The organism is Pseudoxanthomonas helianthi (genome assembly GCF_017939625.1).
GTDB lineage: Bacteria > Pseudomonadota > Gammaproteobacteria > Xanthomonadales > Xanthomonadaceae > Pseudoxanthomonas_A > Pseudoxanthomonas_A helianthi.
The window spans coordinates 448,404-504,279 of sequence record NZ_JAGKTC010000001.1 but is presented as its reverse complement, the minus strand read 5'-3'; the positions used below and the strand labels follow the sequence as shown (position 1 = coordinate 504,279).

Here is a 55,876-nt window from a genome sequence, read left to right as displayed (position 1 = left end):
CCGCCAGCACTTCGAACGCGTTGCGATCGAAGCGCGCGTGCGCGCTGCTGCCGCCCAGCAGCACGGCGGTGCGCGGCTGCGGGAATGCAGCGAAGGCGGCGAAGCGTTCGCGTGCCTGCGCCAGCCACGCATCGTCGACCGGATTGAGGCTGCCAAGCAGGGTAACCACGTTGGGGCCGCGCAGGTCGTCGTGTTCCGGCACGACGACGAAATCCCAATGGGCCGGGTCGAGGCGCGGGTCGAGGATCTGGATCGTATTGGCCCCGCGTGCGCGCAGCAGCCGCGTCGCCAGCGCCGCCTGGCGGCCGCAACCGATCGCCAGTGCCGGCGCGCGCGCGTCGGCGAAGGCGTTGCCGAACGCGTGGGCGGCGCCGGGGAACAGCCGCGGCGCCAGCCAGCGCCATGGCGCGCGAGGTGCGAGTTCGCAATCGAACGTCGATTCGCCCAGCGCATCCGCGAGGGCGGTGGCCTGGCGGCGGTTGCCGGCGTGGCCGTCGCTGACCGCCCAGGTTTGCATGGAATCGGTGGCGGTAGCGTTTATTCGTTCCACTACTGGAAACAATCCGTTCTGGCAGGGCTGGATGGTGCGAAAGTCGGGACACTCTACACTGCGGCCCGTATTCGAAGTCGGGCGAACCCGATCGCCCTTCCCCCGCCTCTCAAGGATTGCCATGACCGACGCCCTCAACCCCGCCGCGCTCGACCAATTGTTCCGCAATGCGCGGACCTACAACGCCTTCAGCGGCGAGATCGGCGACGAGACCCTGCGCCAGCTGTACGACTTGATGAAGCTGGGCCCGACCGAGGCCAACAGCACGCCGGCGCGCCTGGTGTTCGTGAAGTCGGCGGAAGCCAAGGCCAAGCTGGGCCCGGCCCTGTCCGAGGGCAATTACGCCAAGACCATGGCCGCCCCGGTCACCGTGATCGTCGGCTACGACATGCGCTTCCACGACAAGCTGCCGTACCTGTTCCCCCATGTCGATGCCAAGTCGTGGTTCGAAGGCTCGCCGGAGGAGCGCATGTACCGGGTCGCGCTGCGCAGCTCCAGCCTGCAGGGCGCCTACCTGATCATGGCCGCGCGCGCGCTGGGCCTGGACACCGGCCCGATGTCCGGTTTCGACAACGCCAAGGTCGACGAGGCCTTCTTCGCCGGCACCACGGTCAAGTCGAACTTCCTGATCAACCTGGGCCATGGCGACCCCGCCAGCGTCTATCCGCGTTCCCCGCGCCTGCCGTTCGACGAAGCGGCGCGGATCGAGTGAATCACGCCCCCGTAACGCCGTTCCGATTCAATAACCCCGCACTCCCACAAGGACACGCCACCATGCGCAAGACCCTGCTCGTTGCCGCACTGCTCGCCTTCGCCGGTTCCGCCTTCGCCGCCCCGGTGAGCTACAAGCTCGACCCCAACCACACCAACGTGCTGGCCAGCTGGAGCCACTTCGGCTTCTCCAACCCCAGCGTCGGCTTCAGCCAGGTCGAAGGCACGCTGGTCTACGACGCCGACAAGGTTTCCGCCTCCAGCGTCGAAGTGAGCCTGCCGATCAACGGTCTGTGGGCCTTCAGCGCGCTGTTCAACGAACACCTCAACAGCGCCGACTGGTTCGATTCGGCCCAGTTCCCCACGGCGACCTTCAAGAGCACCAAGGTCGAGGCCGCGGGCAAGGGCAAGCTGAAGGTCACCGGCGACCTGACCATCCGCGGCATCACCAAGCCGGTGGTGCTGGACGCGACCCTGAACAAGGCCGCCGAGCATCCGCTGGGCAAGCGCGCCGCGATCGGCTTCAACGCCACCACGACGGTGAAGCGCAGCGACTTCGGCCTGGCCAAGTACGTGCCCAACGTCAGCGACGAAGTGCAGATCCGCATCACCACCGAAGCGATGGTGCCGAAGCCGGCGCAGTAAGCCGATCGCCCCACATTCCCTCCCCCGGGACGCCGGCCGCGCCTGTTGCGGCCGGCGTTTTTCTTTTTGGGGCGCCTTGGGCTGGTAAACTGCGCGCCTCTTCTTCGCACCGAACGCCGCCATGAGCCAGACCGCCGCCGCGCCCGCCAACGCCGAGAAGCGCTACACCGTGCACCGCGCCGACCTGCCGCTCAGCTGCCCGCTGCCGTCGATGGCGCTGTGGAACTCGCATCCGCGCGTGTACCTGCCCATCGAGAAGGAGCCCGGCGGCGAAACCAGTTGCCCGTACTGCGGCTCGCACTTCGTGCTGGTGGACTGAGCCGCGCCGCGTCGCTTCGATGCGTCGCCTGACCGTGGTGCAACTGCTGCCGGCGCTGGAGTCCGGCGGCGTCGAGCGCTCCACCCTGGAAATCGCCGCCGCGCTGGTCGAGGCCGGCCATCGCGCGGTCGTCGTGTCGGCAGGCGGACGGCTGGTGCCGGCGTTGCGCGATGCTGGCGCCGAACATGTGCAGCTCGACATCGGCCGCAAGTCGCTGGCGACGCTGCGCCACGTGGGCGCGTTGCGCCGGCTGTTCGCCGAAACCGGTGCCGACATCGTCCACGCGCGTTCGCGCCTGCCGGCATGGCTGGCATGGCGCGCGCTGCAGGGCATGCCGCCAGGCGAGCGGCCCCGTTTCGTCACCACCGTGCATGGCCTGAATTCGCCCGGCTGGTACAGCGGCATCATGACCCGCGGTGAGAAGGTGATCTGCGTGTCGGACACGGTCCGCGACTATGTGCTCGCGCATTACCCGCAGACCGATCCCGCGAAACTGGCGGTGATCCCGCGCGGCATCGATCCCGCGCAGTTCCCGCGCGCGGCATCGCCCGACCCGCAGGCGCGCGCCCGTGTCGTCGCCGAACATCCGCGACTCGGCGGCGACGGTCCATTGCTGTTGCTGCCCGGCCGCGGCACGCGGCTGAAAGGCCATGCCGACGCGCTGCGCCTGCTGGCCGCACTGCGCGACGAAGGTTTCGACGCCCGGTTGTGGTTGCCCGGTGCGCGCGAGGCGGGGCGAGCGGATTACATCGCCGAACTGGAAACCGAAGCCGCGCGGCTCGGCGTCGCCGAGGCCGTCGCCTTCACCGCACCGACTTCGCGCATCGCCGAAGCCTATGCCGCCAGCGATCTGGTATTGCAGTTGTCGCGCAAGCCCGAGGCGTTCGGCCGCACCGTCGTCGAGGCGTTGGCGGTGGGCCGGCCCGTGCTGGGCTGGGCGCACGGTGGCGTCGGCGAATTGCTGGCGCAGTTGCAGCCGCAAGGCGCGGTCGCTCCGTTCGACGAAGGCGCCCTGTTCAGCACCGCCCGGGCCTTGCTCGCGCATCCGCCGCCGTCATTGGCTACGATGCCTTACACCTTGCGTGCGATGCAGGACGCCACGCTGGACCTCTATCGCACGATCGCCGCCACGCGCTGACCGATGACCGCCCAAGCCACGACCGCCGAATCCACCAACACCACGCCCCATGGTTGGCGTTGGGCGCCCGCCTGGGTGCTGGCCTTCGTCGCGCTCTGGCCGGCGCCCGGCGTCGCCGAAGGAGTGATGGTGCTGGGCGCGTTGCTGGCCATCATCCGGCTGCTGCTGTCGCGCTTCCGCGACGGCGCCTCGTTGCTCAGCGGGCCGGCCTGGGCGCTGACCACGGTGCTGTTCGCCGCGTACTGGCTGCCGCAACTGTTTTCCACCCCCGATGCGCTGCAACCGGCGCACGCGTTGCGCAAAAGCCTCGAAGGCCTGCGCTACCTGCCGTTCCTGTGGCTGGTGGCGATGGCGGTCGCCGATACGCGCGGGCGCCGCATCACCTTCGGCGGGCTGTCGATCATCGTCGCGCTATGGACGCTGGACGCGCTGGCGCAGGCGGCGTTCGGCACCAGTCCGCTGTTCTGGGGCCTGGACCAGTTGAAATGGGCGATCAGCGGCCACGGCCTGTGCCCGGCCGACAACCTGCTCGCGGCCGATCGCGTCAACGGCGTGTTCGGCGCCTGCAACCCGAAACTCGGCCAGATCGTCGCCAGCCTGTCGCCGTTCGCGCTGTACGCGGCCGGACGCCGGTTCGGCGTGACCGGCTGGATCGTCGCGGCGGCGGCGGTCGGACTGGTGGTGCTGCTGTCCGGCGCGCGCGCGGCGTGGATCACCTATGCGCTGGTGCTGCTGCTGTCCGGGTGGGGCCTGCTGGGCTGGAAGAAAATGCTGGCGGTATTCGTCTTCGGCGCGATCGCCCTGGGCGCGCTCACGATCGCGCTGCCGCAGATGCGCGAACGCATCGAACGCACCACGATGGCCCTGACCGCCGACGAGCAGGGCGTCGACGCGGCCCTGTCCGGGCGCGCGCGGATCTGGGGCGCGGCCGCGTGCATGGTGCGCCAGCATCCGGTCAATGGCGTCGGCATCCGCGATTTCCGCGACGCGTTCCCGGCCTGCGATCCGCAGCCCGGCGCCAAGGCCGCGTGGGGCGAAGGGCCGGCCTTTCATGCGCACCAGATCGTGCTGGAAATCCTCAGCGAAACCGGCGCCATCGGTCTGTTGCTGTGGCTGGCCGGCGCGGCGCTGGCATGGCGCGCGTGGCGCTACGCGCCGGCTGCGGCCCGCGAACGCGCGCGTCCGGCGATGCTGGCGCTGGCGGTGACCGTGTTCCCGCTCAACACCCACCTCGCGTTCTATTCCACTTTCTGGGGCGGCGTGGCCCTGCTGCTGGCGGCGCTGTATTCGGGCAGCCTGCTGGCGCGCGACGATGGCTGAAGCGCGAACGCGTTGCTGGCTGATCGCGCCTGCGAACTTCGTGTTGGCCTTGGTCGCGCGTCTTCCCCAGGCCTTGCTGCTTGCGCTCGGCGCGGCGCTGGCGTGGTCGTTCAAGCCATTGCTCCGCAAGCGGCGTCGCATCGCGCAAATCAACGTCGATCTGTGTTTTCCGGAATTGGACGCGGACGCACGCCGCCGGCTGGTGGATGCCAACCTCCGCGCCACCGTCACCGGAGCGCTGGAGCTGGTCCGTGGCTGGTACGCGCCGTCGTCGGCGCTGCGCGGCATCGCCGACATCGAAGGCCTGCAGCATGTGCGCGACGCGCTGGCATCGGGTCGTGGCGTGATGCTGTTCGGCGGGCATTTCCCGCACTCGGAACTGTGCGCACGCCTGTTGGGCGAAGCGCTGGGCCAGCGCGTCAGCATCGTCGCCCGGCGCAACAACGATGCCTGCATCGAGGCGTTGCTGGACGGAGCGCGGCGGCGCGTATTCGCCGAGGTCGTCGGCAAGAAGGACGTGCGCGGCCTGCTGCGCGTGCTGTCGCGCGGCGGCATCCTCGCGTATTCGGCCGACCAGAACTTCACCTACCAGAACGCCTTCGTGCCGTTCTTCGGCGTACCGGCGGCGACCCTGACCGCAACGCCCGACCTGGCCAGACGCGCGAATGCGGTGGTGCTGCCGTTCTGGTTCCATCGCACGCCCGCCGGCCGCTACAAGTTGCGCGTGGAGCCGACGTGGAGCGGCTGGCCGTCGGGCGATCCGGTCGCCGACGCGGCGCGCTACATGGCCGAACTGGAAAAGGTCGTGCGCGAGCACCCCGAGCAATACCTGTGGGTGCATCGCCGCTTCAAGACAAGGCCGCCGGGCGAGGCGGATGTTTACCGGAGGGCGTAGGGCGGGTCATGACCCGCCCTACCGATAAAGATCGCCCCTGCCGCCATCCGGCTGCCGCTTGAAGCGCCGGTGGATCCACAGATACTGCGAAGGCGCGTCGCGGACCATCGCCTCGATCGCCGCCATTACCCGCGCGGTGTCGGCGGTCGCGTCGCTGGTCGGGAAGTCGGTGAACGCAGGCGAGAGTTTCAACGTGTAGCCGCCGTCGTCGCGGCGCACGTGCGAGAACGCGATCACCGCCGCACCCGATAGCCGCGCCAACTGGTGCGTCGAAGTCAGGCTGTACGCCGGACGATTGAAGAACGGCACGAACACGCTGTCGCCGCGGCGCGTGTCCTGGTCGGGCGCGAACCACAGCAGGCCGCCCTGCTTCAGGTGCTTCAGCGCCGGGCGCAGTTCCTCGCGGGTGAACATCGCGCTGGCGTAGCGCAGGCGGCCGCGCTTCACCGCCCACTCCATCGCGCCCTGGTCGTGCGGCCGGTACATGCCGGCCAGCGGTGCGTAGTCGCACATCAGTCGCGCGGCCATTTCCAGCGTGGTGAAGTGGCCGGAAACCACGATGACTCCGCGGCCGCCGGCACGCGCGGCTTCCAGGTGTTCCAGGCCTTCGACCTGCAGGCCCTCGCGCATCGGCGCCACGCCGCCCCACCAGGCACGGGCGAACTCGAACAGGCCGATGCCCAGGGCGACGAAGCTTTGCCGCAACAACGCGGCTCGCTGCTTCTCGTCCAGCTCGGGGAAGCACAGCGCGAGGTTGCGCGCGGCAATGCGGCGACGCTCCGGCACCAGCACCGGCAACACCCGACCCAGCGCGCTGCCCAAGGCGCGCTGCAACGGCCACGGCAGGCGCGCCAGCGCGGCCGCCAGGCCGATGCCGAGCCACGCCGGCCATTGGCGCGGGCCGAGCGGGGCGGGGTCGTGGTCGGGCGTGTTCGCTGCCATGTCCGCATTGTAGCGGTCGGGGCGAGTATCCTTTCCGCGATGCGGACGGACCTGACCGAGAAATTGCTGCGAGGCCTGTACTCGGCCGTGCTTTACCTGCTGACTCCGGTCACCGTCTACCACCTGATCTGGCGCGGCTTCCGTTTCAGCGAGTACTTCCAGCGCTGGAACGAACGCTACGCCTCGTACCCGCAGCCGGCGCGACCGGTCGACGTGTGGTTGCATGCGGTGTCGGTGGGCGAGGTCAACGCCGCGATTCCCGTGGTCGAGGCGTTGCGCCAGCGGCATCCGCAGCTGCGCTGGCTCATCACCACCATCACTCCGACCGGCTCGGCGCGCGCACGCGCGCTGTGGGGCGACGACGTGCAGCATGTCTACGTTCCCTACGACCTGCCTGGTGCGGTGGGGAGGTTCCTCAAGCACTTCCGCCCCAGGCTGGCGCTGGTGATGGAAACCGAGCTGTGGCCGAACCTTCTCTTCGGTTGCCGCGATGCCGGCGTGCCGGCGTACATCCTCAACGCGCGCCTGTCGGCGCGTTCGTTGCGCGGCTACGGCGTGCTGGGTCCGTTGATCTCGCGCGTGGTGCGCAGTCTGCGCCGGATCGGCGCGCAGTCGGCCGGCGACGGTGAACGCTTCGTCGCGCTGGGCGCGCGACAGGACCAGGTGGTCGATACCGGCAACCTGAAATTCGACATCGCCGTACCGGCCGGACTGGATGCGTTCGTGGCCGAATTCCGGCGCCATCCCGGCGCGCGTCCGGCGTGGATCGCCGCGAGCACGCACGAGGACGAGGAAGCCGCGGTGATCGCCGCGCATCGCCGCCTGCGCACGCGCTGGCCCGACCTGTTGCTGCTGTGGGCGCCGCGCCATCCCGAGCGCTTCCCGCGCGTGGTCGAGCAGGCGCGTGCGGCCGGCTGGAAAACCGCCACGCGTCGTCACGATGCATGGCCAGGCGCGGATGTCGATGTATTCGTCGTCGACACGCTGGGCGAACTGATGGCGTTCTACGCCTGCGCAGACGTGGCTTTCGTCGGCGGCAGCCTGCAGGCGATCGGCGGCCACAACCTGCTGGAACCGGCGGCGGTCGGCACGGCGATGGTTACCGGTCCGCACTTGCACAACTTCAGCGAGATCTCCAAGCGGCTGAAGGAAGCCGATGCCTTGCGCATCGGCGCCGATGCCGATGCGGTAGCGGCGGAACTCGAAGCGTTGCTCGGCGATCCGGTACGGCGCGAGGCGATGGCTGCCGCTGGCCGCGCGCTGGTCGAAGCCGGACGTGGTGCGCTGGAGAAGACGCTGGCGATGATCGCGCCGGACCTGCCTTTGTAGAGCCGAGCTTGCTCGGCTGCTTTTTGCTTCATTGGCATTGGATGAAGGGCAGCCGAGCAAGCTCGGCTCTACAAAGCAGGCTTCGCGGCCATAGCCGCTCCCACATCGGCGCCAACAAAAAACCCGCGGGGAACGCGGGTTTTTCGTGACACGGAACGCGGTATCGATTACTGCGATTTCACTGCCGGCGCGTCGACGGTCAGCATGCGGTTGACCTCCTGCACGTCGTCGATGTCCAGCGTGCCGGCGGCCTGCTCCAGGCCGAGGCGGCTGCGCAGGAAGTTGTACTTCGCGGTGGCGTAGTCGAGCTGCGCGGCGAACAGCGTGCGCTGGTTGTTCAGCACGTCCAGCACGGTGCGGGTGCCGACTTCCAGGCCGACCTGCGAGGCGTCGTAGGCGCTCTTCGCCGAGACCAGCGCCAAGCGGCGCGCTTCGACTTCGCTGACGCCGGCGACCAGCGCCTGGTAGGCGTTGCTGGTGCTGCGCACCAACGCGCGCTTGGTCTGCTCGTAGCCGTCTTGCGCGGAATCGCGCCGAGCAATGGCCTCACGCACGCGCGACTGGGTGATGCCGCCGGAGAAGATCGGCACGGTCAGGGTCAGGCCGATGGTGCGGCCTTCGGTATCGACGGAGGTACCGGGCGTGCCGGGGCCATGCACCGAATCCCAGCCGGTCGAATTGTTGTAGCGACCGGACAGATCCAGCGACGGGTAATGCCCGGCGCGCGCGGTGGACACGCCGGCTTCGGCCGACTGCACCTGGTACTGCAGCGATTTCAGCGTGGGGTTCTTGTCCAGGGCGGTGTTGACCCACTGCTCGGAGCTGGCTTCGGCCGGCAACTGCGGGCGGAAATCGTCCGGCAGCGCCTTCAGTTCGGTGATCGGCTGGCCGGTGATCTCGGCCAGCGCGCGGTAGGCATCGTCCTGCGCGTTGCGGGCGAGGATGGTGCTGGCGCGAGCCGAGTCGTAGCCGGCGCGCGCTTCGTGCAGGTCGGTGATCGGGGCGAGGCCGGCATCGAGGCGGGCCTGGGCGAAATCGAACTGCTTCTTCAGCGCGGTTTCGTTGGCTTCGGCGGCGGCGAGGTTCTCCCGCGCGACCAGCACGTCGAAATACGCGTTGGAGGTGCGCACGATCAAATCATCGTTGGCGGCTTCCAGGTCGTAGTCGGCGGCGTGGCTCAGCGCTTTCTGTCCACGTAGGCTGGTGTAGTTGGCCCAGTCGAACACGCTCTGGCTCAGCGTGACGCCGTAGCTGCGACCGCGATCATCGCCAGTGAGGCTGCCGGGGCGGCTGCTGTGGTCGCGGTTGAGGCTGGCGCTGCCGTTGAGTTGCGGCAGCAGCGCACCTCGCGCCTGCACCGCACCTTCCTTCTGGGCGAGGCGGTCGGATTCGGCAGCGGCCAGCTGCGGGTCGCCGGCGCGGGCCATTTCATAGGTCTGCAGCAGGTCGGTGGCTTGCGCGGCGGTGGGCAGGGCCAGGGCCAACGCGACGACGAGGGGGAGACGACTCATGCGGATTCCTTCGGTCTTTGGTCGTTTTCAGAACACGAACTGCGGCGCCGGGGCGGCACCGGTCAGGTAGGGGAGATCGGTTTCGAACAACGAATCGATGCGCGCAGCGTTGACATCGTTGCGCACCAGCACGGCTTCCATCACCGGCGAGCGGCCACGGACCACGAACAGGCGGCCGCCGGGACGCAGCCATTGCAGGAACTGCGCCGGCACTTCGGCCACCGCGCCGGTCACGCAGACGGCGTCGAAGCGGCGCTCGGTCGCGTAGTGCAGGGCGTCGGCGGTTTCGATGCGGACGTTGGTGCCCAGCCCGGTCGCGTCGAGGCGCGACCGCGCGGCGGCGGCCAGGTCGGGAACGATTTCCAGACTGACCACGTCGCGGGCCAGCGCGCCGAGGCAGGCGCTGAGGTAGCCGCTGCCGGTGCCGATTTCCAGCACTTCCTCGTCCGGCTGGATGGCCAGCGCCTGCAGGGTGCGGCCTTCGACCACCGGCTTCATCATCTTCTGGCCATGGCCCAGCGGCAGTTCGATGTCGGCATAGGCGAGGGCGCGGTGCACTTCGGGCACGAAGGCTTCGCGCGGCAGCCGCGACAGCGTTTCCAGCACGCGTACGTCGAGCACGTCCCAGGGACGGACCTGCTGTTCGACCATCGCTTCGCGGGCCTGGGCGTAGTTGATTGTCATGGCGTGGGGAATCCGGCGGGGTGGGCCGAACATTCTAGCGGCCCGCGGGTCGTGGGAACGGCCACAGGATGGCCGTGGTAGCACACCGATACGCAGTGCCGGAAGTAATCGGGACTCTCGTCACCGGGACTTCCGGCACCGTCGCGGCCGGCTTCAGCGCGGCGCATAGGCGCGCAGGAAGAAATCGACCGTGGCCTGCAGGTGGGCATCCACCTCGGCCGGCAGGGGGGGCTCGGCCAGCAGGCCGCACAGCATGCTGTTGTGCAGGTGGCCCTTGGCCAGCACGAAGAACTGGTGCGCGGCGCGGTCGGCGTCGTCGATGACCAGCTCGCCGCTGGCGATACGCGCGCGCAGGAAGTCGGCGAAGGCGTCGTGCACCGCTTGCGGGCCGGACTGCCAGAACAGCTGGCGCAGCGGCTCGTCGGTCTGGGTCAGCATCACCCGGTGCAGGGCCAGCGCCTCGTCGCTGCCGACCAGGGCGAAGAACGCGCGGGCGATGGCCAGCAACTGCTCGCGCAGGCTGCCTTCCAGCGGCATCTCGAACAGGTCCGCCGGCAGCATTTCCGAACACTTGGAACGGATCGCCTCGGAGAACAGCGTCTCCTTGTCACCGAAATGGCTGTATACGGTCAGCTTGGACACGCCGGCTTCGGCGGCGATCTGGTCCATGCTGACGTTGAGGTAGCCGTGGCTGACGAACAGGCGCTTGGCCGCGTCGAGGATCGCCGCGCGCTTGCCCAGATCCTTGGGCCGACCCGGGCCCGGCACGGGCTTGTCGGTGGCTTTCTGGGGCGTCGACGGCGAGCTGGCGGAGGCGGGCTGGCGAGTCATGCTGCAATACTAGACTAATCGGTACGATATTTATACTATACCGATAAGTCCATTTATTGGCGATCACGGAGAAGGTCGATGCGCGCTTTGCGTCTGGGACTCACGGGCATGGTGGTTGCGCTGCTGGCGGCATGCGGCGGCCATGGCGAGCCGGCGGAGGCGCCACGGCCGGCGTTGGTCGTGCATCCGGGCGGCGGTGCGCAGGCGGCCCTGTCCGCCTATGCCGGCGAAATCCGCGCGCGGCAGGAAAGCCCGCTGTCGTTCCGCATCGGCGGCAACCTGGTGCGGCGCGAAGTCAGCGCGGGTGACACGGTCCGCCAGGGCCAGTTGCTGGCCGTGCTCGATCCCGGCGACCAGGCCCTGCAGGCGCAGGCCGCGCAGGCCCAGTTGGCCGCCGCCGAAGCCGACCTGACCCGCGCGCGCGGCGACCTGGCGCGCTATTCGAAGCTGGTCGACCAGCAACTGATCAGCCGTTCCGCCTACGACGCGCAACTGGCTGCGTTCAAGGCCGCCGAGGGGCAGGCGCAAGCCGCGCGCGCCCAGGCCAATGTCGCCCGCAACCAGGCCGCCTACACCCAGCTGCGCGCGCCGCGCGATGGCGTCATCGCCAGCCGCCAGGCCGAAGCCGGCCAGGTCGTCGGCGCCGGGCAAACCATCTATACGCTGGCCGCCGACAGTGGCCGCGACGTGGTCATCGCCCTGCCGGAAAACCGCATCCGCGAGTTCCGCCTCGGCCGGCCGGTGCTGGTCGAACTGTGGAATGCGCCCGGCGAACGCCTGCCCGGCACCATCCGCGAAATCTCCGCCGCCGCCGACCCGCAGACCCGCACCTTCGCCGCCAAGGTCAACCTGCCCGGAGATGCCGCGAAGGCGGTGGAACTGGGGCAGAGCGCGCGCGTCTACGTCGCCGATACGGGACCGCAAGCCGAATTGCGCGTGCCCCTGTCGGCGGTGCAGCGCGATGCGAACGGCCGCACCGCGGTGTGGGTGGTCGATCCGCGCACGCACCAGGCGAAATCGCGTTCGGTGACGCTGGGACGCTACGGCGACGTCGACGTGCCGGTGCTGAACGGCGTCGCCGCCAGCGACTGGATCGTCGCAGCCGGTGGCCACCTGCTGCGCGAAGGCCAGGCGGTTGCGCCGGTGGACGGAAACAACCGTCCGGTGATGCAGGCCGTCGCCGCGACGAAGCCGGAGTAACCCCATGCGCCGCTTCAACCTCTCCGAGTGGGCGCTGACCAACCGCACGCTGGTGCTGTACGCGATGATCGTGCTCGGCATCGTCGGCGCATGGTCGTACCGCCACCTCGGCCAGTCGGAAGACCCGCCGTTCACCTTCAAGGTCATGGTGGTGCGCACGCTGTGGCCGGGCGCCACCGCCGAGGAAGTGGCCAAGCAGGTCACCGAGCGCGTCGAGAAGGCGGCGATGACCACCGGCCAGTACGAATTCGTGCGCTCGTATTCGCGCCCCGGCGAATCGCAGGTGATCTTCGTCGCGCGCGATTCGATGAATTCGAAGGACGTGCCGCAGCTGTGGTACCAGGTGCGCAAGCGCGTCGGCGACATCCGTGCGACCCTGCCCGAAGGCACGGTCGGGCCGTTCTTCAACGACGAATTCGGCGACACCTTCGGCAACATCTACGCGCTGACCGGTCCCGGCTTCGACTACGCGGTGCTGAAGGACTACGCCGACCGCCTGCAACTGGAACTGCAGCGCGTGCCCGACGTCAGCAAGGTCGAACTGATCGGCCTGCAGGACGAGAAGATCTGGGTCGAGCTGTCGAACACCAAGCTGGCCACGCTCGGCATCCCGCTGAGCGCGGTGCAGCAGGCGCTGGACGCGCAGAACGCCGAGACCAGCGCCGGCTTCTTCGAAACGCCGAGCGACCGCGTGCAACTGCGCGTGGGCGGCGAGTTCAAGTCGGTGCAGGAAATCAGCGACTTCCCGATCCGCGCCGGTGGCCGCACCTTCAAGCTGGGCGACATCGCCGAGGTGAAGCGCGGCTTCTCCGATCCGGCGCAGCCGAAGATGCGCTTCCTCGGCCAGGACGGCATCGGCCTGGCCGTGGCGATGCGCGACGGCGGCGACATCCTCAAGCTCGGCAGCACGCTGGAAGAGGTGTTCAAGCGCCTGCAGACGACCCTGCCGCTGGGCATGCAGCTGCGCAAGGTATCCGACCAGCCGCATGCGGTGGAGGAATCGGTCGGCGAATTCGTCCGCGTGCTGGCCGAAGCGGTGATCATCGTCCTGCTGGTCAGCTTCTTCTCGCTGGGCCTGCGCACCGGCCTGGTGGTCGCGGTGAGCATCCCGCTGGTGCTGGCGATGACCTTCGCGGTGATGCATTACTTCGGCGTCGGCCTGCACAAGATCTCGCTGGGCGCGCTGGTGCTGGCGCTGGGCCTGCTGGTCGACGACGCGATCATCGCGGTGGAGATGATGGCGATCAAGATGGAGCAGGGCTTCGACCGCCTGAAGGCCGCCAGTTTCGCCTACGAATCGACCGCGTTCCCGATGCTGACCGGCACGCTGGTGACCGCGGCGGGTTTCCTGCCGATCGCCACCGCCGCGTCCAGCACCGGCGAATACACCCGTTCGCTGTTCCAGGTGGTGACGATCGCCCTGTGCGTGTCGTGGATCGCCGCGGTGCTGTTCATCCCGTACCTTGGCGACAAGATGCTGCCGGACCTGCATCTGCCGCCGAAGGCGCCGAAACCGGGTTCGCCGGCCGCGCGCCTCCGCGCGCTGCGCGAGCGTCTCGCGGATCGCTACCCTGCGTTCGCCGACTGGCTCGCACCGCGACCGCACGCGGGCGAACACGGCGCGCACGCGCACGATCCCTACCAGCGTCCCTTCTACCAGCGTTTCCGCCGCTTGCTCGATTTCTGCCTGCGCCACCGCTGGTTGGTGATCGGGGTGACCATCGCGGCCTTCGTGCTGTCGCTGGCGATGTTCCGCTTCGTGCCGCAGCAGTTCTTCCCGGATTCGACCCGTCCGGAACTGATGGTCGACATGGAGCTGGCCGAAGGCAGTTCGCTGCGGATGACCGAAACCCAGGCGAAGAAGCTGGAAGCGATGCTGGCCAGGCAGCCGGGCGTGGAGAACTACGTCGCCTATGTCGGCACCGGTTCGCCGCGCTTCTACCTGCCGCTGGACCAGCAACTGCCGCAGGCCAACTTCGCCCAGTTCGTGGTGCTGGCGAAGGACCTGCCGGCGCGCGAGAAGCTGCGCAGCTGGCTGATCGACGAGGCGGCGCGGCAGTTCCCCGAGCTGCAGCTGCGCGTGACCCGATTGGAGAACGGCCCGCCGGTCGGCTATCCGCTGCAGTTCCGCGTCTCCGGCGAACACATCGACCGCGTGCAGGCCATCGCCCGCCAGGTCGAAGCCAAGGTGCGCGCGAACCCGAACACCACCAACGTCAACCTGGACTGGAGCGAGCCGAGCAAGATCGTGCGCGTGAACATCGACCAGGAACGCGCCCGCGCGCTCGGCGTCAGCAGCAGCGACGTCGCCCATTTCCTGTCCAGTTCGCTGTCCGGTCTGCACGTCAGCACCTATCGCGAAGGCAACCGCCTGGTCGAAATCCTGCTGCGCGGCCCCGACGACGAACGCGCGCGCCTCGACCTGCTCGGCAGCCTCGCCGTGCCGACCGCGAACGGCGCGTCGGTGCCGCTGTCGCAGATCGGCAACCTGGAGTACGCGTTCGAGAACGGCATCGTCTGGCACCGCAACCGCCTGCCGACGGTCACCGTGCGCGCCGACATCCGTACCGGCCTGACCCCGCCCAGCGTGGTCGCGCAGATCCTGCCGACGCTGGAAGGCATCCGCACGACGTTGCCCGGCGGCTACCTGCTGGAAACCGGCGGTACGGTCGAGGATTCGGCGCGCGGACAGAACTCCATCGCCGCCGGCATGCCGCTGTTCCTGGGCGTCGTGGTCACCCTGCTGATGCTGCAGCTGCGCAGCTTCTCGCGGATGTTCCTGGTGATCCTGACCGCGCCGCTCGGGCTGATCGGCGTGACCCTGGCGCTGCTGGTGTTCCGCGTGCCGTTCGGCTTCGTCGCGTTGCTCGGCACCATCGCGCTGGCTGGCATGATCATGCGCAACTCGGTGATCCTGGTGGACCAGATCGACCAGGACATCCGCGCCGGCCATGACCGCTGGCACGCGATCATCGACGCGACCGTGCGCCGCTTCCGTCCCATCGTGTTGACCGCGCTGGCCGCGATCCTGGCGATGATCCCGCTGTCGCGCAGCGCGTTCTTCGGCCCGATGGCCGTGGCGATCATGGGCGGCCTGGCCGTGGCGACGTTGCTGACCTTGCTGTTCCTGCCGGCGTTGTATGCGGCGTGGTTCAAGGTGAAGGCGGAGGAGGGCGGCGCATAAGCGTCGCCCCCGGTTCCGAGCGGAACATCAATCCCGCAATTCGGCCACGTAGCAATCTGCCGGAAGGTGCGCGATCACTGCCTGCGCGGCTTCGCCGGTCGACAGCTTGCCGCCGAGGTCGCCGGTGAAGGCCTTGGCGTTCAGCGCGGCATCAACCGCACGTTCGATGCAGGCGGCTTCGGCTTCCAGGCCCAGCGAATGGCGCAACAGCATCGCCGTGCTCAGGATGGTCGCATAGGGGTTCGCGATGCCCTTGCCGGCGATGTCGGGGGCGGAGCCGTGGATCGGCTCGTACACGCCGACTTTGCCTTCGCCCAGCGACGCCGACGGCAACAGGCCCAGCGAGCCGGCCAGCATTGAGGCCTCGTCGGTCAGGATGTCGCCGAACATGTTCTCGGTGACGATCACGTCGTATTCGCGCGGCTTGGCCAGCAAATGCATGGTCATCGAATCGATCAGCTGGTGCTCCAGGCGCACGTCGGGGAATTCCTCGCGGCCGATGCGGTTGGCGATGTCGCGCCACAAGCGCGAGGTTTCCAGCACGTTGGCCTTGTCCACCGAGACCAGGAAGCCGCGGCGTTCGCGCGCCAGGCGGAAGGCGTGGCGCAGCACGCGTTCGATTTCCGCCACGCTGTAGCTGCACAGGTCGCTGGCGCCGTCGGCGCTGCGGGTCTTCTCGCCGAAATAGATGCCGCCGGTCAGTTCGCGCACCACGACGATGTCCACGCCGGTCAGCAGGTGCGGCTTGATCGGCGAGGCGTCCAGCGCGGCCGGGTGCGGCTTGACCGGACGCAGGTTGGCGTACAGGCCCAGGCCCTTGCGCATCGCCAGCAGGCCCTGCTCGGGGCGCACCTTCGCGTTCGGATCCGACCACTTCGGCCCGCCGACCGCGCCCAGCAGCACCGCGTCGGCGTCCTTGCACGCCTGCAGCGTCGCGTCGGGCAAGGGGTTGCCGTGCCGGTCGATGGCGATGCCGCCGATGTCGCGCTCTTCGAAACGGAATTCGTGGCCGTGGCGGCGCGCGACTTCCTTCAGCACGGAAACCGCGGCGGCGGCGACTTCGGGACCGATGCCGTCACCCGGCAGTACGACGATGTTGGCTTGCATGGAAAATCCTGTTTCTGTTGTGCTTTGTCGGAGCGGCTATGGCCGCGAAGGCTTCTCGCCGAAGCATCGCGGCCATAGCCGCTCCCAAGGTTCAAAGGTGTTGTTCGTAGGCGGCGATTTCCGGATGGCGCGCCAGCAGGTAGCCGAGTTCGTCGACGCCTTCGAGCAGGCAGGTCTGCGAAAAGCCGTCCAGCGGGAAGGCGTAAGCGCGGCCGTCCGGCGAGCGCAGTTCGCGCGCGGCGACGTCGACGGTCAGTTCGTCGTCCGGCCGCTGCATCAGCGCCTGCACGTCTTCTTCCTTCAGCACGATCGGCAGCAGGCCGTTCTTCAGCGAGTTGTTGCGGAAGATGTCGGCGATCTCGCTGCTGACGATCGCGCGCAGGCCCAGGTCGGTCAGCGCCCACGGTGCGTGCTCGCGCGAGGAGCCGCAGCCGAAGTTGCGCCCCGCCAGCAGGATCGAGCGGCCCTGGTTGTGCGGCTGGTTGAACGGGAAATCGGGATTCGGCGTGCCGTCGGCCTGCCAGCGCCAGTCGTTGAACGCGTTCTTGCCCAGCCCGGCGCGTTCGGTGGTGGACAGGAAGCGCGCGGGGATGATCTGGTCGGTGTCGATGTTGGTCTGCCCCAGCACCACGCTCTTCGACTTCAGTTCGCGGAAACCGGCCATCACGCCACCTCCTTGGAAAACAGCTCCCGCGGGTCCGAGACTTTTCCGTTCACCGCTGCCCACGCCGCGCTCAGCGGCGAAGCGAGCAAGGTGCGCGAGCCGGGGCCCTGGCGGCCTTCGAAATTGCGGTTGCTGGTGCTGACCGCGAGTTGCCCCGGCGCGACCAGGTCGCCGTTCATCGCGATGCACATGCTGCAGCCGGGTTCGCGCCATTCGGCGCCGGCGGCACGGACGATGGCGTCGATGCCTTCGGCTTCGGCCTGGCGCTTGACGATCTCGGAACCGGGGACGACCAGCATGCGCACGTTCGCGGCGACCTTGCGGCCCTTCAGCACCTCGGCGACTTCGCGCAGGTCGCGCAGGCGGCCGTTGGTGCAGGAACCGACGAACACCACGTCGACCGGCTTGCCCTGCAGCGTCTCGTCGGCGTGGAAGTGCATGTAGTCCAAGCCCTTCTGCGCGGCGGCATCGTTGGCGGCCGGGATCGGCGCGTCCACCGCCAGTGCGGTGCCCGGGTGCGTGCCCCAGGTCAGGGTCGGGCGGATGTCCTTTGCGTCGATGCTCACTTCGACGTCGAACTTCGCGCCTTCGTCGCTGCGCAATTCGCGCCAGCGCGCGACCGCGGCGTCGAAATCGGCGCCCTTCGGCCCGCGCGGCGTATTGCGCACGTATTCGAACGTGACCTCGTCCGGAGCGACCATGCCGGCGCGCGCGCCGGCCTCGATGCTCATGTTGCACAGGGTCATGCGCTGGTCCATGTCCATCGTGCGGATGGTCGAACCGCGGTATTCGATGACGTGGCCGGTGCCGCCGTTGACGCCGATCCTGCCGATGATGTGCAGGACCACGTCCTTGGCGCCGACGCCGGGCGCCAGTTCGCCGTCGACGGTGATCGCCATGGTCTTCGGCTTGCGCTGCAGCAGGCACTGCGTGGCCAGCACGTGGCCGACCTCGCTGGTGCCGATGCCGAAGGCCAGCGAACCGAACGCGCCGTGCGTGCTGGTGTGGCTGTCGCCGCAAACGATGGTCATGCCCGGCTGGGTGAAGCCCTGTTCCGGCGCGATCACGTGGACGATGCCGCGATTGTCCGAGGCCATGTCGAACAGCTCGATGCCGTATTCGGCGCAGTTCCGCGCCAGCGTTTCGACCTGGGTTTCGGCGGCCTGGGTGTAGTAGGGCAGTTTGCCGTCGGCACCGGCCGGCAGGGTCGGCGTGGAGTGGTCCATCGTCGCCTTGGTGCGGTCGGGGCGGCGCGGCTTCAGTCCGCGCGACTTCAGTTCGCTGAAGGCCTGCGGCGAGGTGACTTCGTGGATCAGGTGCAGGTCGATGTACAGCACCGCGGGCGCGGCGTCGCTTTCCGGCACGACGACGTGCGCGTCCCACAGTTTGTCGAACAGGGTGCGGGGCGTGCTCATGCGGCGACCGCCTCCGACTTGGCCGCGCTGCGCTGGCGCAGCAGGCGGTTGGCCACGTCCAGCCACGCCAGCGCGCTGGCTTCGATGATGTCCTTGCTGGTGCCGGTGCCGTCGTACTCCCGGTCTTCGTAGCGCACGCTCAGGTTCGCCTCGCCGCGCGCGTCGGCGCCCAGGCCGACGCTGTGCACCTGGTAGCTTTCCAGCTTCAGGTCGACGCCGGTGGCGCTGGCCAGCGCGGCGAACAGCGCATCGACCGGACCATCGCCTTCGGCGGTTTCGAACAGGCGCTGGCCTTCCGGATCGGACAGTTCGACGGTGGCGCGGGCGCGATGGCCGGCGTCGCCGACGGTCATCGAGGCCAGGCGGTAGCCCTGGCTTTCGGCGCCGTCCTGCATCAATGCCTGCAGGTCGGCGTCCTCGACCACGCGCTGCTTCTCGCACAGCGCCTTGAACTGTTCGAACACGGTGTCCAGTTCCTCTTCCTCCAGCCAGTAGCCCAGCGCGCGCAACCGCGCCTCGACCGCGGCGCGGCCGCTGTGCCGGCCCAGCACCATCTGCGTGTCCGGCCAGCCCACGTCCTGCGGACGCATGATTTCGTAGGTGCCGCGGTGGCGCAGCATGCCGTGCTGGTGGATGCCAGATTCGTGGGCGAAGGCGTTGGCGCCGACCACCGCCTTGTTGCGCTGGACCGGCATGCCGACCAGGCGCTGCAGCAGCTGCGAGGTGGCGACGATGCGCTGGGTGTCGATGCCGGTGTCGGCGTTGAAGAAGGCGCCGCGCACTTTCAGCGCCATCACCAGCTCTTCCAGCGCGCAGTTGCCGGCGCGTTCGCCGATGCCGTTCATCGAGACCTCGACCTGGCGCGCGCCGCCTTCGATAGCGGCCAGCGAATTGGCCACGGCCAGGCCCAGGTCGTTGTGGCAGTGCGCGCTGAACACCACGTCGCGCGCGCCGGGCACGTTGGCGATCAGGCGCTGGAACAGGCTGCGCATTTCTTCCGGCGTAGTGAAGCCGACCGTGTCGGGCACGTTGATCGTGGTGGCGCCGGCGGCGATCGCCACGGCGACGGCCTGCTGCAGGAAGTCCTCTTCGGTGCGGGTGCCGTCCTCGGTGGAGAACTCGACGTCGTCGACGTACTGGCGGGCCAGCGCGACGTTGCTGCGGATCGATTCCAGCACCTGTTCCCGGCTCATGCGCAGCTTGTGCTCGCGGTGCAGCGCGCTGGTGGAGATGAACACGTGCAGGCGCGGCTTGGCGCTGCCTTCCAGGGCGCGCGCCGAAGCCTGCACGTCGCCGGGCAGGCAGCGCGACAGCACGCACAGGGTGGTGTCGCGCAGTTCCCGGCCGATCAGCGCAGCGGCCTCGCGGTCGGACTGCGAGCTGGCCGGGAAGCCGGTTTCGATCACGTCCACGCCGAGCTCGGCCAGCGCACGCGCCATCACCAGCTTCTGCTGCGGGGTCATGCTGCAGCCCGGCGATTGCTCGCCGTCGCGCAGGGTGGTGTCGAAAATTCGTACGTATTGGGATTGCGTGTTCACCAGGCGGATTCCTCGATGGCTTCTACTGCGGCGCGGCGCGATGCGGTCTGCTTGGGGGTGGCGCGCGGCTGGGTCTTGGTAACGGAAGAGAAGGGCAGGACGGTAGTTTCGTTGCGGGCGGAAGGCGGGGCGGCGGGCTCGGGCACGCGCCGGCGCGGCTTGCGCGGCGGACGCGGGCGTACCTCGGACAGCAACCGCGCCAGCACGGTGGCGTCGATGTTGCCGCCGGAAACCACTGCGCATTTTCGCCTGCCGGCGACGCGACGGCCAGCGGCCAGGGCCAGGGCGCCGGCGCCCTCGGCGATCAGGTTCTCTTCCAGCGCCAGCCGCACCAGGGTTTCGCGCAGCTCGGCTTCGCGGACGATGACCACGTCGTCCAGCAGGTTGGCGCACAGGCGGCGGGTGATGAAGCCGGGCACCTTGACCTTGACGCCGTCGGCCAGGGTCGGCACCGGCGCGATTTCGCGCACGTCGCCCTTGATCGCGCGCGCCATCGAATCGACGCCTTCGACCTGCGCGCCGACCACGCGCACGCCCTGCGACTTCAGCGCCAGCGCCACGCCCGAGGCCAAGCCGCCGCCGCCGATCGGCACGATGACCACGTCCGGCGCGTACGGCGCGATCTCGATGCCCACCGTGCCCTGGCCGGCGATCACGTCCGGATCGTCGAACGCGGACAGGAAGCGGTAACCATGCAGCTGCGCCAGGTCGCGGGCGAAGGCGAACGCCTCGTCGTAGCTGTCGCCGTGCTGGCGCACGGTGGCACCCCAGTGGGCGACGCCGGCGATCTTGTTGTCCGGCGCGCCGTGCGGCATCACCGTGATCGCGGGCACGCCAAGCCGGTACGCGGCCCAGGCCACGCCTTGCGCATGGTTGCCGGCCGATGCGCAGATCACCGGCCGCGCATCGCCGCGTTCGCGCCCGGCTAGCAGCGCGTTCAACGCGCCGCGGACCTTGTACGAACCGGTGCGCTGCAGGTTCTCCAGTTTCAGCATCACCCCGAAGCGCTCGGCGTGGTGCAGCGGCGTGACCGGCAGGTAGCGGCGCAGCCGCGATTGCGCGGCCAGCACGTCGGCGACGGTGACGCCTACGTCACCGACGTCGCTTTCGCTGCCGGCGGCGGCGCGCGGCTCAGGCATCGTGGCGGGCGAACGGCTGAGCTCGAAGAAGACGCCTCCGGACCACGGCTTCCGCGCTGGCGGTCGTGGCGTTCATGCGGCGCGATCCCGGTGGCGGCGGTCCATGCTCAGTTCCTGCACCGCGCTGAAGGACAATTCCTCGACATCGTAGATTTTCAGCAGTTGCTGGCGCAGGGTCTCCGGCGCGCGGGTGCTGTCGATCACCAACGCCAGCGCCCAATAGCCTTCGCCGTCGTGGGTGGCGTGCACCGCATGCGGCGGAAAACCGCGGCGCTCGACCATGCCCAGGACGCGCAGCAACGCGCCCTCGGCGGGTTTGAGCTTGAGTTCAAGCCGGTAACGCATTCTTCTTCTCCGGGCCGTCGGCCGTGACGGCAGGCTCGGCGGATGGTTTCGCGGGATTGGATTCCAGCATCGAGCTGTTGGCGTGGTTCGGCGGCACCAGCGGCCACACGTTGGCCTTGACGTCGATGGACACGTGCAGCAGCGCCGGGCCTGGCTGGGCCAGCAGGTCGGCCAGCGCGTCCTCGACTTCGTTGCGGCGTTCGATGCGCTTGGCGGGGATGCCGAACACTTGCGCCAGCGCGGCGAAGTCCGGGTTGTCGGACAGGTCGATCTCGCTGTAGCGCTCGGCGAAGAACAGTTCCTGCCACTGCCGGACCATGCCCAGCGCGCTGTTGTCCAGCAGCACGATCTTCACCGGCAGCTGGCAGCGGGCGATGGTCGCCAGCTCCTGCACGTTCATCATGAAGCCGCCGTCGCCGTTGACCAGGACCACGGTGCGATCGGGGCAGGCGAACTGCGCGCCCATCGCCGCCGGCAGGCCGAAGCCCATCGTGCCCAGCGCGCCGCTGGTCAGGTGGTTGCGCGGATGGCCGAACTGGCAGTGCTGCGCGACCCACATCTGGTGCTGGCCGACGTCGCTGCAGACGATGGCGTCGGCCGGGGCCAGTTCGGTCAGTCGCTTCAGCAACGCCGGCGCGTAGATGTCGCTGCCCGGCGCGTCGTAGCGGAAGCCGTGCTTCTCGCGATTGCCGTTGCAGCGCGCACGCCAGTCGTCGCAGGTGCTGCGCGCGGCGGACAGCGCCTTCAGGCTGGCGCCGACGTTGCCGGGCACGGCGATGTCGGCGGTGCGCAGCTTGGAGATCTCGTAGGCGTCGGCATCGATGTGGAGGACGCGGGCGAACGGCGCGAATTCGGCCAGCTTGCCGGTGGCGCGGTCGTCGAAGCGCGCACCGACCACCACCAACAGGTCGCATTCCTGCACCGCCATGTTGGCCGCGCGGGTGCCGTGCATGCCCAGCATGCCCAGGAACTGCGGATGGTTGCCGGGCAGGGCGCCCAGGCCGCGCAGGGTCAGCACGGTGGGGATCTTCGACGCTTCGACGAATTGCTGGAACTCGTCCACTGCGTCGGCCAGGGCGATGCCGCCGCCGCCATAGATCACTGGCTTTTCGGCGCCGGCGATCGCCGCCAGCGCGTCGGCCAGTTTCGCCGCCTCGGGTGCGGGCACCGCATCGACTTCGGCCGGCACGTGATCCGGCAGGTGCGAAGCGTCGGCGATCTGCACGTCCTTCGGCAGGTCGACCAGCACCGGGCCGGGGCGGCCTTCGCGGGCGATGCGGAAGGCTTCGCGCAGCACGCGCGGCAGGTCGTCGACTTTCCGCACCAGGAAGCTGTGCTTGACGATGGGCAGGGTCAGGCCGAACACGTCCAGTTCCTGGAACGCGTCGGTGCCCATCAGTGCGGTCGGCACCTGGCCGGTCAGGCAGACCATCGGCACCGAGTCGAGCATCGCGTCGGCGATGCCGGTGACCAGGTTCGACGCGCCCGGACCGGAGGTGGCGACGCACACGCCGACCTTGCCGGAGGCGCGTGCGTAGCCGTTGGCCGCCAGCGCCGCGCCTTGTTCGTGGCGCACCAGGATGTGTTTCAGGTTCGAATCCACCAGCGCGTCGTAGAACGGCATGATGGTGCCGCCGGGATAGCCGAACAGCGTGTCCACGCCCTCTGTTTCCAGGGCGTGGGCGATCCAGCGGGCGCCATTGCGTGGGGCAGTGGCGGCGGTTGCGTTCATGCGGCGGCCTGCTCGTCCGTATCGGGTTGCGAAGCGTTGGCCTGCAGCCAGACCATCTTCGCGCGCAGCTGCTGGCCGACCTTCTCGATCGCATGGTCCTTGTCGGCCTGCTGCCACTTCTTGTAGTTCGGCAGGCCGGCTTCGTATTCGGCGACCCAGTTCTTGGTGAAGGTGCCGTTCTGGATGTCGGTCAGTACGTCCTTCATCCGCGCCTTGACCGAAGCGTCGATCACGCGCGGACCGCTGACGAAATCGCCGTACTGCGCGGTCTCGGAGATGAATTCCAGCATGCGGGTGATGCCGCCTTCGTAGAACAGGTCGACGATCAGCTTCAGTTCGTGCAGCACTTCGTAGTAGGCGATTTCCGGCTGGTAACCGGCCTCGACCAGGGTTTCGAAGCCGGCCTGGACCAGCGAGGAAGCGCCGCCGCACAGCACGGCCTGCTCGCCGAACAGGTCGGTTTCGGTCTCTTCCTTGAACGTGGTCTTGATGATGTTGGCGCGCGCGCCGCCCAGGCCGGCGGCGTAGGCCAGCGCGTACTGCTCGGCCTTGCCAGACTTGTCCTGGTACACCGCGTAGATGCACGGCACGCCGCGACCGATTTCGTATTCGCGGCGGACCAGCGCGCCCGGGCCCTTCGGCGCGACCAGCACCACGTCCAGGTCGGCGCGCGGCTCGATCATGCCGAAGTGCACGTTCAGGCCGTGCGCGAACAGCAGCACCGCGCCCTGCTTCATGTTCGGCGCCAGCACTTCGTTGTACAGCTTCTTCTGCACCATGTCGGGGGTCAGCACCGCGACCAGGTCGGCGTCCTTCACCGCGTCGGCGGGCGACTTCACCACGAAGCCGTCGGCCTTGGCCTTGGACTCGGTGGGACCGCCGGCGCGCAGGCCGACGACCACGTCGAAACCCGATTCGCGAAGGTTCAGGGCATGGGCGCGGCCCTGGCTGCCGTAGCCGACGACGGCGATCTTGGGCTGGGGAAGGTTGCTGGTCATGGCGATGGTTCCGGTTGGGTTTGGGATTGGTTTCGTTTGAAAACAAAGCGGTAGAAACAAAAAACCCCGCACTTTCGGTGCGGGGTTCGCGAATCTGGCGTGGTCTGTTGCTTACACGCCGGCCCGTCCCGCACCTGTGGGCGAGGTAATAAGGACGAGTACGAGGAGCGACGCCGGCAGGCGGTCGGTCTGGGTCTTCGTCGCGGGCGTGTGGCGTTGCAGCATCGTGCTAGGAAACCACGGCAAAAAAGCGCTTGTCAAGCATGGATTTGGTTGCAGCTGCAACCGTGGATTGCACAGCGGAAACTGCTTTTGTGGGAGCGACCGCGGTCGCGAATGCGCTTTGCGATTCTTTCAAAAGCATTCGCGACCGGAATCGTTCCCACCGTGTTGCGCCCGCATCGCTTGCATACGCAACCGATGCAGCTTTCGCGAAGTGCGAATATCCTCGTCGGCCTCATCACATTTGCCGGCGCGAATTCGGTTCCGTAATTCGCCGGACGCTGCTCCCCATGCCCGAATACCGTTCCAAGACCTCCACCCACGGCCGCAACATGGCCGGCGCCCGCGCGCTGTGGCGCGCCACCGGCCTGAAGGATGGCGATTTCGGCAAGCCGATCATCGCCATCGCCAATTCGTTCACCCAGTTCGTGCCGGGACACGTGCACCTGAAGGACCTCGGCCAACTGGTCGCGCGCGAAGTCGAGCGCGTCGGCGGCGTGGCCCGCGAGTTCGACACCATCGCGGTCGACGACGGCATCGCCATGGGCCACGACGGCATGCTGTACTCGCTGCCCAGCCGCGAGATCATCGCCGACTCGGTCGAATACATGGTCAATGCGCATTGCGCCGACGCGCTGGTGTGCATTTCCAACTGCGACAAGATCACTCCCGGCATGCTGATGGCCGCGCTGCGCCTGAACATCCCGACGGTGTTCGTGTCCGGCGGGCCGATGGAAGCGGGCAAGACCCGGCTGGCCGAACACAAGCTCGACCTGATCGATGCGATGGTGATGGCGGCCGACCCGAACGCCAGCGACGAGCAGGTCGCCGCGGTCGAACGCAGCGCCTGCCCGACCTGCGGTTCGTGCAGCGGCATGTTCACCGCCAACTCGATGAACTGCCTGACCGAAGCGCTGGGCCTGTCGTTGCCGGGCAACGGCACCGTCGTCGCGACCCATGCCGACCGCGAGCAGCTGTTCCTGCGCGCCGGACGCACCGTGGTCGAGCTGTGCCATCGCTGGTACGGCGCGGAAGACGCGACGGCGTTGCCGCGCGGCATCGCCACGTTCGAAGCTTTCGAAAACGCGATGACCCTGGACATCGCGATGGGCGGTTCGACCAACACCATCCTGCACCTGCTCGCCGCCGCGCAGGAGGCCGAGGTGCCGTTCGCGATGCGCGACATCGACCGGCTGTCGAAACGCGTGCCACAGCTGTGCAAGGTCGCGCCGAACACGCAGAAGTACCACATCGAGGACGTGCACCGCGCCGGCGGCATCATGGCGATCCTCGCCGAACTGGCGCGCGGCGGCCTGCTGCACACGGATGTTTCCACCGTGCACGCGAAGACGCTGGGCGACGCGCTCGGCAAGTGGGACGTGGCGACCAACGACGATGCCGCCATCGCCGAGTTCTACAAGGCCGGTCCCGCAGGCATCCCCACCCAGGTCGCCTTCAGCCAGGCCACGCGCTGGCCGTCGCTGGACATCGACCGCGCCGAAGGCTGCATCCGCGACGTCGCGCATGCGTATTCGAGTGAAGGCGGCCTGGCCGTGCTCCACGGCAACATCGCGCCCGACGGTTGCGTGGTGAAGACCGCCGGCGTCGACGAGTCGATCCACGTGTTCGAAGGCACGGCGCGCGTCTACGAAAGCCAGGACGCGGCGGTGCAGGGCATCCTCGGCGACGAAGTGAAGCCGGGCGACGTGGTGGTGATCCGCTACGAAGGCCCCAAGGGCGGGCCAGGCATGCAGGAAATGCTGTACCCGACTTCGTATCTGAAGTCGAAGGGCCTGGGCAAGCAGTGCGCGTTGCTGACCGACGGGCGTTTTTCCGGCGGCACTTCGGGCCTGTCGATCGGCCACGTCTCGCCGGAGGCGGCGGCCGGCGGCGCCATCGGCCTGGTCCGCGACGGCGACCGCATCCGTATCGATATTCCGCAGCGTTCCATCGAACTGCTCGTCGCCGGCGAAGAACTCGTCGCACGCCGCGCCGCGCAGGACGCGCAAGGCTGGAAGCCCGCCCAGCCGCGGGCGCGCAAGGTCAGCACCGCGCTTAAGGCTTATGCTCTGCTCGCCACCAGCGCCGACAAGGGTGCGGTGCGCGACCGATCGCTGCTGGAAGGAGTCTGAACCTTGTTTTCCCGATTCCCGTGGCGCCTGTGCGCCGCGGCGTGGTGCGCATGCGTGTTGTCGATGTCGCTTCCGGCGCAGGCCAGCGACGCGGCTCCGCTCGTCGTTGCCACCTACGCCTACCCGCAGCGCGACCGCGCCGCCGCCATCCGCCCGTTGGCTGATTACCTGGCCGAGCGCAGCGGGCGGACGGTGGAAACGAAAGTGCTGCCTTCGCCGACGGCGCTGGTCGAAGCGATGGGGCGGGGCGAAGTGGATATCGCCGTGCCCAACCTGCACGGCTACCTGCAATCCCGACGGTGGCGCGAACGCATCGTCGCGTTGCCGGTGCCCGACGTCCCGCCGGCGCAGGCCGATCGCTACCGCGCCGTGATCGTCGCGCGAGCGGGCATCGATTCACTCCCTGCATTGAAGCGCGAGGCCGCGAAGTTGCGGCTGGCCCTGGTCGGCCCCGATTCCGCTTCCGGTGGTTTCGTGCCTGTTGCGCGCCTGAAGCAGCTCGGCCTGGATCCCGCCACGGGATTCGCCACGCTGGCCTACGCCGGTTCGCATGCCGCTGCGCTGGAAGCCCTGGCGAGCGGACGCGCCGATGTAGCCGCTCTCGCGGCGGACGTATTCGATGCGCAAACGCCGGCCGGGGCGCGCGAGCTGTGGCGTTCGGCACCGATTCCATCCGGTCCGCTCCTGTGCAGGACGCAAGCCGTCGATTGCGCCGGGGTCGGCGGATGGCTGCTCGACGCGCATCGGCACGACCCGCGGGTAATGGCCGCGCTGCGCGCCGGCTGGCCGGAGTTCGGCGATGCAACGGCCTTCGTGCCGCCGGCGATACCGGATGGCCTGTCGCTCACGGATTGACGCCTTTCCGAGAGATGGCGTGAAGGTCGCGTGACATTGCTGAACCTTGGGCGGGGCTCCGGTACGTGCCCCGAACCAGTCGTTCGCTCCGCCGTTATAGTCGCGATTGTCCCGTTCCGGACCACCGCGGAGTCCACCATGTTGCTGAAGCAGACCTTCGCCGCCCTTGTCGCGGTCACCCTGGTTTCCGGCACTTGCGCCAACGCGTATGCCGGCGTCATCACCACCCAGCAAGCCCTTTCCGCCGAAGCGCGCGCCAGCACCGAGCAACAGGTGCGCACCGCGCTCGCACGCGACGACGTGCGCCAGGCGATGCAGCATTACGGCGTGAACCCGGTCGACGCCGACGCGCGCATCGCTTCGCTCAGCGACGCCGAACTGCTGCAGTTGCAAGGCCAGGTCGACCGCATGCCGGCCGGCGGCGGCGTGCTGGCAGTGATCGGCATCGTCTTCGTCGTGCTGCTGATCCTGGAACTGGTCGGCGTCACCAACATCTTCAATCGCGTGTGACCGCACGTCGGCGGCTGGGCCGGGCGCTGCTCGCCGGGCTCGTGCTGGCGTGCGCCGGCTGTGCGATCAATCCGCCGCTGCAATTGCAGGGCAGCATTCCTGCCGCCGGCGTGGACCTGTCGCAGCGGGTGCCTTTCCATTCGCAGACCGAATACCAGTGCGGTCCCGCCGCGCTGGCTGGCGTGCTGGGCGCCAGCGGCGTTCCGGCCACGCCGGAAGGCCTGGCGCCGCAGGTCTACCTGCCCGGTCGCCACGGCAGCCTGCAGGTCGAACTGCTCGGCGCCACTCGCCGCGCCGGGCGCATTCCCTATCCCGTGGCGAAAACGCCCGAGGCGTTGTTCGCGGAATTGCAGGCCGGTCACCCCGTCCTGATACTGCAGAACCTGCTGACCCGCACCGTGCCGAAATGGCATTACGCGGTCGTGGTCGGTGCCGATGCGCATCGCAATCGCGTGCTGTTGAACAGCGGCGAGAAGCGCGCGCTGGACGTGGCCGCGCCGAAATTCATGCGCACCTGGGACTGGGGCGGGCGCTGGGCGATGCTGGCGCTGAAGCCGGGCGAACTGCCGGCCAGCGACGATCCCGCCGGTTATCTCAAGGCGGTGGCCGATTTCGAAGCGGTGGCCGGAGCGGCGGCGGCCAGGCCCGCTTACGAATCGGCCCGGCGTCGCTGGCCCGGGGAGCCGCGCGTGTATCTGGCGCTGGGCAACCAGGCCTATGCGAGCGGCGACAAGCGCGCGGCGGCACGCCTGTTTCGCGATGGCTTGGCGCATGCGCCAGGCGACCCGGTGCTGTCCAACAATTACGCCTCGGCGATGGGCGAGCTGGGTTGCCGCGCGCAGGCGCTACGGGCGCTGGATGCGGTGGCCGGCGAGGCAGGCTCGTGGCGTGCGCAATTGGCGCAGACTCGCGCCGAGGTTGATGCTGCGAAATCCGCTCGTCCGGACGACTGCGGGCGACTGGCCTTGCCCGCACGGTGAAGGCCGGCCCCGGTGGGGTCTGTGGTCTAATAACGGTCGAAGCGGGGGTATCGCCGGCCTGGCCGGGGATTGAGACAGACCCTTCGAACCTGATCCGGTTGAGACCGGCGTAGGGAAGCTTCGCGGAACGAACCGCCGTTCCGTGCCGCCGCTTCGTCCGCGCCGCGAATTCCTCGCGCGCCCGACCAGGACGAACCGCATGAACGCCGTACCTTCCTCCCTGCTGCAACAGACCGAGCAACTTTCCGAATCCGTGACCCGGCCGATTCCCGGTTCGCGCAAGATCCACATCGAAGGTTCGCGTGCCGACCTGCGCGTGCCGATGCGCGAAATCGCGTTGACCAGGACGCCGACGCTGTTCGGCGGCGAGGACAATCCGCCGGTCACCGTCTACGACTGCTCAGGCCCGTACACCGATCCCGATGCGCACATCGACCTGTCGCGCGGTTTGCCGGCGCTGCGCGCGCAGTGGATCGAGGAACGGGGCGATACCGAACTGCTGACCGCCTTGAGCTCCGAATTCGGTCGCGGCCGCGAAACCAATCCGAAGCTCGATGCCGTGCGTTTCCCGGGTCGCACGCTGCCGCGCCGGGCCAAGGCCGGCGCCAATGTCTCGCAGATGCATTACGCGAAGCGCGGCATCGTCACCCCGGAGATGGAATTCGTCGCGATCCGCGAGAACCAGCGCCTCGAAGCGGTGCGCGACGCCGCGTTGCTGGCGCAACACCCGGGCGAATCGTTCGGCGCATCGATCCAGAAGATCATCACCCCGGAATTCGTCCGCGACGAGATCGCCCGCGGGCGCGCGATCCTGCCGAACAACATCAACCATCCGGAAAGCGAGCCGATGATCATCGGGCGCAATTTCCTGACCAAGATCAACGCCAATATCGGCAACAGCGCGGTGTCGTCCGGCATCGCCGAAGAAGTCGAGAAGCTGGTCTGGGCGATCCGCTGGGGCGGCGACACGGTGATGGACCTGTCCACCGGCAAGCACATCCATGAAACCCGCGAGTGGATCATCCGCAACTCGCCGGTACCGATCGGCACGGTGCCGATCTACCAGGCGTTGGAAAAGGTCGACGGCCGCGCCGAGGAACTGACCTGGGAGATCTTCCGCGACACGCTGATCGAACAGGCCGAGCAGGGCGTCGACTACTTCACCATCCACGCCGGCGTGCTGCTGCGCTACGTGCCGCTGACCGCCAAGCGCGTCACCGGCATCGTTTCGCGCGGCGGTTCGATCCTGGCCAAGTGGTGCCTGGCGCACCACAAGGAAAATTTCCTCTACACCCACTTCGAGGACATCTGCGAAATCATGAAGGCCTACGACGTGGCCTTCTCGCTCGGCGACGGCCTGCGTCCCGGCTGCATCGCCGACGCCAACGACGCTGCGCAGTTCGGAGAGCTCGAAACCTTGGGCGAACTCACCAAGATCGCGTGGAAGCACGACGTGCAGACCATGATCGAAGGCCCCGGCCACGTGCCGATGCAGTTGATCAAGGAGAACATGGACAAGCAACTTGCCGAGTGCGGCGAGGCGCCGTTCTACACGCTCGGCCCGCTGACCACCGACATCGCCCCGGGCTACGACCACATCACGTCCGCGATCGGCGCGGCGATGATCGGCTGGTACGGCACGGCGATGCTCTGCTACGTGACGCCGAAGGAGCATCTCGGCCTGCCCAACCGCGAGGACGTGCGCGACGGCATCATGGCGTACAAGATCGCCGCGCATGCGGCGGATCTGGCCAAGGGCCACCCCGGCGCGCAGGTGCGCGACAACGCGCTGTCCAAGGCGCGCTTCGAGTTCCGTTGGGAAGACCAGTTCCACCTGGGCCTCGATCCGGAGAAGGCCAAGGAATTCCACGACGAAACCCTGCCCAAGGACGCGCACAAGCTGGCCCACTTCTGCAGCATGTGCGGCCCGCACTTCTGCAGCATGAAGATCACCCAGGACGTGCGCGATTACGCGGCCGAGCATGATTTGTCCGATGACGATGTCATCGGACGGGGCATGGCCGAGAAGTCGAAGGAATTCCGCGAGCAGGGCGCCCAGGTCTACCGCGCGGAATAGCGCGGTAGAGTAGGCGCATGAACCTGCTCCTTCGCCTGCGCCGCGCGCCATCGCGGACCTTGCTGCTGGTGCAATTGGCCGCGGTGCTGCTGTATCCGTGGTTCGACGACGCCGGCGGGCAGCTGGCGCTGACCGCGATCAGCGTCGGCGTGTTGTGGGCGGCGATATGGATGGTGCGCAAGTCGCCGCGCGCGGCCTGGATCGCCGCGCTGCTGGCGGCCAGCGGCATCATCGCGTGGAGCGCGCATCGGCTGACCGGTGTCCATGCGCTCGGCGTGGTCGGTGCGGCCGGTTATGCGGCGGCGTTCTTCTACTCGGCCGCCGCGCTGATCGCCTACATGATGCAGGACGAGCGCACCACCATCGACGAGATGTGGGCGGCCGGCGCGACCTTCATGCTGTTCGCCGAGGCCTATGCCTGGGTATTCGCCGGCATGCAGCTGTTGCAGCCGGGCGCATTCGTCATTCCCGGTACGCAGCTCGAGTCCCTGAGCTGGGTGGAACTGCTGTTCCTCAGTGCAACCAATTTTTCCGCGACCGGCCTGTCGGACATCTATCCGGGCAGCCCGCAGGCGCGGATGCTGCTGGTGGTCGAACAGTGGAACGGCGTGATGTACCTGGCCGTGGTGGTGGCGCGCCTGGCGGGCCTGTTGCGTTCCCGGGGCGGGACCAGCGGCAACGCCTGAGTCGCGAAGCGCCGAAAACGAAAACGCCGCTGGATCGCAGCGGCGTTTTGCGTTGAAGGCAGAAGATCCGGATCAGCCCTTGGGCTGGTAGCTCGCGATGCCTTCGGCAATGATCTGCTTGGCTTCGGCCGCGTCGCCCCAGCGATCGACCTTGACCCACTTGCCCTTCTCCAGGTCCTTGTAGTGCTCGAAGAAGTGGCCGATGCGCTCCAGCCAGTGCGGCGACACCTGGCCGATGTCCTCGATGTGCGAATAGCCGTTGAAGATCTTGTTGGCGGGCACGGCGAGCAACTTCTCGTCGCTGCCGGCCTCGTCGGTCATCTTCAGCACGCCGACCGGGCGGCAACGGATCACCGAACCGGGAATCAGCGGCAGCGGCAGCACCACTAGCACATCGAGCGGATCGCCGTCGCCGCCGAGGGTCTTGGGCACGTAGCCGTAGTTGCACGGGTAGCGCATCGGCGTGGACAGGATGCGGTCGACGAAGATCGCGCCGCTTTCCTTGTCGACTTCGTACTTGACCGGCTCGGAATCCTTGGGGATTTCGATGATGACGTTGATCTCGTCCGGCGGGTTCTTGCCGGTGGCGACGTGGTCGAGGCCCATGGGGTAATGCTCCGAGCGGGGTGGTGGACAGGGCCGGCATTCTACGCGTTCGCTTGTTGCGTTGCAGCAGGCGGGGATTTGCCGCGCTGCTTGGGGTCAAGAGCGAATCCCCCTCAATCCCCTTTTGCAAAGGGGGAAGAAAACCTCGCCCTCCCCAGGAGCGGGGGTTTGGATCACTACGCCGTTGCTTCGCCCCCTTTGCAAAGGGGCCACGGGGGATTTTGCTTTGACGACGAAAAGGGCGGCCAAGCCGCCCTTTTCGCCTGAAGCCCCTGCGGGTCAGGGCATGCCGGTATCGGTCCGCCCGGCGGGACTGGCGTCCTTCGCGGCGGGCAGTTCGACGCGGCCGGCGACCGGCGATGCGTGTCGGGCATCGCTGGTGGTCACCGCGGCCGGCGCCTCGGCTGCGGCTGGCGTGGCGGTTTCCGTCTTCGAGCCCAGCCAGCCATCGACCGGCAACAGCGGCACCAGCAGCAGGGCGACGATGTTGATGATCTTGATCAGCGGGTTGATCGCCGGGCCGGCGGTGTCCTTGTACGGGTCGCCGACCGTGTCGCCGGTGACCGCGGCCTTGTGCGCTTCGCTGCCCTTGCCGCCGTGGTGGCCGTCCTCGATGTACTTCTTGGCGTTGTCCCACGCGCCGCCGCCGGTGGTCATCGAAATCGCGACGAACAGGCCGGTGACGATCGTGCCGATCAGCAAGCCGCCCAGCGCCTTCGGACCCAGCAGCAGGCCGACGATGATCGGTACCGCCACCGGCAACAGCGAGGGCACGATCATTTCCTTGATCGCCGATCGGGTCAGCAGGTCCACCGCCTTGTCGTATTGCGGCTTGCCTTCGCCGGTCATGATGCCCTTGATCTCGCGGAACTGGCGGCGCACTTCCTCGACCACGCTGCCGGCGGCACGGCCGACCGCTTCCATCGCCATCGCGCCGAACAGGTAGGGGATCAGGCCGCCGATCAGCAGGCCGATGATCACCATGTGGTCGGACAGGTCGAACTTGAACTCGACGCCCGGATGCGTGGTGCCCAGGTTGTGCGTGTAGTCCGCGAACAGCACCAGCGCGGCCAGCGCGGCAGAACCGATGGCGTAGCCCTTGGTCACCGCCTTGGTGGTGTTGCCCACCGCGTCCAGCGGGTCGGTGACGTCGCGCACTTCGGAAGGCAGCTCGGCCATCTCGGCGATGCCGCCGGCGTTGTCGGTGATCGGGCCGTAGGCGTCCAGCGCGACGATCATGCCGGCCATCGACAGCATCGCGGTCGCGGCGATGGCGATGCCGTACAGCTCGGCCAGCGAATACGCGCCCCAGATCGCCAGGCACACCGCGATCACCGGCATCGCCGTCGATTTCATCGACACGCCGAGGCCCGCGATGATGTTGGTGCCGTGGCCGGTGGTGGACGCGGCGGCGACGTGTTTGACCGGGCCGTACTGGGTGCCGGTGTAGTACTCGGTGATCCACACGATCACGCCCGTCAGGGCCAGGCCGATCAGTGCGCACCAGAACAGGTTCATCGCACCGTAGCCGCTGTCGCCCATCATGTCCCGGGTCACGAAGTAGAAGGCGATGGCGGCGATCACGCCCGACACGATCACGCCCTTGTACAACGCGCCCATGATCGAGCCGCCGGCCTTCACCTTGACGAAGAACGCGCCGATGATCGAGGCGATGATCGACACGCCGCCCAGCACCAGCGGGTACAGCACCGCGTTGTGCCCGGCTTCGGCGCCCATCAGTCCGCCCAGCAGCATCGTCGCGATGACGGTGACGGCGTAGGTTTCGAACAGGTCGGCGGCCATGCCGGCGCAGTCGCCGACGTTGTCGCCGACGTTGTCGGCGATCACCGCCGGGTTGCGCGGGTCGTCCTCGGGGATGCCGGCCTCGACCTTGCCCACCAGGTCGGCACCGACGTCGGCGCCCTTGGTGAAGATGCCGCCGCCCAGGCGCGCGAAGATCGAGATCAGCGAGCTGCCGAAGGCCAGGCCGACCAGCGCATGCAGCGCGTGTTCGCCTTCGATGCCGAACTTCGGCAGCAGCCACCAGTAGCCGGCCACGCCCAGCAGGCCCAGGCCGACCACCAGCATGCCGGTGATCGCGCCGCCGCGGAACGCGACGTCCATCGCCGGGCCCATGCCGTGGCGCGCGGCTTCGGCGGTACGCACGTTGGCGCGGACCGACACGTTCATGCCGATGTAGCCGGCCGCACCGGAAAGCACCGCGCCGATCAGGAAACCGATGGCGCTGGGCCAGCTGAGGAACAATCCGATCAATACGAACAGCACCACGCCGGCGATGGCGATGGTGGTGTACTGGCGGTTGAGGTAGGCGCGTGCGCCTTCCTGCACCGCAGCGGCGATCTGTTGCATGCGTTCGTTGCCGGCGGGCTGTTTCAGGATCCAGCGCGCCGAAATGATCCCGTAAAGGATCGCCACCGCCGCGCAGACCAGCGCGAGCGTCAAACCGTGCATCTCCAGCATGACCCCTCCCAGATTGGATGGATTACAGGCAAAGCGGGCCGATTATGGCGTGCTTCCGCCCGCGCTCCTGCCGCAGTGCGGCATGTTCCCGGGAAGCGCCGTCGCCGCGCGCTTCCGCGCGGCGGTGAGGGTCATTTCACGACGCGCTGGAAGCTGGTTGCGGTGGAGCGCAACAGATGGGGGCGCCCGGTGCGGTCGCGGGCGACCTGCACGAAGTAGGTCTTGCCAGCGTCCACGTTCAAAGTCAGCGCCGTGGTGTCGGTGCCGAAAACGTGCGTGCCCGCGGTACTGGAAACCGGCAGGTAATGGCCGGCTGGCAGTTCGCCCAGCGGCTTGCCATCGCCACTGAGGCTGATGTCATCGCCGGGCGATTTCGGGGTACGGAACAGCACGACCTGGGCCTTGCCGTTCTTGGGCAGCCCTAGCGTCTCCGAAAGTGCCACCGCCAGCTTGGCGTCCTGTTCGGCGCCCTCGGCGGCCTGGCCTTTCGATTCGATCCTCAGCTGCTGGGCGGAGGTGGCGGAGGCCAGTGCAAGCAGCAGGCAGGGGAACATGACGCGAACCAGGATCCGACGCATGACGATCTCCCATCTCCGGTGGACGGCGCAGGCTAGGTCGCGGGCGGATCAAGGCCGCGTGAAAAACGACGCTCGGAAATGGTCGTGGACGCGTTCCCCCTGCCGGCGCTCGATGGCTCAGTCCTTGAGACCTTCCGCGCCAGTTCGTCCGCCGACGGCTTTTTCAAGGTTGTTGCTCAAGTACGCACTCATCAGATCGGTGATGCGGCTGAGCATGTCCTGGTCGTTACGACTGTAGGCCGCGCCCCAGGCGCTGGCATGCTGATAGAACTCGGGTTCGGCGATGACATCGCCGGTTTCCTTGTCGGTGATCTTCAGCTTCATCAGCACTTGCGAACTGCCTGCCATCGGGCCGGCCCAGATGCGCGCGCCAGTGCCGATGTACTTGATCTTCTCGATCGACGGCTCGACAAGCAGCACGCGGGGCGGGTCGCGGCGCGCCGGGCGCGAGTCCAGCGCGACCGACATCGGCGTGATGCGGGTGGTGAAGTTCGCCTGGATCTTTTCGCGTGCGGCTTCATTCGCTTTCTGCCCGGCAAACGGCGGTTTCAGCGCGATATCGGCGAACTCGATCTTGTCGAAGGCGATGAAGGGTTCTTTCGGTGGTGCGTTGGTCTCCACCGACGGCAGGTATTTCTCCGCCGCAATGGTCGGCGCCGACGCAGCCAGCGCGAGCATGCCCGCGAACATCCAAGCGCAAATTTTCATGGATCAATCCCCCTTGATCGTTACGGAACGGTCGCGGCAAACCCCTTCACCGCGGCGGCATTGTAGAGCGGGGCATCCCCCGTTCCACCGCATGTTCAGCCTTCCCATGCCGGAAGTTTCTTCCGCACCGCCACGTTCTTGAGTTCGACATAGGCCGGAATACCGTCCTTGCCATAGGGCGGATAGGCCTCGCCCTTGATTAGCGGGGCTAGGTAGCGGCGGGCGGCGGCGGTGATGCCGTAGCCGTCCTTGCGGATGAAGCCCGGCGGGAATTTCTTCTCGTGGTTGGCTACCTTGCTCAGCGGCGCCGCTTCGATCTTCCAGCGGTACGGCGAGTCCGAGGTGCGCACGATCACCGGCATCACCGCATTGCGGCCCTCCAGCGCGAACTTCACCGCGGCCTTGCCGACCGCCTGCGCCTGCTCCCAGTCGGTCTTCGAGGCGATGTGCCGGGCCGAACGTTGCAGGTAGTCGGGCAGGGCGTAGTGCACCTTGAAGCCGAGCTGGTCCTTGACCCGGCCGGCGAGGAACGAAGCCACGCCGCCCAACTGGGTATGGCCGAACGAATCGGTGCCGCCGCCGGCATCGGCGACGAAGCGGCCGTCCGCGGTCTGGATGCCTTCGCTGGCCACGACCACGCAATAGCCGACCTTGGCCACGATCTTCTTCACCTGGGCGAGGAAATCGGTTTCATCGTACGGACGTTCGGGGAACAGGATCAGGTGCGGGGCCTGGTCGGGCTTTTCCCCCGCCAGTCCGGCGGCAGCGGCCAGCCAGCCGGCGTGGCGGCCCATCGCTTCGTAGACGAACACCTTGGTTGATGTCTCAGCCATCGCCGCCACGTCCAGCGCGGCTTCGCGCACCGACACCGCGGTGTACTTCGCCGCCGAGCCGAAGCCGGGGCAGGTATCCGTGACGGCCAAGTCGTTGTCGACGGTCTTCGGCACGCCTATGCAGGTCAGCGGGTAGTCGAAGGCCGCGGCCAGCTGCGACACCTTCCACGCGGTATCGGCCGAATCGTTGCCGCCGTTGTAGAGGAAATAGCGCACGTCGTGGGCCTTCAGCACCTGCAGCAGGCGCTCGTATTTGGCCCGGTCGGCCTCCAGCGATTTCAGCTTCACCCGGCACGAGCCGAAGGCGCCGCCCGGGGTGTGGGCCAGCGCACGGATCGCCGCGGCGGATTCCTTCGATGTATCGATCAGCTCCTCGCGCAACGCGCCAAGGATGCCGTTGCGCGCCGCCAGCACCTTGACCTTGCGGGTGCGGGCCTCGGCGATGACCCCGGCGGCCGAGGCGTTGATGACGGCGGTGACGCCGCCGGACTGGGCGTAGAGCAGGGTGCCTTGGGCCATGGTTGTACGTTCCGAAGTGGCGGGATGGGGTAAGCTGAACCCGTAACGCGGCGCAACATCGGGGAATTTTATCGCCCCGCCGCGATCCGGTCTTTCATTTCGGGAGTTTGAGCAATGCGATTGGTTCTACTGGGGCCGCCGGGGTCGGGCAAGGGCACGCAGGCCACGCGATTGAAGGAGTACCTGCAGGTGCCGCACATTTCCACCGGCGACCTGCTGCGGGCCGAAGTGGCCGCGGGCAGTCCGCTGGGGCTGCAGGCCAAGGAAGTGATGGCCCGCGGCGAACTGGTCAGCGACGCGATCCTGCTGGGCATGCTGGAAGACCGTTTCTCCCGCGACGACACCCGGGCCGGCTTCATTCTCGACGGCTATCCGCGCAACCTCGCCCAGGCCGATGCGCTGGGCAAGTTGCTGGAAAAGCTGGGACAGAAGTTCGATTCCGCCGTGCAGCTGGAAGTGCCGACCGAACTGCTGGTCGAGCGCATCGCCGGCCGTGCCGCCGCCGAGGGGCGCGCCGACGACAATCCCGAATCGGTGCGCAAGCGCCTGCAGGTCTACACCGACCAGACCGCACCGGTGATCGAGTACTACCGCCAGCACGGCGAACTGACCGTGGTCGACGGCGTCGGCTCGCTGGACGAGGTGTTCAGCCGCATCGTCGAAGCCATCGCGCCGGAGAAGGTGGTCGGCTGATCGAATCGCGCTTCGCTGCAAAGAAAACGCCCCGGCTTGCCGGGGCGTTTTCGTTCCCTGCATCGCCTGCGGATCAGGGGCTGGTCTTCAAGGTCAGGCCGTAGAAAGACAGGAGCGGGTTCAGCGGCTGGAAATAGGAATTGCCGGGAGCATTGATCTTCTTGCCCCGGCAGCTTCCGGAGCCGCCCGAAAGCACGCCCTGACCCTGTCCCGCGCTGGTGATGTAGGAACCACCGGAGTCGCCGCCTTCCGAACAGGCCGTGGTCTGGGTCAGGTTGAGGATCGTCTCGCCGCTGACATAGCTGACGGTGACGTTCTTGGTCTTGATGGTTCCGCAGCGCCAGCCCGTGGTACGGCCGGAACGGCAGACCGCCGCACCCACACTGGCTTCGGCGCTGCCCTTGACGGTGACATCGCCGCTGCCCCAGCCATAGACGGTCGCCGGCTGGGTGTTGCCCGCGGAAACCTGGATCCACGACATGTCGGTACCGGTGCTTCCCGGATTCGGGAAGGTGGAACCCTGGAACGTGCCGACCTGCGGACCGAGCGTCCATTGCGGACCCGTTCCGGCCGAGCCTTCCAGATACACCGGCTCGCCTGCGTCGCCGCAATGGCCGGCGCTGACGAAGCCGGGCGTCGTGCCCTTGGTGACGTTGAAGCCGATCGAACAGGCGTACAGATAACCGTCGCCCGGCCTGCGCAGGTAGCCGAGGCCGCCCTTGAGGTCGCTGCGCAGGCTCGGTGCCTCGTCCATCGTCTCGAAGCGCACGGTCTCGGCATCGGCGCCGCTGCGGGCCACGAATTCGATGGCGGCCTGCTCGGCGCCGCGCGCGATGCCCAGGGTCACGCTGTTGCCGGGCAGGTCCACGGACCAGGTGTACACGCCCTTCGGCACCTTGGCGCCCTGGGCGAGCAGCATGTCGAGCTGCTGTTTGGAGGCATTGAGCGTGTCGAGGCTGTGGCGCGCCTGGCGGATCTCCACGCCGGCCGGCGCCTTCTGCGGCTGCAGCGAGGTGGTGGCGACGACCAGCCGGTAATCGCCGCTGGCCGCTCGCTCGATCCAGCTGCCGGCGTAGTGGCGCCCCTGCGCCTTGGCCAACTGTCTTTCCTGCTGCGCGGCCAGGCGCTCGATCTTGAGGTATTGCGCCAACTGCGTGCCCGACAGGCCCAGGTCGCGTTGCAGGGCGGCCTTCAGGGCGGGGGAAACGGAATCGGCGGCCATCGCGGACGTGCCGGCCATGGCCAGTGCGACGGCGGCGGCGAGGGAAGCGAAAGGACGAAGAGACTTGGACTTCGACATCTGCAAGCTCCTGGGTGGTCGAGGTTGGGTGCCGCCCCACTGGTGCCGCGAGTTCCGCGGTGAGGGGGAACGGTCCGCGGAAGCTAGCACAGGCTTGTCTTTTGAAACGTGATGGGAGCGGGATGGCGGCCGGGAAATCGGCGACAATTCCGCCATGAGCAAAACCCACCCTCGCTCCATCCCTGTCCCGCAAGCGGGAAAGGGGGAATCGGTGGCGTGCGGGTTTGGCTCCGTCTGCAGCGGCGCAACCGGGTAGGAACGCATCTTGTCGAAGATTCACATATTGGGCATCGCCGGTACTTTCATGGGCGGCGTGGCCGCGCTGGCGCGGGAACTCGGGCACAAGGTCGAAGGCAGCGACCAGGCGATCTATCCGCCGATGTCCACCCAGCTGGAAAAACTCGGCATCGCCCTGATGCAGGGCTACCTGCCCGAGAACATCTCGCTCGAATGCGACGAGATCGTCGTCGGCAACGCGTTGTCGCGGGGCAACGCGGCGGTGGAGGCGGTGCTCGACGCCGGACGCAAGTACAACTCCGGCGCGCAGTGGCTGGCCGAGAACGTGCTGCCGGGCCGCGACGTGCTGGCGGTGGCCGGTACCCACGGCAAGACCACGACGACGACCATCCTGACCTACCTGCTGGAAGCGGCAGGCCGCACGCCGGGTTTCCTGATCGGCGGCGTCGCCGAGGATTTCGGCGTGTCGGCGCGCGTGGGCAAGGGCCGCGAGTTCGTGGTCGAGGCCGACGAATACGACACCGCGTTCTTCGACAAGCGCAGCAAGTTCGTCCACTACCGGCCGCTGGTCGCGATCCTCAACAACCTGGAATACGACCACGCCGACATCTTCCCCGACGTGGCCGCGATCCAGCGCCAGTTCCACCATCTGGTCCGCACGGTGCCGCGCCGCGGCCGGCTGGTGGTCAACGGCCACGACGAGCGCCTGGCCGAAGTGCTGGCGATGGGTTGCTGGACGCCGGTGGAGCGTTTCGGGCTTCTGAACGGAACGTCCGACGAAAGCTTCGACTGGAGCGCGCGCAAATTGCGCGACGATGGCAGCTCGTTCGTCGTGCTGCACAAGGGCGCGGAAGTGGGCACGGTCGAATGGCCGATGCTCGGCGACCACAACGTGCTCAACGGCGTCGCTGCGCTGGCCGCGTGCGCGGCGGTCGGCGTCGACGTGGCCAAGGTCATTCCCGCGCTGGCGGGATTCCGCAGCGTGAAGCGCCGGCTGGAAGTGCTCGGCGAAGTCGGCGGCGTCACCGTCTACGACGATTTCGCCCACCATCCGACCGCGATCCGCACCACCTTGCAGGGCCTGCGCGCGAAGGTCGGCCCGGCGCGCATCGTGGTGGCGATGGAGCCGCGCAGCAATTCGATGCGCCTGGGTGCGCATGCCGATGCACTGGCGCCGTCGCTGGACGATGCCGATGCGGTGGTGTTCCTCGCCCGCCCGGAGTTGTCCTGGGATGCGGACAAGGTGGTTGCCTCGATTCGTGGGCAAGCAGAGGCAGTGCCTGATACGGATCAATTGATCGCCGCGCTGCGCGCGCTGGCGCAGGCGGGCGACCATGTGGTGTTCATGTCGAACGGCGGGTTCGATGGGGCGCCGCGGAAATTCCTGGCCACGCTCTCATAGGCGGAGACCGCACGAGGCCCGGGATGCGCTGCCGCATGATGTGGGAGCGACGTAAGTCGCGAAGCTTTTCGCGCCTCGTTCGCGACGCCGGTTACCGCATGCCGTAACCACTCCCACGCCGGATTCTTCGAACAACCGGTCGCGGGCAGGGCCCGCTCCCACGAAAAATCGCCTAGGATTTTCCGGTGGCCACCGAAACCCTTCCGCTATTTCCCCTCCACACCGTCCTGCTCCCCGGTGCGGCGCTGCAACTGCGCGTATTCGAACGCCGCTACCTCGACCTGGTGCGCGACTGCGGGCGGAACGGCTCGGGCTTCGGTATCTGCCTGATCCTCGACGGCAACGAAGTCGGCACGCCGGCCACGCCGGCGGCATTCGGCACCGAAGCGGTGATCGAGGATTTCGACATCGGCGACGACGGCCTGCTCAGCCTGCGCCTGCGCGGACGCCGTCGTTTCCACGTGTTGCGTACCCGCGTGCGAGACAACGGGCTGGTCGTGGGCGAGATCGAATGGCGCGATGCCGATACCGACGACGAAGTGCGGCCCGAACATGGCCTGCTGGCCACCGTGCTGGAAAAACTGATCGAACAGATCGACCAGCAGGCGCCGGGGTTGGCGCCCGCGCAACTCGACAACGCCGCCTGGATCGGCTGGCGTCTGGCCGAGCTGTTGCCGATCAGCGCCACGCAGCGGCTGTCGCTGTTGCAGGAAGACGATCCGCATGCGCGGCTGGATCGCCTGCTCGCATTGATCTGAGGGAGTCGTAGGGTGGGCACGCTTTTTGTGCCCACCGTTTCCGTTCGCGTCGTGGGTGGGCACGAAAAGCGTGCCCACCCTACGGACTTTCAGAAGCGGACCGCGAACGCCAGCAGCGTGCCGGGAATGCGCGAGAGGCCAGACGGGCATTGGCCATCCAGCGGCACGTTCGACACGCGCTCGCCGGTGTCGCGGTTCACGCAGACTTCGAACTGCTCGCCGGCTCCGGTCTGGGTCACGCTGTAGTCGTTGTCGCTGCCGATCAGGACCAGATGGCGGCCATCGGCGAGACGCGGGCCGATCGCCAGGCCTTCCAGCTTCTCGGGGATGTCGCGCGCACCCGCATCGCGCAAGGCCGCAAGGATGTCCAGCTCGGGCACCTTCGTCACCGGCGCGATGCCTGCGGGCAGGGTGTTGCTGCCGGCCAGGGAAACGGCGGACACGTCGGTCGCCCCTGCGGTGGAGATGCGATAGACGCGCTTGTGCAGCGGCGCCGGCGTTTCTTCGACGCCGAGGCCTCGGTTGTCGCGTTCCAGCACCAGGAAATCGGTTTCGCTGAGCGCATGGATCGCGCTGAGGCCGATGCTGCGGCCCTGGTTAGTCGCCGAAAACGGCGCGACCGCCGCATCGCGCGCGTTGATCTCGGCGATGGCATCCAGTTGGTAAGGGTATTGGGCGATGGCGCGGCCGCTGGCCACGTCGAATGCGACCACGCGCAGGTTGCGGCTGCGGCGACCATCGTTGCTGGCGCCTTCGTCGACCAGCGGATCCTGCAGCACGCCGACCAGAGTCTTGCCCGAGGGCGTCAGGGTCAGGCCCTCGAAACCGCGGTTGTCCTGGCGACCGTGGACGATGGTCGGGCGGCCGCCGACGTAATCCGCCGTACCGCCGGCGGTGCGCGAAAGCAGGTTTTCCGGCGTGGCGAACGCACGGATGAAATGGCCGCTGGAAGTGAACTCGTAGACGCTGGGACCGTATTCGTCGGCGACATAGAAATGCCCGCCGTTGCCGATCGCCAGGCCTTCCGGATCGAAACTCAGGCCCAGCTTCGCCACGTCGCCGTTGAGCAGTTGCGGATTCAGCCCGTTGAACGGCTGGCCGTCCTCGGCAGTGAACAGCAGGGTCTTCTCGACCACCGGTTGGCCGATGGCGCCGGTGTTCGCGTCGTAGGGAATGCGCAGGCGCTGCACGCGCGTGGCGTAATCGATCACGCCGCCGCCGGGGCCGCGGTCGGACAGCGCGTACCAGGCGCCGGTCTTCGCGTCGTAGGCCAGGTCGGAGTAGAAGCCGAAGCGATTGAGGTTGGCCGAGTCCGGCGTGCCCTTGGGCAGGCGCGCGGCATCGCGGGTGGTGGCCGGCGTTTCGACCTTGTTGACCAGGGTCCATTGCGCCGCACTGGCGGCGAGGGGCAGGGCGAGCAGGACGGCGAAGGCAAGGGCGCGGCGGGGCATGGCGGAATCCATCGAGGGGGAACCCCGCAACGCTAGGCATGCAACATTGCAGTCCGGTGACGGCATTTCGGCGTTGACGCGGGCCGTGCGACCCTATGCGCCAACGAAACGCACGAGGCGGGCTATGGAACTGGGCATGGTGGGCTTGGGCCGGATGGGCGCGAACATGGCGCAGCGGCTGCTGCGCGGCGGGCATCGGGTCGCCGGCTTCGATCCGGGCGAACAGGCCCGCGCCGCGGCCGCGGCCAACGGCATCGAAGCCGCCGCATCGTTGGCGGAACTGGTCGCCAAGCTGCCCGCGCCGCGCGCGGTGTGGCTGATGGTGCCGGCGGGCAAGATCGTCGACGACACCCTCGACCAGTTGCTGCAACTGCTTGCGCCCGGCGACACCATCGTCGATGGCGGCAATTCCAACTACAAGGACACCCAGCGCCGCGCTGCGATGCTGGCCGAACACGGCATCGCCTACGTCGACTGCGGCACCAGCGGCGGCGTGTGGGGCCTGGCCGAAGGCTACAGCCTGATGATCGGCGGCGACGAAGCCGCGGTGGAACGGCTGCGTCCGCTGTTCGCCACCCTGGCGCCGTCGCCGGACAGTGGCTGGGGCCGGGTCGGACCCAGCGGGGCGGGACACTTCACCAAGATGGTCCACAACGGCATCGAGTACGGAATGATGCAGGCCTACGCCGAAGGCTTCGCCATCCTGCAGCACAAGGCGGAATTCGCTCTGGACCTGCCCCAGGTGGCGGAGATCTGGCGCGACGGCAGCGTGGTGCGTTCCTGGCTGCTCGACCTGACCGCCGACGCGCTGAAGAAGAACCCGGAGATGGAAGGCATCGCGCCGTGGGTGGCCGATTCGGGCGAAGGCCGCTGGACCGTCGCCGAGGCCATCGACCTGGACGTGCCCGCGCCGGTCATCACCCTGTCGCTGCTGCAGCGATTGCGTTCGCGCGATACCGATTCCTACGCCGACAAGCTGATCTCGGCGATGCGCAACGAGTTCGGCGGCCACGCGGTCAAGCAATCGTAGGGCGGGCCCGGGCCCATCTCTGGGCGGGCCAAGGCGCACCCTGCGTCGGTGCATCCGGCATTCAGCCGGGGGCGACGTAGAATCCGCGCCCATGCCGCTACGTGCCGCCCTCGCCATCGCCTGCCTGCTCGCCTGCGCCCTGCCTGCGCAGGCGCGCACCGTGTACCGCTGCGTGCGCGCCGGCACGGTCAGCCTGGCCACTGCGCCGGAGCCGGGTTCGAAGTGCGAGGCGAAGGAAATTCCGGACGATGCGGTGCAGACGCCAAACCTGTGGGGCAACTTCGGCGTGTTCAGCGGCGTGCTGTACGAGCGCGAGCAGGACGGGAAGAAGGTTTACAGCACGCGCAAGCTGCCCGGGTCGGTGCCGTTCCTGAAATTCACCGTGGCCACCCCGCCGGGCGAACCGGCGCATCCGGGCCTGGGCAAGATCGGCAAGCCGCGCATGGACCTGTTCCCGAAGCCGTTCAAGGCCGCGGCGAAGAAGAGCGGCGTGCCCGAGGCCTGGCTGCGCGCGATCGCCCATGCCGAAAGCGGCTACGATGCCAAGGCGCTGTCGCCGAAGGGCGCACAGGGCGTGATGCAGCTGATGCCGGAAGTGGCGAAGGAATACGGGGTCAAGGATCCCTATTCGGCGAGCGAATCCATCGACGCCGGCGCACGCCACCTGAAGGCCTTGCTGAAGCGCTACAAGAACGACCTGACCCTGGTCGCCGCCGCGTACAACGCCGGCATCGGCGTGGTGGCGAAGTACAAGGGCGTGCCGCCGTATGCCGAAACCCGCGCCTACATCGACAAGGTGATGGCGTTGAACGCGCGCTATCGCGAAGTGCTGGGGCCGAAGCCGCAGCGGCCGGCCGACGCGGTGCCGGTGGCGGCATCGAAAGGCGAGTAGCGGTTTTTGACGCGGATAAACGCGGATAAAGCGAAGCGGACAAAATAAGTTGTCCTTTCGAGCGTGGCGAGAAATCCTTCTTTCCCCTGTATTTGCTTTATCCGCGTTTATCCGCGTCAAAAGCTTTCACCCCTTCGGGCTCAGGCGCAGCAGGCGCGCGTCCGGGCCGTCCTCGATCAGCCACAGGTCGCCGTCCGGGCCCTGCACGACCTGGCGGATGCGCTGGCCCATGTCGAAGCGCTCCACTTCGCGCGCGGTGTCGCCGTCGATCTGCACGCGCACCAGCGCCTGCGACGACAGACCGCTGATCAACGCGTTGCCACGCCATGCGGGGAACTTGTCGCCGCTGTAGATGATCGTGCTGGACGGCGAAATCACCGGCGTCCAGCTGACCAGCGGCGCGCGGAATTCCCGGCGGGTGTCGTGGTCGGGAATGGTGCGGCCGTCGTAATGGTCGCCGTTGGAAACGATCGGGTAACCGTAGTTCTTGCCGCGTTCGATGCGGTTGAACTCGTCGCCGCCGCGCGGGCCCATTTCGGTTTCCCACAACTGGCCCTTGGCGTCGAAGGCCACGCCCAGCACGTTGCGGTGGCCCAGCGTCCACACCTGCGCCGCCACGCCGCCTTGCGCGGCGAACGGGTTGTCCGGCGCCGGCGTGCCGTCGTCGCGCAGGCGCAGGATCTTGCCGAGGTTGGTCTTCATGTCCTGCGCAGGATCGAACTTCTGCCGCTCGCTCGAACTGAGCCACAGATACCCGTCGCGGTCGAACAGGATGCGATGGCCGAAATGGCCTTCGCCGGTCACCTTCGGTTGCTGGCGCCAGATCACCTGCAGGTCCTGCAACGCGCCGCCGCCATTCGCGTCCAGCGCCAGTTTCGCGCGTGCCAGCGCCGCGCCACGCACGTCGCCGTCGCCGGCTTCGGCATAGCTGACGTAGATCAAATGGTTCTGCGCGTACTGCGGATGCAAGGCGACGTCGCCGAAGCCGCCCTGGCCGCCGTAGGCGACCTGCGGCACGCCGGTGATTTCTCTGCTCTTGCCGGTGTTCGGGTCGAGCAGCTTCAGCTTGCCGGGCTTCTCGGTGACCAGCAGCCGACCGTCGGGCAGGAAGGCCATCGCCCACGGCTGGTCGAAGCGTGCGATTTCGTTCACCGCGAACGGCTTCGCGTCTTCGGCGACCGGCGCCGGAGCGGGTGCGCCATGGCAGGCGGGCAGTGCCAAGGTGAGGCCGAGCAGGGCAAGGGCGACAGGACGCATGACGTTCTCCACCGGACGGGGGATGTCCGCTACGCATAGAATCATGGTCCACGCCGCGGTTCGCGGCCAGTGAAGGAAGCCACATGCCCGCTGCGCTTGCGCCTTATGCCCCGTACCTGGCCACGGCGGCCATCGGCTGGGCCTATTACCGCCGCATCCGCCGCAGCTTCGGGCGCCAGCGCTGGCAACCGGTGCGCACCACGATCCGATTGGCGCTGGTGTCGGTGGCGCTGGTCGGATTGATCGTGGCGGCGGCATTCCTGCCCCATGTGGTGTCGGGCATTGCGATCGGCGTGGCGGCCGGCGTGGTCCTGGGCGGGTTCGCCTTGCGCCACACGCACGCCGAATGGCGCGATGGGCAGGGCTGGTACACGCCCAATCCGTGGATCGGCGGCGCGCTGACCCTGCTGTTGCTCGGACGGCTGGCCTGGCGCTATGCCAATGGCGCGTTTTCCGGCGCCGCGGCGCAGACCGCGCAGCAGGCCAGTCCGCTGACCCTGGGCATCGCGGCTGCACTGGTTTCGTATTCGCTGGTCAACGGCGCGGGCCTGCTGCTCCGCATGCGACGCCTGTCGATGCAGGTGAATCCTTCGGCGTTGCAGTAAGCCCGGTCCGCGCATGAATCTTCCCTTGCACCTGGGCCTTCTCGGCGCGCTCGAAGCCGGACTGATCGCTTTCTTCGTTGCCGTGCTGATGTATGCGCTGTGGCACTGGCTCGGCCGCGTCATCGGTTTCTCGATCGGCCACGTGATCGGCTGGAGCAGCCTGTGCGCGGTGGCGGTCGCGGCGGGTGTGGATTCCTGGAACCTGTTCTCCCTCGGCTTCATGAAACTGGAGTCGCCGCTGTACGCGCGGCTGGCGCTGGCCGGCATCCACGATGTGGATTCGCTGGGCTCGCGCGTGGTCTGCGAGTTCACCGGCGCAGGGCTCGGCATCGTGGTGGGATGGTGGTTGTTCAGTCGCGGTTCGGGCGCGCGCCACACTGCGTAAGTACCCGAAAAATCGCAAAGTTCACGTGCGACGCACGCGCGTTTCACGCATTCGGACAACGCTTCATCCATCGGTCACCATCGCTTAACGAAGTGGGTATTCGCATCCGTCGCGCTTGTGGTTAAGCCTGCGTGCACGTTCAGGTCGGAAGGCAAAAAGCGTTCAGTCGTGCTTGGGCAACGTGGCGCCGTGTGCAGAAACCGCGCACTTTCAACATCCACGAACGCACGAGAGAGACCCAAGATGACGACCAACAATCGCAAGCCCCTGATCGCCCTGCTGGCCCTGTCGGCCGCCCTCGCTTCGCCGGCCGTGTTCGCCCAGGACGCCGCCGCCACCCAGCAGCAGACCCCGACCCCGACGACCGACGCTTCGGCACAGAGCCAGGCCGGCGCCGCCACCCAGACCCAGCCGACCGACCAGCAGACGCAGCCGACCGACGCCAGCGGCAGTGCTTCCGGCGCCGCCACGCAGGCGACCGGCCAGGCCGGCGCCAGCGGCGGCAAGCAGGGCTGGGACGATGTCGACACCAACAAGGACGGCAACATCAGCAAGGATGAAGCCGCTTCCAACCCGGGCCTCTCCCAGGTGTTCGGCCAGGCCGACGGCAACGCCGACGGCAGCCTGACCAAGGAGGAATACAAGGCCTTCGTCAGCAAGAACTACGGCGAATCGGCCAAGCCGAGCAAGTAACAAAACGCCGCGCAGGACGCGAGCCGCGGTGCGCCTTGCGCATCGCGGCTTCCTTTGAACCTCGACTGCATGCGAACCATGCAAGGAGAGAACATCATGCGAGCCCTCACTCCATTCCGCCGACTGACCCTGGCCTTGGCCTGCGGCAGCCTGTTCGCCGCCGGCACTGCGCTGGCGCAGGACGCGCAGCAGACTTCGCCGCCGACCGGCAGCGACAACGCTTCGCCGCAATCGCAAGGCGCGAGCGACTTCAAGAAGCTCGATGCCAACGCCGACGGCTACATCAGCAAGGACGAAGCCGTGGCCGACGCCGCGCTGACCAGCGACTTCACCAAGCGCGATGTCGATGGCGACGGCAAGTTGTCCGAAAGCGAATTCGCAGCGAACGGCAGTACGCCGCCGCCGACCGACGATGCCGGCAAGAAGAAGCCGTAAGTACATCGCCTGCGACGCGATACCCATTCCTTGGACGAGGAGGATTTCACCCGTGAATACCGAAATGCGTAAATTCCCGCAGGTCCTGGCCTTGGCCGTCGCGCTGGGCGGCACCCTGGCCCTGGCCGCGTGCCAGCCGACCAGCGAATCCGCCGACACGACGGCACCGTCGACTGCGGAACAACAGACGCCGCCGCCGGAGCCGACTCCGTCCGCGCCCAGCGACGTGAGCGGTGGCAGCGCGACCACGCCGGCGGCCGACGCCGCCAACACGGCGCCGCCGACCGACGCCGGTGCGATGCCGCCGGCCAGCGAGCCCACGCCCCCGCCGACCGATGCGGACAAGGCAAGCAGCGAACCGCCGGCTCCGGCCGACGAAACCAAGCCGGAAGAAAAGAAGTAACTCTCCCGCAATCCACCAGAACAGGAACACAAGCATGAAGAAGCCATTGCTCCAGGCCGGCGGTTTGATCGCGCTGGGAATGTGTGTCGCCCTGCTCGGCGCGTGCAGCACCACGCCGTCCGATACGAGCAGCCCCGAACCGTCGTCCTCGCCGGCTCCGTCGTCCGAACCGGCCCCGGCCACCACGCCGCCGGCCGACAGTTCGACGACCACGCCGCCGGCGACCTCCACGCCGACCACGCCGTAACGACGATCGAGGTAGGTAGCGACGGACCGCGTCGGGGCGTGCAAACCCGGCGTGGTTCGTCGCACGCGCCTCGCGCCTGCATTAACCTTGTGCGCTGACTTGCACGAGGTGGGAACGGCGATGGGCGCGATACGCTGGGTGGGCTTCGACGGCGACGATACGCTGTGGAAGAGCGAGGACTATTACCGCGCCGCCGAGCGCGATTTCGAAAGCGTCCTTGGCGGCTATATCGACCTCAGCGATCGCCGTACCCTCGACCACCTGCTCGAAGTCGAACGCCGCAACCTCAAGGTGTTCGGCTACGGGGTCAAGGGCATGACCCTGTCGATGATCGAAGCGGCGATCGAGCTGACCGGCGAGCGCATCAGCGCTGCCGACCTGCACCGCATCGTCGAAATCGGCCGCGCCACCTTGGCGCATCCGGTCGAACTGATCGACGGCATCCGTTCCGCGGTCGAGGCCATCGCCGCCGAGCACGCCGTCGTGCTGATCACCAAGGGCGACCTGTTCCATCAGGAAGACAAGATCGCCCGTTCCGGCCTGGCCGATCTGTTCCATCGCATCGAGATCGTGTCGGAAAAGGATCCGTCGACCTACGCGCGGGTGTTGCGCGAGCTGGGCACCGACCCCGACGGTTTCGTGATGATCGGCAATTCGTTGCGTTCGGATATCGCGCCGGTGATCGAACTGGGCGGCTGGGGCATCCACATGCCTTACCACGTCACCTGGGCGCTGGAAAACGAGCACGGCCTCGCTGGCGACGAGGCGCGACTGCGTGCAGTCGTTGGTGCTGCCGAGCTTCCTGCAGCGTTGCGGGAGATCGTGGCGCTGGCGACGGCCGGATGAACCGTTGCCGCATTGCGGATTAACGCCGGCCCCTGCGGCGTGCGTCGTCCCGGTCGGGTTAAAAGTCCGTTCACCCGAGCCACCACATCGTATGCCCAGTCCCGCCCGTCGGCGGGCATTGGAGGATGCAATGGCTACCCTGTCCCTGACCCGTTGGCTGGCCCCGGCTGTATTCGCGGCGGGCCTCGGCATCGGCGCACTGACGCCGACCCCGGCGCAGGCGCGCGACGACGATCTGGTGCGCGTGCTGGTCGACGTGGCCGACGTCGTGATCAACGGTGGCCAGCCGTATTACCGCTACGGGCCGCGGTATGGCTACGACAACCGCCTGGTCGTGGTCTACGACCGTTACCACCGGCCGAGCTACTACCGCTATATCCCGCGCGACGTCTATCGTGCCGGACCGCCGTACGGCAACGCCTACGGTTATTACCGCAATGCGCCGAAGTACAAGAAGTACAAGCACGCCAGTCGCTATTACGACGACCGCTACTACTATCGCGATCGTTATGATCGCCGTCACGATTGGGACGACGACCGCGACGATCGCCGCTGGCGTCGCCACGGCCGCGACGACGACTGAGCCCGACTAACCCCTCATCACCGCACACCTGACACCACCCGGGCCGCGACCTTTCGGTCGTGGCCGTTCAAGGAGCACTGCGATGCGCAATCGGATCAATACCAAACTGTTGTGGCTGGGCTTGGCGCTGGCCTCGGTCGGCGGTACCGCCTCGGCCCAGGATTATGTTTTCGGCTGGAACCCGCGCAGCGGCGACGTCTGGGTCGACACTTCGCTGAACGACATCAACCGCTATGGCAGCCGCTACCGCGATCCGTTCACCGACGAAATGGTCCGCTACTACGGCGCGCCGCGCGACCTGGTCACCGACCTGCTGGTGCGCCAGCGCTGGGCGCCGGGCGATGTCTATTACGCCTGCGCGCTGGCCCAGATCATCGGTCGCCCGTGCCGCTACGTGGTCGACGAATGGAACCGCGACCATGGCCAGGGCTGGGGCGCGGTCGCCAAGCGCCTGGGCATCAAGCCGGGCTCGGCCGAATTCCATCGCCTGAAGAAGGGCTTCGTGCCCAGTTACGACCGCTGGGGCCGCGACATCGTCCTCGACGCCCAGTTGCGCCGCGATTACCCGAACCACGGCAAGGCCAAGGGGCAGGGCAACGCCTCGCATGGCGATCACGGCCAAGGCAACGGCGGCCAGCACGGCAAGCCGGACAAGGGCCGTGGCCCGGGCGAGGCCGGCGGCAATGGCAAGGGAAAGAACAAGGGCAATGGCGGCAACGGGAAAGGCCACGGCAAGCACTGACCCGGCACCAGCCGGCGCGACATCGGACGGCGGCCTTCGGGCCGCCGTTTTCGTTGGATGACGTGGGCGCGGCAGCCTGGGCCGCTTGCCGGATAAAATCGCAACGATGCAAACCGTCGCTCTCAGCCCACGCCCCGAACGTCTGTCCGTCGCTCCGATGATGGATTGGACGGATTCGCATTGCCGGGTTTTCCACCGGCTGCTGGCGCCTGGCGCGCGGCTGTATACCGAAATGGTCCATGCGCAGGCGGTGATCCATGGCGATCGCGACCGCCTGCTCGGCTTCGACGACAGCGAACATCCGGTCGCGCTGCAACTGGGCGGCAGCGATCCCGGGCATCTCGCGCAGGCGACGGCGATCGCCGCCGAATGGGGCTACGACGAAGTCAACCTCAACGTCGGTTGTCCGTCCGACCGCGTGCAGGCCGGTCGTTTCGGCGCATGCCTGATGAAGGAGCCGGCCCTGGTCGCCGATTGCATCGCGGCGATGCGCACGGTGGCGAAGGTGCCGGTGACGGTGAAGTGCCGGCTCGGCGTCGACGAACTGGAGGACTACGACCGCTTCCGCGCCTTCGTCGACGAAGTGGCGGCCACCGGCTGCGATACTTTCTTCGTGCACGCGCGCAAGGCGTGGCTGCAGGGCCTGTCGCCGAAGGAGAACCGCGAAATCCCGCCGCTGCGCTACGACTGGGTGTACCGGTTGAAGCGCGAACGCGCCGACCTGTGGATCGGCATCAACGGCAGCGTGGACGGCGTCGACGCGGTACGGGCGCACCTGGCCCATTGCGACGGGGCGATGATCGGCCGCGCGGCCTATCACGATCCGTACGTGCTGCACCGGATGGACGCGGCGCTGTCCGGCGCCGTGTTGCGCAGCCGCGAGGAACTGCTGCGTGCGTTCCGGCCGTACGTGGAGGCGCAACTGCAGCGCGGGATCGCGCTGAAGCACATGACCCGGCACGTGCTGGGCCTGTACCACGGCCAGCCGGGCGGGCGCGGCTTCCGCCAGATCCTCAGCGAAGGGGCGCACCGGCCGGGCGCGGACTGGTCGCTGGTCGAGCGGGCCCTTGCCGCGACCCGCCCGGCGGCGTTGTCGCCAGCCGCATAGCGGAAATCCCCGCTTCCTGCCCGCTGAATGCCGGTCCGGGCCTGTGGATAAATTCAGACCGAATTCACCGCTTCGGTCCAAACATGGCGGCCATTCCCGGACACCCCGGCTCGCTCTGTTTCGTTCATCCCCGGCTTGGCTAGTACCCGTTACGATTTCGTTATGTTCCGTGCCCGCGCTCTCGTTTTTGTCGTTCTCGCCATCGCCCTTGTGGGCGGGTCCGCATCCGCGTGGGCGCAGCAGCAGGGTCGTGGGCAGGGCAATGGCAATGCCGGTCCGGCCATGCGCGGGGGCGGCGAAGACCGTGGGTTCCCGGCTCCGCCGATGCCCATGCCCGCCCGCGAGCGGACCATGTCCGAGTCGGTGCGCTGGGCGCAGAAGACCGCCGGCGGGCAAGTACTGGGCGCCGAACGCGTGCAGTCCGACGGCCGCGATTTCAATCGGGTCAAGCTGATCGACGAGCGCGGCCGCGTCCGTTACATGGACGATGTGCCGCAATCGCGCCAGCCCCAACGCCCGCCGCAGCCGTCGGCCGGCGAACGCCGCCCGCCCGGGCAGTAACGGCCCGCGGAGCCGCGGCTTGCCCGCGATTCCGTTCATCTTCTACTCTCCGTTCATCTTCGATCTGTTCCACTACGCCCATCGCGTTCGTGAACGGGCGGTCGCCCCTTCTGAGGAGAGTCCATGCGTATCTTGCTGGTAGAAGACGAAGCCCCCTTGCGTGAAACCCTGGCCGCGCGGCTGAAGCGCGAAGGTTTCGCGGTCGATGCCGCCCAGGACGGCGAGGAAGGCCTGTACATGGGCCGTGAGGTGCCGTTCGACGTGGGCATCATCGACCTGGGCCTGCCCAAGATGTCGGGCATGGAGCTGATCAAGGCCCTGCGCGACGAGGGCAAGAAATTCCCCGTGCTGATCCTGACCGCCCGTTCCAGCTGGCAGGACAAGGTCGAGGGCCTGAAGCAGGGTGCCGACGACTACCTGGTGAAGCCGTTCCACGTCGAAGAGCTGCTGGCGCGCGTCAATGCGCTGCTGCGCCGCGCCGCCGGCTGGAGCAAGCCGACCCTGGAATGCGGCCCGGTCGCGCTGGACCTGGCCGCGCAGACGGTCAGCGTCAACGGCAGCAACGTCGACCTGACCAGCTACGAATACAAGGTGCTCGAATACCTGATGATGCACGCCGGCGAGCTGGTCTCGAAGGCCGACCTGACCGAGCACATCTACCAGCAGGATTTCGACCGCGATTCCAACGTGCTCGAGGTCTTCATCGGCCGCCTGCGCAAGAAGCTGGATCCGGAAGGCGAGATCCGGCCGATCGAAACCGTGCGCGGCCGCGGATATCGCTTCGCCATTGCGCGCAATGAGGGGTGAGCCTACGGCGCTTGCGCGGCATTGCCGCGTGCCGTAGGCGAACGCCCCGCGGGCTTCGCGGGGCCGGGGACAGAGGAATAATGGCGGATGCTTAAAGCAGCGACGTCTACCGGGCGCGATCCGTTCAGCGGATGGCGCCCGCGTTCGTTGCGGGCCCGGCAGTTGCTCGCCGCCAGCCTGGGCCTGGTCGCGTTCCTGTTCCTCGCCGGCTACGCGCTGGACAAGGCCTTCCAGCCGACCGCGCAGCGCAACCTGCGCGAACGCATGGCCAGCTACGCCAAGGCCTACCTCAACGGCATCGACTTCGACCGCGACAACGCGGTGATCGATTACGTCGTCGACACCAACCCCCCGGACTCGCGTTTCGTCCGCCCCGGCAGCGGCCTGTACGCGCAAGTGGTGTTGCAGGATTCGCATTGGGTCAGCCGTTCTGGCGAAGGCCCGGAACTGCCGGTGGGGCCGATGCTGGCACCGAAGCAGGAAGTCTTCGAAGGCCCGCTACCGATCACCGAGATCGATGGCAGCCGCAGCGAGGTGTACCGCTACGGTATCGGTCTGATCTGGACCTCGCCCAGCGACGCCAACAACGAGTTCCCGATCACCGTCTACATCCTCGAGGACACCGCAGCCCTGGCGGCCCAGCTGCGCGTGTTCCGCGGCGCGCTGTGGGTGTACCTCGGCGGCGCCGGCGTGGTCCTGCTGCTGCTGCAGATGTACGTGCTGCGCTGGAGCCTGCGTCCGTTGAACCGCGTGGTCGACGAACTGGAACAGGTGCAGCGCGGCCAGCTCGAACACATGAGCCAGCGCCACCCGCGCGAGCTGGAGCCGCTGACCGAAAGCATCAACGCGCTAATCGAAAGCGAGCGCGAGCACCTCGACCGCCAGCGCAACACGCTGGCCGATCTTGCGCATAGCCTGAAGACCCCGCTGGCCGTGTTGCGCGCGCAACTCGACGATGGCGTGCATGCCATCGCCTTGCGCGACGAACTCGACACGCAGTTGCGGCGCATGAACAACCTGGTGTCCTACCAGCTGGCGCGCGCCGCGTCCGGCGGCCACAAGCTGTTCGCCGCGCCGCTTCCGATCGAGCCGCATGCCGAGGAGATCGTGCGCGGGCTGGAGAAGGTGTATGCGGCCAAGCGGGTCATCTGCGAGTTCGAGATCGACCCGGCCGCGCGCTTCCATGGCGAACCGGGCGATTTGCAGGAATTGATGGGCAACCTGCTGGAGAACGCGTTCAAGTGGGCGCGCTCGCGCGTGCTGCTGACCGTCGCCCCGGTCTCGGGCGTGCCGAACCGCCGCGCCGGCCTGCTGCTGGCGGTCGACGACGACGGCCCCGGCATCGCCGAGGAGGACGTGGCCCACGTCCTGCAACGCGGCGTGCGTGGCGACGAACGCGTGCAGGGCCACGGCATCGGCCTGGCCATCGTGCAGGACCTGGTGAAGGACTATCGCGGGGAACTGCACGTCGGCCGCTCCCCGGAACTCGGTGGCGCGCGATTCGAAGTGCGTCTCCCGGCCGGCCTGTAGCGCCGGCGGCGCGGGTCACGACGCCGCGGCGTCGGCGAGGTCGACGGGGGAGAACATCACCACGCGATTGCGTCCGCGCAGCTTGGCCGTGTAGAGCGCGGCGTCCGCCCTGCGCAGCAATGCATGCGCTTCCGCAGCGTCCTCGGGAGCAACGGCGACACCGAACGACAGCGTGGTACCGATCTCCTCGCCATACATCCTCACCCGCGAGGATTCGAACTCCCTGCGCAACGCATCGGCGAACCCGCACGCTTCCGTCGCCGGCATGCCCGGCAACATCAGCAGGAACTCCTCACCGCCGAACCGGCACACCATGCCTGCATCGCCCACCCTGTCGGACAGCAGATCGGCGAGGCTGCGCAGCACCTCATCGCCTGCCAGATGGCCGTGGTTGTCGTTGATCTTCTTGAAATGGTCGATATCGGTGATCGCCAGCGTCAGCGGCCTGTCGTCGCGGATGCAATGCGCCAGCGTCTCGGCCAACGCGCGATCGAAATGGCGTCGGTTGAACAGGCCGGTCAGCGGAT

55 protein-coding genes and 1 riboswitch (2 of these 56 only partly in view) are annotated in these 55,876 nt (G+C 67.8%); of the genes, 33 read left to right on the top strand and 22 right to left on the bottom strand.

The features are described 5' to 3' along the window. Positions 1-517 carry the 5' portion of a mitochondrial fission ELM1 family protein gene (locus J5837_RS02425; RefSeq protein ID WP_210535125.1) on the bottom strand. It extends 428 nt beyond the left edge of the window, so only the first 517 of its 945 coding nucleotides appear in the window; the start codon lies at positions 515-517; its stop codon lies beyond the left edge, outside the window. A gap of 154 nt (positions 518-671) precedes the next feature. On the opposite strand from J5837_RS02425, the gene J5837_RS02420 reads away from it, so the two are divergent. The 6 genes from J5837_RS02420 to J5837_RS02395 all read left to right on the top strand — a co-directional run bounded on the left by J5837_RS02420 (position 672) and on the right by J5837_RS02395 (position 5,578). Then, a complete protein-coding gene (locus tag J5837_RS02420; RefSeq protein WP_210535124.1) occupies positions 672-1,262 on the top strand; it encodes a malonic semialdehyde reductase in 591 nt (196 codons plus the stop codon). 62 nt (positions 1,263-1,324) lie between these two features. Next, the gene (locus J5837_RS02415; protein WP_210535123.1) at positions 1,325-1,906 is read left to right on the top strand and encodes a YceI family protein; all 582 of its coding nucleotides are present in this window, start codon (positions 1,325-1,327) and stop codon (positions 1,904-1,906) included. A gap of 121 nt (positions 1,907-2,027) precedes the next feature. Further along, positions 2,028-2,225 (top strand): zinc-finger domain-containing protein, encoded by a 198-nt coding sequence (locus J5837_RS02410; protein ID WP_210535122.1) that lies wholly within the window; start codon positions 2,028-2,030, stop codon positions 2,223-2,225. A 19-nt stretch (positions 2,226-2,244) separates the two neighbouring features. Next, the gene (locus tag J5837_RS02405; protein WP_210535121.1) at positions 2,245-3,363 is read left to right on the top strand and encodes a glycosyltransferase; all 1,119 of its coding nucleotides are present in this window, start codon (positions 2,245-2,247) and stop codon (positions 3,361-3,363) included. Positions 3,364-3,366: 3 nt separating this feature from the next. Continuing rightward, complete coding sequence (locus J5837_RS02400) at positions 3,367-4,683, top strand: O-antigen ligase family protein (RefSeq protein WP_210535120.1); 1,317 nt, start codon at positions 3,367-3,369, stop codon at positions 4,681-4,683. After that, positions 4,676-5,578 carry a lysophospholipid acyltransferase family protein gene (locus tag J5837_RS02395; protein ID WP_210535119.1) on the top strand — a complete coding sequence of 301 codons (903 nt, stop codon included), beginning with the start codon at positions 4,676-4,678 and terminating at the stop codon, positions 5,576-5,578. The genes J5837_RS02400 and J5837_RS02395 overlap by 8 nt, the downstream gene beginning before the upstream one ends. Before the next feature lie 18 nt (positions 5,579-5,596). On the opposite strand, the gene lpxL is transcribed toward J5837_RS02395, so the two are convergent. Further along, the gene (gene lpxL / locus J5837_RS02390) at positions 5,597-6,520 is read right to left on the bottom strand and encodes an LpxL/LpxP family Kdo(2)-lipid IV(A) lauroyl/palmitoleoyl acyltransferase (protein WP_210535118.1); all 924 of its coding nucleotides are present in this window, start codon (positions 6,518-6,520) and stop codon (positions 5,597-5,599) included. Positions 6,521-6,559: 39 nt separating this feature from the next. Here lpxL and waaA point away from each other — a divergent pair, with 39 nt between their 5' ends. Continuing rightward, positions 6,560-7,849 carry a lipid IV(A) 3-deoxy-D-manno-octulosonic acid transferase gene (waaA, locus tag J5837_RS02385; protein WP_210535117.1) on the top strand — a complete coding sequence of 430 codons (1,290 nt, stop codon included), beginning with the start codon at positions 6,560-6,562 and terminating at the stop codon, positions 7,847-7,849. Positions 7,850-8,016: 167 nt separating this feature from the next. Here the strand turns inward: waaA and J5837_RS02380 are convergent, their stop codons facing one another. From J5837_RS02380 to J5837_RS02370, 3 genes are all read right to left on the bottom strand, one after another. Then, positions 8,017-9,360: a TolC family outer membrane protein gene (locus J5837_RS02380; protein ID WP_210535116.1), complete on the bottom strand. Its 1,344-nt coding sequence runs from the start codon at positions 9,358-9,360 to the stop codon at positions 8,017-8,019. Between the two features lie 27 nt (positions 9,361-9,387). Further along, positions 9,388-10,044, bottom strand: a complete 657-nt coding sequence (locus J5837_RS02375; RefSeq protein WP_210535115.1) for a protein-L-isoaspartate O-methyltransferase family protein — start codon at positions 10,042-10,044, stop codon at positions 9,388-9,390. Positions 10,045-10,197: 153 nt separating this feature from the next. Then, positions 10,198-10,875, bottom strand: a complete 678-nt coding sequence (locus tag J5837_RS02370; RefSeq protein WP_210535114.1) for a TetR/AcrR family transcriptional regulator — start codon at positions 10,873-10,875, stop codon at positions 10,198-10,200. A gap of 78 nt (positions 10,876-10,953) precedes the next feature. Between J5837_RS02370 and J5837_RS02365 the strand changes: the two genes are divergently transcribed. Both J5837_RS02365 and J5837_RS02360 read left to right on the top strand, forming a co-directional pair. Then, positions 10,954-12,075 (top strand): efflux RND transporter periplasmic adaptor subunit, encoded by a 1,122-nt coding sequence (locus J5837_RS02365; RefSeq protein WP_210535113.1) that lies wholly within the window; start codon positions 10,954-10,956, stop codon positions 12,073-12,075. Positions 12,076-12,079: 4 nt separating this feature from the next. Further along, positions 12,080-15,259 carry an efflux RND transporter permease subunit gene (locus tag J5837_RS02360; RefSeq protein WP_210535112.1) on the top strand — a complete coding sequence of 1,060 codons (3,180 nt, stop codon included), beginning with the start codon at positions 12,080-12,082 and terminating at the stop codon, positions 15,257-15,259. A 27-nt stretch (positions 15,260-15,286) separates the two neighbouring features. On the opposite strand, the gene leuB is transcribed toward J5837_RS02360, so the two are convergent. The 8 genes from leuB to ilvC form a co-directional block, all read right to left on the bottom strand. Continuing rightward, entirely contained in the window at positions 15,287-16,366 is a 1,080-nt protein-coding gene (gene leuB / locus J5837_RS02355; protein WP_210535111.1) for a 3-isopropylmalate dehydrogenase, read from the bottom strand. Positions 16,367-16,457: 91 nt separating this feature from the next. After that, on the bottom strand, positions 16,458-17,030 hold the full coding sequence (gene leuD / locus J5837_RS02350; RefSeq protein WP_210535110.1) for a 3-isopropylmalate dehydratase small subunit: 573 nt from the start codon (positions 17,028-17,030) through the stop codon (positions 16,458-16,460). Continuing rightward, positions 17,030-18,445: a 3-isopropylmalate dehydratase large subunit gene (gene leuC / locus J5837_RS02345; protein ID WP_210535109.1), complete on the bottom strand. Its 1,416-nt coding sequence runs from the start codon at positions 18,443-18,445 to the stop codon at positions 17,030-17,032. Before leuC ends, leuD begins: the two co-directional genes overlap by 1 nt. Further along, positions 18,442-19,983, bottom strand: coding sequence for a 2-isopropylmalate synthase (locus J5837_RS02340; protein ID WP_342345491.1), 1,542 nt, complete (start codon positions 19,981-19,983; stop codon positions 18,442-18,444). The genes leuC and J5837_RS02340 overlap by 4 nt, the downstream gene beginning before the upstream one ends. Beyond that, positions 19,980-21,122, bottom strand: a complete 1,143-nt coding sequence (locus J5837_RS02335) for a threonine dehydratase (protein WP_210535108.1) — start codon at positions 21,120-21,122, stop codon at positions 19,980-19,982. Before J5837_RS02335 ends, J5837_RS02340 begins: the two co-directional genes overlap by 4 nt. 72 nt (positions 21,123-21,194) lie before the next feature. Beyond that, positions 21,195-21,467: an ACT domain-containing protein gene (locus J5837_RS02330; RefSeq protein WP_210535107.1), complete on the bottom strand. Its 273-nt coding sequence runs from the start codon at positions 21,465-21,467 to the stop codon at positions 21,195-21,197. Continuing rightward, the gene (gene ilvG / locus J5837_RS02325; RefSeq protein WP_210535106.1) at positions 21,451-23,199 is read right to left on the bottom strand and encodes an acetolactate synthase 2 catalytic subunit; all 1,749 of its coding nucleotides are present in this window, start codon (positions 23,197-23,199) and stop codon (positions 21,451-21,453) included. The genes J5837_RS02330 and ilvG overlap by 17 nt, the downstream gene beginning before the upstream one ends. Next, entirely contained in the window at positions 23,196-24,197 is a 1,002-nt protein-coding gene (gene ilvC, locus J5837_RS02320; protein ID WP_210535105.1) for a ketol-acid reductoisomerase, read from the bottom strand. The genes ilvG and ilvC overlap by 4 nt, the downstream gene beginning before the upstream one ends. Positions 24,198-24,709: 512 nt before the next feature. On the opposite strand from ilvC, the gene ilvD reads away from it, so the two are divergent. The 6 genes from ilvD (at position 24,710) to J5837_RS02290 (ending at position 31,659) form a co-directional block, all read left to right on the top strand. Beyond that, entirely contained in the window at positions 24,710-26,551 is a 1,842-nt protein-coding gene (ilvD, locus tag J5837_RS02315; RefSeq protein WP_210535104.1) for a dihydroxy-acid dehydratase, read from the top strand. Positions 26,552-26,554: 3 nt separating this feature from the next. Then, entirely contained in the window at positions 26,555-27,406 is an 852-nt protein-coding gene (locus tag J5837_RS02310; protein WP_210535103.1) for a PhnD/SsuA/transferrin family substrate-binding protein, read from the top strand. Between the two features lie 138 nt (positions 27,407-27,544). Beyond that, the gene (locus tag J5837_RS02305) at positions 27,545-27,916 is read left to right on the top strand and encodes a PA2779 family protein (RefSeq protein WP_210535102.1); all 372 of its coding nucleotides are present in this window, start codon (positions 27,545-27,547) and stop codon (positions 27,914-27,916) included. Then, complete coding sequence (locus J5837_RS02300) at positions 27,913-28,896, top strand: PA2778 family cysteine peptidase (RefSeq protein ID WP_210535101.1); 984 nt, start codon at positions 27,913-27,915, stop codon at positions 28,894-28,896. The genes J5837_RS02305 and J5837_RS02300 overlap by 4 nt, the downstream gene beginning before the upstream one ends. Positions 28,897-28,929: 33 nt before the next feature. Further along, a riboswitch (TPP riboswitch) is annotated at positions 28,930-29,030 on the top strand. Between the two features lie 65 nt (positions 29,031-29,095). Then, positions 29,096-30,973 carry a phosphomethylpyrimidine synthase ThiC gene (gene thiC, locus J5837_RS02295; protein WP_210535100.1) on the top strand — a complete coding sequence of 626 codons (1,878 nt, stop codon included), beginning with the start codon at positions 29,096-29,098 and terminating at the stop codon, positions 30,971-30,973. Between the two features lie 17 nt (positions 30,974-30,990). After that, positions 30,991-31,659, top strand: coding sequence for a two pore domain potassium channel family protein (locus J5837_RS02290; protein WP_210535099.1), 669 nt, complete (start codon positions 30,991-30,993; stop codon positions 31,657-31,659). Positions 31,660-31,731: 72 nt separating this feature from the next. On the opposite strand, the gene ppa is transcribed toward J5837_RS02290, so the two are convergent. The 5 genes from ppa to J5837_RS02265 all read right to left on the bottom strand — a co-directional run bounded on the left by ppa (position 31,732) and on the right by J5837_RS02265 (position 37,384). Beyond that, entirely contained in the window at positions 31,732-32,265 is a 534-nt protein-coding gene (gene ppa, locus J5837_RS02285) for an inorganic diphosphatase (RefSeq protein WP_210535098.1), read from the bottom strand. A 279-nt stretch (positions 32,266-32,544) separates the two neighbouring features. After that, a complete protein-coding gene (locus tag J5837_RS02280; RefSeq protein WP_210535097.1) occupies positions 32,545-34,746 on the bottom strand; it encodes a sodium-translocating pyrophosphatase in 2,202 nt (733 codons plus the stop codon). Positions 34,747-34,877: 131 nt separating this feature from the next. Then, positions 34,878-35,324, bottom strand: a complete 447-nt coding sequence (locus tag J5837_RS02275) for a hypothetical protein (RefSeq protein ID WP_210535096.1) — start codon at positions 35,322-35,324, stop codon at positions 34,878-34,880. Positions 35,325-35,441: 117 nt separating this feature from the next. Further along, positions 35,442-36,014, bottom strand: coding sequence for a hypothetical protein (locus J5837_RS02270; RefSeq protein ID WP_210535095.1), 573 nt, complete (start codon positions 36,012-36,014; stop codon positions 35,442-35,444). A 113-nt stretch (positions 36,015-36,127) separates the two neighbouring features. After that, the gene (locus J5837_RS02265) at positions 36,128-37,384 is read right to left on the bottom strand and encodes a 6-phosphofructokinase (protein ID WP_210535094.1); all 1,257 of its coding nucleotides are present in this window, start codon (positions 37,382-37,384) and stop codon (positions 36,128-36,130) included. A gap of 114 nt (positions 37,385-37,498) precedes the next feature. Here J5837_RS02265 and J5837_RS02260 point away from each other — a divergent pair, with 114 nt between their 5' ends. Beyond that, positions 37,499-38,077 (top strand): adenylate kinase, encoded by a 579-nt coding sequence (locus J5837_RS02260; protein ID WP_210535093.1) that lies wholly within the window; start codon positions 37,499-37,501, stop codon positions 38,075-38,077. A gap of 73 nt (positions 38,078-38,150) precedes the next feature. Here the strand turns inward: J5837_RS02260 and J5837_RS02255 are convergent, their stop codons facing one another. Beyond that, on the bottom strand, positions 38,151-39,377 hold the full coding sequence (locus tag J5837_RS02255) for a S1 family peptidase (protein WP_210535092.1): 1,227 nt from the start codon (positions 39,375-39,377) through the stop codon (positions 38,151-38,153). 265 nt (positions 39,378-39,642) lie between these two features. Between J5837_RS02255 and mpl the strand changes: the two genes are divergently transcribed. Together mpl and J5837_RS02245 are read left to right on the top strand one after the other, a co-directional pair. Next, positions 39,643-41,016, top strand: coding sequence for a UDP-N-acetylmuramate:L-alanyl-gamma-D-glutamyl-meso-diaminopimelate ligase (gene mpl / locus J5837_RS02250; protein ID WP_210535091.1), 1,374 nt, complete (start codon positions 39,643-39,645; stop codon positions 41,014-41,016). A 185-nt stretch (positions 41,017-41,201) separates the two neighbouring features. Continuing rightward, entirely contained in the window at positions 41,202-41,774 is a 573-nt protein-coding gene (locus J5837_RS02245; protein ID WP_210535090.1) for an LON peptidase substrate-binding domain-containing protein, read from the top strand. 89 nt (positions 41,775-41,863) lie between these two features. On the opposite strand, the gene J5837_RS02240 is transcribed toward J5837_RS02245, so the two are convergent. Next, positions 41,864-43,225 carry an esterase-like activity of phytase family protein gene (locus J5837_RS02240; RefSeq protein WP_210535089.1) on the bottom strand — a complete coding sequence of 454 codons (1,362 nt, stop codon included), beginning with the start codon at positions 43,223-43,225 and terminating at the stop codon, positions 41,864-41,866. On the opposite strand from J5837_RS02240, the gene gnd reads away from it, so the two are divergent. After that, on the top strand, positions 43,224-44,255 hold the full coding sequence (gnd, locus tag J5837_RS02235; RefSeq protein ID WP_342345490.1) for a phosphogluconate dehydrogenase (NAD(+)-dependent, decarboxylating): 1,032 nt from the start codon (positions 43,224-43,226) through the stop codon (positions 44,253-44,255). The two genes, J5837_RS02240 and gnd, sit on opposite strands and share 2 nt — an antisense overlap. A gap of 91 nt (positions 44,256-44,346) precedes the next feature. Further along, entirely contained in the window at positions 44,347-45,147 is an 801-nt protein-coding gene (locus tag J5837_RS02230; RefSeq protein ID WP_210535087.1) for a lytic transglycosylase domain-containing protein, read from the top strand. Positions 45,148-45,273: 126 nt separating this feature from the next. Here J5837_RS02230 and J5837_RS02225 read toward each other — a convergent pair whose 3' ends face one another. Further along, positions 45,274-46,404 (bottom strand): PQQ-dependent sugar dehydrogenase, encoded by a 1,131-nt coding sequence (locus J5837_RS02225; protein WP_210535086.1) that lies wholly within the window; start codon positions 46,402-46,404, stop codon positions 45,274-45,276. An 83-nt stretch (positions 46,405-46,487) separates the two neighbouring features. On the opposite strand from J5837_RS02225, the gene J5837_RS02220 reads away from it, so the two are divergent. The 13 genes from J5837_RS02220 to J5837_RS02160 all read left to right on the top strand — a co-directional run bounded on the left by J5837_RS02220 (position 46,488) and on the right by J5837_RS02160 (position 55,349). After that, positions 46,488-47,009 carry a CcdC protein domain-containing protein gene (locus J5837_RS02220; RefSeq protein WP_210535085.1) on the top strand — a complete coding sequence of 174 codons (522 nt, stop codon included), beginning with the start codon at positions 46,488-46,490 and terminating at the stop codon, positions 47,007-47,009. Between the two features lie 13 nt (positions 47,010-47,022). Further along, positions 47,023-47,394, top strand: a complete 372-nt coding sequence (locus J5837_RS02215) for a hypothetical protein (RefSeq protein ID WP_210535084.1) — start codon at positions 47,023-47,025, stop codon at positions 47,392-47,394. A 243-nt stretch (positions 47,395-47,637) separates the two neighbouring features. Further along, complete coding sequence (locus J5837_RS02210; protein ID WP_210535083.1) at positions 47,638-48,087, top strand: EF-hand domain-containing protein; 450 nt, start codon at positions 47,638-47,640, stop codon at positions 48,085-48,087. Between the two features lie 96 nt (positions 48,088-48,183). Beyond that, a complete protein-coding gene (locus tag J5837_RS02205; protein ID WP_210535082.1) occupies positions 48,184-48,522 on the top strand; it encodes an EF-hand domain-containing protein in 339 nt (112 codons plus the stop codon). 52 nt (positions 48,523-48,574) lie between these two features. After that, positions 48,575-48,925: a hypothetical protein gene (locus J5837_RS02200; RefSeq protein ID WP_210535081.1), complete on the top strand. Its 351-nt coding sequence runs from the start codon at positions 48,575-48,577 to the stop codon at positions 48,923-48,925. 34 nt (positions 48,926-48,959) lie between these two features. Then, positions 48,960-49,172: a hypothetical protein gene (locus J5837_RS02195; RefSeq protein WP_210535080.1), complete on the top strand. Its 213-nt coding sequence runs from the start codon at positions 48,960-48,962 to the stop codon at positions 49,170-49,172. A 120-nt stretch (positions 49,173-49,292) separates the two neighbouring features. Beyond that, entirely contained in the window at positions 49,293-50,018 is a 726-nt protein-coding gene (locus J5837_RS02190) for an HAD family hydrolase (protein ID WP_210535079.1), read from the top strand. Between the two features lie 130 nt (positions 50,019-50,148). After that, the gene (locus J5837_RS02185; RefSeq protein WP_210535078.1) at positions 50,149-50,601 is read left to right on the top strand and encodes a hypothetical protein; all 453 of its coding nucleotides are present in this window, start codon (positions 50,149-50,151) and stop codon (positions 50,599-50,601) included. A gap of 82 nt (positions 50,602-50,683) precedes the next feature. Further along, a complete protein-coding gene (locus J5837_RS02180) occupies positions 50,684-51,343 on the top strand; it encodes a hypothetical protein (protein ID WP_210535077.1) in 660 nt (219 codons plus the stop codon). A gap of 106 nt (positions 51,344-51,449) precedes the next feature. Further along, positions 51,450-52,451 carry a tRNA dihydrouridine(20/20a) synthase DusA gene (gene dusA / locus J5837_RS02175; protein ID WP_210535076.1) on the top strand — a complete coding sequence of 334 codons (1,002 nt, stop codon included), beginning with the start codon at positions 51,450-51,452 and terminating at the stop codon, positions 52,449-52,451. Positions 52,452-52,775: 324 nt separating this feature from the next. Continuing rightward, positions 52,776-53,012 carry a hypothetical protein gene (locus tag J5837_RS02170; protein ID WP_210535075.1) on the top strand — a complete coding sequence of 79 codons (237 nt, stop codon included), beginning with the start codon at positions 52,776-52,778 and terminating at the stop codon, positions 53,010-53,012. A 123-nt stretch (positions 53,013-53,135) separates the two neighbouring features. Next, entirely contained in the window at positions 53,136-53,819 is a 684-nt protein-coding gene (locus J5837_RS02165) for a response regulator transcription factor (RefSeq protein WP_210535074.1), read from the top strand. Positions 53,820-53,906: 87 nt separating this feature from the next. Then, complete coding sequence (locus J5837_RS02160) at positions 53,907-55,349, top strand: ATP-binding protein (protein ID WP_210535073.1); 1,443 nt, start codon at positions 53,907-53,909, stop codon at positions 55,347-55,349. 15 nt (positions 55,350-55,364) lie between these two features. Here J5837_RS02160 and J5837_RS02155 read toward each other — a convergent pair whose 3' ends face one another. Then, positions 55,365-55,876 carry the 3' end of a sensor domain-containing diguanylate cyclase gene (locus J5837_RS02155; protein WP_210535072.1) on the bottom strand. The gene runs 595 nt beyond the window's last position, so only the last 512 of its 1,107 coding nucleotides appear in the window; the start codon falls outside the window, past its right edge — the gene reads right to left on this strand; it ends in the stop codon at positions 55,365-55,367.

Bases quoted from the DNA above. Each gene is read 5' to 3' on its own strand.
- leuB (WP_210535111.1), bottom strand. From the start codon at position 16,366: ATGCAAGCCAACATCGTCGTACTGCCGGGTGACGGCATCGGTCCCGAA.
- J5837_RS02400 (WP_210535120.1), top strand. From the start codon at position 3,367: ATGACCGCCCAAGCCACGACCGCCGAATCCACCAACACCACGCCCCAT.
- J5837_RS02185 (WP_210535078.1), top strand. From the start codon at position 50,149: ATGGCTACCCTGTCCCTGACCCGTTGGCTGGCCCCGGCTGTATTCGCG.
- lpxL (WP_210535118.1), bottom strand. From the start codon at position 6,520: ATGGCAGCGAACACGCCCGACCACGACCCCGCCCCGCTCGGCCCGCGC.
- J5837_RS02195 (WP_210535080.1), top strand. From the start codon at position 48,960: ATGAAGAAGCCATTGCTCCAGGCCGGCGGTTTGATCGCGCTGGGAATG.
- J5837_RS02220 (WP_210535085.1), top strand. From the start codon at position 46,488: ATGCCCGCTGCGCTTGCGCCTTATGCCCCGTACCTGGCCACGGCGGCC.
- ilvC (WP_210535105.1), bottom strand. From the start codon at position 24,197: ATGACCAGCAACCTTCCCCAGCCCAAGATCGCCGTCGTCGGCTACGGC.
- J5837_RS02415 (WP_210535123.1), top strand. From the start codon at position 1,325: ATGCGCAAGACCCTGCTCGTTGCCGCACTGCTCGCCTTCGCCGGTTCC.
- J5837_RS02405 (WP_210535121.1), top strand. From the start codon at position 2,245: ATGCGTCGCCTGACCGTGGTGCAACTGCTGCCGGCGCTGGAGTCCGGC.
- ilvG (WP_210535106.1), bottom strand. From the start codon at position 23,199: ATGAACGCAACCGCCGCCACTGCCCCACGCAATGGCGCCCGCTGGATC.
- J5837_RS02375 (WP_210535115.1), bottom strand. From the start codon at position 10,044: ATGACAATCAACTACGCCCAGGCCCGCGAAGCGATGGTCGAACAGCAG.
- J5837_RS02305 (WP_210535102.1), top strand. From the start codon at position 27,545: ATGTTGCTGAAGCAGACCTTCGCCGCCCTTGTCGCGGTCACCCTGGTT.
- J5837_RS02360 (WP_210535112.1), top strand. From the start codon at position 12,080: ATGCGCCGCTTCAACCTCTCCGAGTGGGCGCTGACCAACCGCACGCTG.
- J5837_RS02180 (WP_210535077.1), top strand. From the start codon at position 50,684: ATGCGCAATCGGATCAATACCAAACTGTTGTGGCTGGGCTTGGCGCTG.
- dusA (WP_210535076.1), top strand. From the start codon at position 51,450: ATGCAAACCGTCGCTCTCAGCCCACGCCCCGAACGTCTGTCCGTCGCT.
- J5837_RS02170 (WP_210535075.1), top strand. From the start codon at position 52,776: ATGCCCATGCCCGCCCGCGAGCGGACCATGTCCGAGTCGGTGCGCTGG.
- J5837_RS02260 (WP_210535093.1), top strand. From the start codon at position 37,499: ATGCGATTGGTTCTACTGGGGCCGCCGGGGTCGGGCAAGGGCACGCAG.
- leuC (WP_210535109.1), bottom strand. From the start codon at position 18,445: ATGAGCACGCCCCGCACCCTGTTCGACAAACTGTGGGACGCGCACGTC.
- J5837_RS02210 (WP_210535083.1), top strand. From the start codon at position 47,638: ATGACGACCAACAATCGCAAGCCCCTGATCGCCCTGCTGGCCCTGTCG.
- ppa (WP_210535098.1), bottom strand. From the start codon at position 32,265: ATGGGCCTCGACCACGTCGCCACCGGCAAGAACCCGCCGGACGAGATC.
- J5837_RS02265 (WP_210535094.1), bottom strand. From the start codon at position 37,384: ATGGCCCAAGGCACCCTGCTCTACGCCCAGTCCGGCGGCGTCACCGCC.
- J5837_RS02255 (WP_210535092.1), bottom strand. From the start codon at position 39,377: ATGTCGAAGTCCAAGTCTCTTCGTCCTTTCGCTTCCCTCGCCGCCGCC.
- J5837_RS02275 (WP_210535096.1), bottom strand. From the start codon at position 35,324: ATGCGTCGGATCCTGGTTCGCGTCATGTTCCCCTGCCTGCTGCTTGCA.
- J5837_RS02270 (WP_210535095.1), bottom strand. From the start codon at position 36,014: ATGTTCGCGGGCATGCTCGCGCTGGCTGCGTCGGCGCCGACCATTGCG.
- J5837_RS02280 (WP_210535097.1), bottom strand. From the start codon at position 34,746: ATGCTGGAGATGCACGGTTTGACGCTCGCGCTGGTCTGCGCGGCGGTG.
- J5837_RS02160 (WP_210535073.1), top strand. From the start codon at position 53,907: ATGCTTAAAGCAGCGACGTCTACCGGGCGCGATCCGTTCAGCGGATGG.
- gnd (WP_342345490.1), top strand. From the start codon at position 43,224: ATGGCGGAATCCATCGAGGGGGAACCCCGCAACGCTAGGCATGCAACA.
- leuD (WP_210535110.1), bottom strand. From the start codon at position 17,030: ATGGCCGGTTTCCGCGAACTGAAGTCGAAGAGCGTGGTGCTGGGGCAG.
- J5837_RS02420 (WP_210535124.1), top strand. From the start codon at position 672: ATGACCGACGCCCTCAACCCCGCCGCGCTCGACCAATTGTTCCGCAAT.
- J5837_RS02205 (WP_210535082.1), top strand. From the start codon at position 48,184: ATGCGAGCCCTCACTCCATTCCGCCGACTGACCCTGGCCTTGGCCTGC.
- J5837_RS02225 (WP_210535086.1), bottom strand. From the start codon at position 46,404: ATGCGTCCTGTCGCCCTTGCCCTGCTCGGCCTCACCTTGGCACTGCCC.
- J5837_RS02165 (WP_210535074.1), top strand. From the start codon at position 53,136: ATGCGTATCTTGCTGGTAGAAGACGAAGCCCCCTTGCGTGAAACCCTG.
- J5837_RS02240 (WP_210535089.1), bottom strand. From the start codon at position 43,225: ATGCCCCGCCGCGCCCTTGCCTTCGCCGTCCTGCTCGCCCTGCCCCTC.
- J5837_RS02370 (WP_210535114.1), bottom strand. From the start codon at position 10,875: ATGACTCGCCAGCCCGCCTCCGCCAGCTCGCCGTCGACGCCCCAGAAA.
- J5837_RS02215 (WP_210535084.1), top strand. From the start codon at position 47,023: ATGAATCTTCCCTTGCACCTGGGCCTTCTCGGCGCGCTCGAAGCCGGA.
- ilvD (WP_210535104.1), top strand. From the start codon at position 24,710: ATGCCCGAATACCGTTCCAAGACCTCCACCCACGGCCGCAACATGGCC.
- J5837_RS02410 (WP_210535122.1), top strand. From the start codon at position 2,028: ATGAGCCAGACCGCCGCCGCGCCCGCCAACGCCGAGAAGCGCTACACC.
- J5837_RS02230 (WP_210535087.1), top strand. From the start codon at position 44,347: ATGCCGCTACGTGCCGCCCTCGCCATCGCCTGCCTGCTCGCCTGCGCC.
- waaA (WP_210535117.1), top strand. From the start codon at position 6,560: ATGCGGACGGACCTGACCGAGAAATTGCTGCGAGGCCTGTACTCGGCC.
- J5837_RS02330 (WP_210535107.1), bottom strand. From the start codon at position 21,467: ATGCGTTACCGGCTTGAACTCAAGCTCAAACCCGCCGAGGGCGCGTTG.
- J5837_RS02365 (WP_210535113.1), top strand. From the start codon at position 10,954: ATGCGCGCTTTGCGTCTGGGACTCACGGGCATGGTGGTTGCGCTGCTG.
- J5837_RS02290 (WP_210535099.1), top strand. From the start codon at position 30,991: ATGAACCTGCTCCTTCGCCTGCGCCGCGCGCCATCGCGGACCTTGCTG.
- J5837_RS02380 (WP_210535116.1), bottom strand. From the start codon at position 9,360: ATGAGTCGTCTCCCCCTCGTCGTCGCGTTGGCCCTGGCCCTGCCCACC.
- J5837_RS02395 (WP_210535119.1), top strand. From the start codon at position 4,676: ATGGCTGAAGCGCGAACGCGTTGCTGGCTGATCGCGCCTGCGAACTTC.
- thiC (WP_210535100.1), top strand. From the start codon at position 29,096: ATGAACGCCGTACCTTCCTCCCTGCTGCAACAGACCGAGCAACTTTCC.
- J5837_RS02190 (WP_210535079.1), top strand. From the start codon at position 49,293: ATGGGCGCGATACGCTGGGTGGGCTTCGACGGCGACGATACGCTGTGG.
- J5837_RS02335 (WP_210535108.1), bottom strand. From the start codon at position 21,122: ATGCCTGAGCCGCGCGCCGCCGCCGGCAGCGAAAGCGACGTCGGTGAC.